General features: G+C 67.1%; 51 protein-coding genes (2 of these 51 running past the window's edge). 33 read left to right on the top strand and 18 right to left on the bottom strand.

Translation table 11 applies throughout. The features are described 5' to 3' along the window. The 8 genes from QSJ34_RS06895 to kdd form a co-directional block, all read right to left on the bottom strand. Positions 1-440, bottom strand: the 5' portion of a protein-coding gene (locus QSJ34_RS06895) for a CoA transferase subunit A (RefSeq protein ID WP_285573056.1). Its footprint begins 247 nt before the window's first position; only the first 440 of its 687 coding nucleotides appear in the window; it begins with the start codon at positions 438-440; its stop codon lies beyond the left edge, outside the window. Between the two features lie 106 nt (positions 441-546). Further along, positions 547-1,284 (bottom strand): lysine 5,6-aminomutase subunit beta, encoded by a 738-nt coding sequence (kamE, locus tag QSJ34_RS06890; protein WP_285573053.1) that lies wholly within the window; start codon positions 1,282-1,284, stop codon positions 547-549. Between the two features lie 34 nt (positions 1,285-1,318). After that, positions 1,319-2,878 (bottom strand): lysine 5,6-aminomutase subunit alpha, encoded by a 1,560-nt coding sequence (gene kamD, locus QSJ34_RS06885; RefSeq protein ID WP_285573052.1) that lies wholly within the window; start codon positions 2,876-2,878, stop codon positions 1,319-1,321. 2 nt (positions 2,879-2,880) lie between these two features. Continuing rightward, positions 2,881-4,491, bottom strand: coding sequence for a lysine 5,6-aminomutase reactivase ATPase KamC (gene kamC, locus QSJ34_RS06880; protein WP_285573050.1), 1,611 nt, complete (start codon positions 4,489-4,491; stop codon positions 2,881-2,883). Further along, positions 4,488-5,315, bottom strand: coding sequence for a hypothetical protein (locus QSJ34_RS06875; protein ID WP_285573048.1), 828 nt, complete (start codon positions 5,313-5,315; stop codon positions 4,488-4,490). Before QSJ34_RS06875 ends, kamC begins: the two co-directional genes overlap by 4 nt. Positions 5,316-5,346: 31 nt before the next feature. After that, a complete protein-coding gene (gene kamA, locus QSJ34_RS06870; RefSeq protein ID WP_285573045.1) occupies positions 5,347-6,615 on the bottom strand; it encodes a lysine 2,3-aminomutase in 1,269 nt (422 codons plus the stop codon). A 29-nt stretch (positions 6,616-6,644) separates the two neighbouring features. Next, entirely contained in the window at positions 6,645-7,469 is an 825-nt protein-coding gene (gene kce / locus QSJ34_RS06865; RefSeq protein WP_285573043.1) for a 3-keto-5-aminohexanoate cleavage enzyme, read from the bottom strand. A 14-nt stretch (positions 7,470-7,483) separates the two neighbouring features. Then, positions 7,484-8,521 carry an L-erythro-3,5-diaminohexanoate dehydrogenase gene (gene kdd, locus QSJ34_RS06860; protein WP_285573040.1) on the bottom strand — a complete coding sequence of 346 codons (1,038 nt, stop codon included), beginning with the start codon at positions 8,519-8,521 and terminating at the stop codon, positions 7,484-7,486. 568 nt (positions 8,522-9,089) lie between these two features. Between kdd and kal the strand changes: the two genes are divergently transcribed. The 6 genes from kal to glpK all read left to right on the top strand — a co-directional run bounded on the left by kal (position 9,090) and on the right by glpK (position 17,266). Next, positions 9,090-9,503: a 3-aminobutyryl-CoA ammonia lyase gene (kal, locus tag QSJ34_RS06855; protein ID WP_285573038.1), complete on the top strand. Its 414-nt coding sequence runs from the start codon at positions 9,090-9,092 to the stop codon at positions 9,501-9,503. A 4-nt stretch (positions 9,504-9,507) separates the two neighbouring features. After that, positions 9,508-10,419, top strand: coding sequence for an EamA family transporter RarD (gene rarD, locus QSJ34_RS06850; RefSeq protein ID WP_285573035.1), 912 nt, complete (start codon positions 9,508-9,510; stop codon positions 10,417-10,419). A 64-nt stretch (positions 10,420-10,483) separates the two neighbouring features. Further along, the gene (locus tag QSJ34_RS06845) at positions 10,484-11,824 is read left to right on the top strand and encodes an amidohydrolase family protein (RefSeq protein ID WP_285573030.1); all 1,341 of its coding nucleotides are present in this window, start codon (positions 10,484-10,486) and stop codon (positions 11,822-11,824) included. Continuing rightward, complete coding sequence (locus QSJ34_RS06840; RefSeq protein ID WP_285573027.1) at positions 11,821-13,044, top strand: amidohydrolase family protein; 1,224 nt, start codon at positions 11,821-11,823, stop codon at positions 13,042-13,044. The genes QSJ34_RS06845 and QSJ34_RS06840 overlap by 4 nt, the downstream gene beginning before the upstream one ends. Positions 13,045-13,132: 88 nt before the next feature. Beyond that, positions 13,133-15,697 (top strand): serine/threonine-protein kinase, encoded by a 2,565-nt coding sequence (locus QSJ34_RS06835; RefSeq protein WP_285573023.1) that lies wholly within the window; start codon positions 13,133-13,135, stop codon positions 15,695-15,697. A 93-nt stretch (positions 15,698-15,790) separates the two neighbouring features. After that, positions 15,791-17,266: a glycerol kinase GlpK gene (glpK, locus tag QSJ34_RS06830; protein WP_285573016.1), complete on the top strand. Its 1,476-nt coding sequence runs from the start codon at positions 15,791-15,793 to the stop codon at positions 17,264-17,266. Between the two features lie 57 nt (positions 17,267-17,323). Here the strand turns inward: glpK and QSJ34_RS06825 are convergent, their stop codons facing one another. Together QSJ34_RS06825 and QSJ34_RS06820 are read right to left on the bottom strand one after the other, a co-directional pair. Next, positions 17,324-19,771 (bottom strand): bifunctional metallophosphatase/5'-nucleotidase, encoded by a 2,448-nt coding sequence (locus tag QSJ34_RS06825; RefSeq protein ID WP_285573013.1) that lies wholly within the window; start codon positions 19,769-19,771, stop codon positions 17,324-17,326. 12 nt (positions 19,772-19,783) lie between these two features. Beyond that, on the bottom strand, positions 19,784-21,238 hold the full coding sequence (locus QSJ34_RS06820; protein ID WP_285573008.1) for an OmpP1/FadL family transporter: 1,455 nt from the start codon (positions 21,236-21,238) through the stop codon (positions 19,784-19,786). A gap of 297 nt (positions 21,239-21,535) precedes the next feature. On the opposite strand from QSJ34_RS06820, the gene QSJ34_RS06815 reads away from it, so the two are divergent. Continuing rightward, a complete protein-coding gene (locus QSJ34_RS06815) occupies positions 21,536-22,315 on the top strand; it encodes an alpha/beta hydrolase (RefSeq protein WP_285573004.1) in 780 nt (259 codons plus the stop codon). Beyond that, entirely contained in the window at positions 22,312-22,923 is a 612-nt protein-coding gene (locus QSJ34_RS06810) for a YtfJ family protein (protein WP_285572980.1), read from the top strand. Before QSJ34_RS06815 ends, QSJ34_RS06810 begins: the two co-directional genes overlap by 4 nt. Here the strand turns inward: QSJ34_RS06810 and QSJ34_RS06805 are convergent. Then, complete coding sequence (locus QSJ34_RS06805) at positions 22,909-23,973, bottom strand: DUF2804 domain-containing protein (protein ID WP_285572942.1); 1,065 nt, start codon at positions 23,971-23,973, stop codon at positions 22,909-22,911. The genes QSJ34_RS06810 and QSJ34_RS06805 overlap by 15 nt on opposite strands. A gap of 83 nt (positions 23,974-24,056) precedes the next feature. Between QSJ34_RS06805 and QSJ34_RS06800 the strand changes: the two genes are divergently transcribed. The 8 genes from QSJ34_RS06800 to QSJ34_RS06765 all read left to right on the top strand — a co-directional run bounded on the left by QSJ34_RS06800 (position 24,057) and on the right by QSJ34_RS06765 (position 34,787). Further along, positions 24,057-24,785, top strand: a complete 729-nt coding sequence (locus QSJ34_RS06800; protein WP_285572909.1) for a GntR family transcriptional regulator — start codon at positions 24,057-24,059, stop codon at positions 24,783-24,785. Then, on the top strand, positions 24,785-26,488 hold the full coding sequence (locus tag QSJ34_RS06795; protein ID WP_285572849.1) for a glycerol-3-phosphate dehydrogenase/oxidase: 1,704 nt from the start codon (positions 24,785-24,787) through the stop codon (positions 26,486-26,488). Before QSJ34_RS06800 ends, QSJ34_RS06795 begins: the two co-directional genes overlap by 1 nt. 11 nt (positions 26,489-26,499) lie before the next feature. After that, positions 26,500-28,062, top strand: coding sequence for an FGGY-family carbohydrate kinase (locus tag QSJ34_RS06790; RefSeq protein WP_285572817.1), 1,563 nt, complete (start codon positions 26,500-26,502; stop codon positions 28,060-28,062). 7 nt (positions 28,063-28,069) lie between these two features. Beyond that, on the top strand, positions 28,070-29,800 hold the full coding sequence (locus QSJ34_RS06785) for an FAD-binding oxidoreductase (protein WP_285572754.1): 1,731 nt from the start codon (positions 28,070-28,072) through the stop codon (positions 29,798-29,800). Positions 29,801-29,848: 48 nt separating this feature from the next. Next, entirely contained in the window at positions 29,849-31,387 is a 1,539-nt protein-coding gene (locus QSJ34_RS06780; protein WP_285572720.1) for a sigma-54 interaction domain-containing protein, read from the top strand. Positions 31,388-31,688: 301 nt separating this feature from the next. Further along, on the top strand, positions 31,689-33,296 hold the full coding sequence (locus QSJ34_RS06775) for an ammonium transporter (RefSeq protein ID WP_285572663.1): 1,608 nt from the start codon (positions 31,689-31,691) through the stop codon (positions 33,294-33,296). 70 nt (positions 33,297-33,366) lie between these two features. After that, complete coding sequence (locus tag QSJ34_RS06770) at positions 33,367-33,729, top strand: P-II family nitrogen regulator (protein ID WP_285572627.1); 363 nt, start codon at positions 33,367-33,369, stop codon at positions 33,727-33,729. Between the two features lie 158 nt (positions 33,730-33,887). After that, positions 33,888-34,787: a TorF family putative porin gene (locus tag QSJ34_RS06765; RefSeq protein WP_285572591.1), complete on the top strand. Its 900-nt coding sequence runs from the start codon at positions 33,888-33,890 to the stop codon at positions 34,785-34,787. Between the two features lie 137 nt (positions 34,788-34,924). Here QSJ34_RS06765 and QSJ34_RS06760 read toward each other — a convergent pair whose 3' ends face one another. After that, positions 34,925-37,027 carry a hypothetical protein gene (locus QSJ34_RS06760; RefSeq protein ID WP_285572531.1) on the bottom strand — a complete coding sequence of 701 codons (2,103 nt, stop codon included), beginning with the start codon at positions 37,025-37,027 and terminating at the stop codon, positions 34,925-34,927. Positions 37,028-37,141: 114 nt separating this feature from the next. Between QSJ34_RS06760 and QSJ34_RS06755 the strand changes: the two genes are divergently transcribed. From QSJ34_RS06755 to QSJ34_RS06740, 4 genes are all read left to right on the top strand, one after another. Next, the gene (locus tag QSJ34_RS06755) at positions 37,142-39,472 is read left to right on the top strand and encodes a GH92 family glycosyl hydrolase (protein WP_285572485.1); all 2,331 of its coding nucleotides are present in this window, start codon (positions 37,142-37,144) and stop codon (positions 39,470-39,472) included. A 316-nt stretch (positions 39,473-39,788) separates the two neighbouring features. Further along, entirely contained in the window at positions 39,789-39,956 is a 168-nt protein-coding gene (locus QSJ34_RS06750) for a Trm112 family protein (protein ID WP_285572452.1), read from the top strand. Continuing rightward, the gene (rfaE1, locus tag QSJ34_RS06745) at positions 39,953-40,957 is read left to right on the top strand and encodes a D-glycero-beta-D-manno-heptose-7-phosphate kinase (protein WP_285572397.1); all 1,005 of its coding nucleotides are present in this window, start codon (positions 39,953-39,955) and stop codon (positions 40,955-40,957) included. Before QSJ34_RS06750 ends, rfaE1 begins: the two co-directional genes overlap by 4 nt. Before the next feature lie 44 nt (positions 40,958-41,001). Next, positions 41,002-41,991, top strand: coding sequence for a hypothetical protein (locus QSJ34_RS06740; RefSeq protein WP_285572361.1), 990 nt, complete (start codon positions 41,002-41,004; stop codon positions 41,989-41,991). Positions 41,992-42,000: 9 nt separating this feature from the next. Here the strand turns inward: QSJ34_RS06740 and QSJ34_RS06735 are convergent, their stop codons facing one another. Both QSJ34_RS06735 and QSJ34_RS06730 read right to left on the bottom strand, forming a co-directional pair. Further along, entirely contained in the window at positions 42,001-42,591 is a 591-nt protein-coding gene (locus tag QSJ34_RS06735) for a hypothetical protein (RefSeq protein WP_285572336.1), read from the bottom strand. Position 42,592: 1 nt separating this feature from the next. Beyond that, complete coding sequence (locus QSJ34_RS06730; RefSeq protein ID WP_285572308.1) at positions 42,593-43,729, bottom strand: zinc-ribbon domain-containing protein; 1,137 nt, start codon at positions 43,727-43,729, stop codon at positions 42,593-42,595. A 98-nt stretch (positions 43,730-43,827) separates the two neighbouring features. On the opposite strand from QSJ34_RS06730, the gene tmk reads away from it, so the two are divergent. The 6 genes from tmk (at position 43,828) to QSJ34_RS06700 (ending at position 48,586) form a co-directional block, all read left to right on the top strand. Beyond that, positions 43,828-44,493, top strand: coding sequence for a dTMP kinase (gene tmk / locus QSJ34_RS06725; RefSeq protein WP_285572288.1), 666 nt, complete (start codon positions 43,828-43,830; stop codon positions 44,491-44,493). Beyond that, positions 44,493-45,503, top strand: coding sequence for a hypothetical protein (locus QSJ34_RS06720; protein WP_285572279.1), 1,011 nt, complete (start codon positions 44,493-44,495; stop codon positions 45,501-45,503). The genes tmk and QSJ34_RS06720 overlap by 1 nt, the downstream gene beginning before the upstream one ends. 88 nt (positions 45,504-45,591) lie before the next feature. Further along, complete coding sequence (locus QSJ34_RS06715; RefSeq protein ID WP_285572250.1) at positions 45,592-45,834, top strand: DUF2492 family protein; 243 nt, start codon at positions 45,592-45,594, stop codon at positions 45,832-45,834. Positions 45,835-45,914: 80 nt separating this feature from the next. Further along, the gene (gene mce / locus QSJ34_RS06710) at positions 45,915-46,319 is read left to right on the top strand and encodes a methylmalonyl-CoA epimerase (RefSeq protein WP_285572224.1); all 405 of its coding nucleotides are present in this window, start codon (positions 45,915-45,917) and stop codon (positions 46,317-46,319) included. Positions 46,320-46,387: 68 nt separating this feature from the next. After that, positions 46,388-47,269, top strand: coding sequence for a sulfurtransferase (locus QSJ34_RS06705; RefSeq protein WP_285572190.1), 882 nt, complete (start codon positions 46,388-46,390; stop codon positions 47,267-47,269). A gap of 135 nt (positions 47,270-47,404) precedes the next feature. Next, the gene (locus QSJ34_RS06700; protein WP_285572164.1) at positions 47,405-48,586 is read left to right on the top strand and encodes a cellulase family glycosylhydrolase; all 1,182 of its coding nucleotides are present in this window, start codon (positions 47,405-47,407) and stop codon (positions 48,584-48,586) included. A gap of 8 nt (positions 48,587-48,594) precedes the next feature. On the opposite strand, the gene QSJ34_RS06695 is transcribed toward QSJ34_RS06700, so the two are convergent. After that, positions 48,595-49,572 carry a helix-turn-helix transcriptional regulator gene (locus QSJ34_RS06695; protein WP_285572145.1) on the bottom strand — a complete coding sequence of 326 codons (978 nt, stop codon included), beginning with the start codon at positions 49,570-49,572 and terminating at the stop codon, positions 48,595-48,597. A gap of 76 nt (positions 49,573-49,648) precedes the next feature. Between QSJ34_RS06695 and QSJ34_RS06690 the strand changes: the two genes are divergently transcribed. The 4 genes from QSJ34_RS06690 (at position 49,649) to QSJ34_RS06675 (ending at position 52,947) form a co-directional block, all read left to right on the top strand. Next, complete coding sequence (locus QSJ34_RS06690) at positions 49,649-50,233, top strand: hypothetical protein (RefSeq protein ID WP_285572127.1); 585 nt, start codon at positions 49,649-49,651, stop codon at positions 50,231-50,233. 38 nt (positions 50,234-50,271) lie between these two features. Then, positions 50,272-51,120, top strand: a complete 849-nt coding sequence (locus QSJ34_RS06685; RefSeq protein ID WP_285572108.1) for an NIPSNAP family protein — start codon at positions 50,272-50,274, stop codon at positions 51,118-51,120. Further along, positions 51,117-51,752: a LysE family translocator gene (locus QSJ34_RS06680; protein WP_285572089.1), complete on the top strand. Its 636-nt coding sequence runs from the start codon at positions 51,117-51,119 to the stop codon at positions 51,750-51,752. The genes QSJ34_RS06685 and QSJ34_RS06680 overlap by 4 nt, the downstream gene beginning before the upstream one ends. Positions 51,753-51,948: 196 nt before the next feature. Beyond that, the gene (locus tag QSJ34_RS06675; RefSeq protein WP_285572079.1) at positions 51,949-52,947 is read left to right on the top strand and encodes a sugar-transfer associated ATP-grasp domain-containing protein; all 999 of its coding nucleotides are present in this window, start codon (positions 51,949-51,951) and stop codon (positions 52,945-52,947) included. A gap of 13 nt (positions 52,948-52,960) precedes the next feature. Here the strand turns inward: QSJ34_RS06675 and QSJ34_RS06670 are convergent, their stop codons facing one another. Further along, positions 52,961-53,875, bottom strand: a complete 915-nt coding sequence (locus QSJ34_RS06670; protein ID WP_285572074.1) for a prepilin peptidase — start codon at positions 53,873-53,875, stop codon at positions 52,961-52,963. A 65-nt stretch (positions 53,876-53,940) separates the two neighbouring features. Between QSJ34_RS06670 and QSJ34_RS06665 the strand changes: the two genes are divergently transcribed. Together QSJ34_RS06665 and QSJ34_RS06660 are read left to right on the top strand one after the other, a co-directional pair. Beyond that, the gene (locus tag QSJ34_RS06665; protein WP_285572072.1) at positions 53,941-54,597 is read left to right on the top strand and encodes a peptidylprolyl isomerase; all 657 of its coding nucleotides are present in this window, start codon (positions 53,941-53,943) and stop codon (positions 54,595-54,597) included. 25 nt (positions 54,598-54,622) lie between these two features. Then, positions 54,623-55,348: a lysophospholipid acyltransferase family protein gene (locus tag QSJ34_RS06660; RefSeq protein ID WP_285572071.1), complete on the top strand. Its 726-nt coding sequence runs from the start codon at positions 54,623-54,625 to the stop codon at positions 55,346-55,348. A gap of 12 nt (positions 55,349-55,360) precedes the next feature. Here QSJ34_RS06660 and QSJ34_RS06655 read toward each other — a convergent pair whose 3' ends face one another. Together QSJ34_RS06655 and QSJ34_RS06650 are read right to left on the bottom strand one after the other, a co-directional pair. Continuing rightward, positions 55,361-55,774 (bottom strand): phage holin family protein, encoded by a 414-nt coding sequence (locus QSJ34_RS06655; protein WP_285572069.1) that lies wholly within the window; start codon positions 55,772-55,774, stop codon positions 55,361-55,363. A gap of 16 nt (positions 55,775-55,790) precedes the next feature. Next, positions 55,791-56,684, bottom strand: coding sequence for a serine O-acetyltransferase (locus QSJ34_RS06650; RefSeq protein WP_285572067.1), 894 nt, complete (start codon positions 56,682-56,684; stop codon positions 55,791-55,793). A gap of 96 nt (positions 56,685-56,780) precedes the next feature. On the opposite strand from QSJ34_RS06650, the gene QSJ34_RS06645 reads away from it, so the two are divergent. Continuing rightward, positions 56,781-57,006, top strand: the 5' portion of a protein-coding gene (locus tag QSJ34_RS06645) for a nuclear transport factor 2 family protein (RefSeq protein WP_285572064.1). Its footprint extends 140 nt past the window's final position; only the first 226 of its 366 coding nucleotides appear in the window; the start codon lies at positions 56,781-56,783; its stop codon lies off the right edge, out of view.

Below are 57,006 nucleotides of genomic sequence, written 5' to 3'. Positions count from 1 at the left end.
AGCCGGTCGCCCACGGTGATGACCTGCTTGCCTTCTTCCACCTCGGTGCCGAGCCCGGTGGGCGTGAGGATGCCGCCCAGGCCCACGCCGCCCGCGCGAACCCGCTCCGCCAGCGTGCCCTGAGGCACGAGGGTGACATCCGTTTCGCCCGCGTTGATCTGCCGCTGGGTCTCCTGGTTCAGCCCGATGTGGCTGGCGATGATCTTCCTGAACTGCCGCTTCTGCACGAGGTGGCCCACGCCGGTGACCCTGCCCGACTTGAGGTCGTGGACGCCCGTGTCGTTGCAGATGAGCGTCAGGTTCCGAGTGCCTTTTTCCGTCAGGGCCTGAATGATCGTGTGAGGCGAGCCGCAGGCCATGAAGCCGCCCACCATGAGGGCATCCCCCTCGCGCACCTTGGCCGCCGCCTCCGACGCGGAGATCACGGGTTTCTGAAGCATTGAAGTCCTCCTGCGCTGGAATCAAGTTGAATCAAAAAAGCGATAAATAGGTCATCAATTTGGAACACCAGGGTGAAGCCGTGGCTCCGCCCCGAAACTCGTACGGTCAGGCCAGGTTCTTCCGCTCGATGAGGCGGTCGATGATGAAGGTGGCCACGTGGTCGGCGTAGCTGCCCTTGCCGAAGCCTCCGTCATAGCCAAGCTCCACCGCCAGCTTGTTGCCAATGCGGGTGCCCCCGGCCACGACGATGAAGCGTTCCCGCAGGCCGCGGGCCTGCAGTAGCTCGATGAACTCCGTCATGTTCTGGATGTGGACATCCTTCTGCGTGACGATCTGGCTCACGAGGATGGCGTCGGCATTCACTTTCAGGGCGTAGTCGATCAGCTTGTCATTGGGCACCTGGGCGCCCAGGTTGTGGGCTTCGATCTCCGGGTAGCGCTCCAGACCGTAGTGGTGGTTGTAGCCCTTCATGTTCATGATGGCGTCGATGCCCACCGTGTGCGCGTCGAAGCCCGTGCAGGCGCCCACGATGGTGATCTTGCGGCCCAGCTTCTCGCGGATCACCTCGCAGGATTCGGCCATGGTGTAGATCTTGTCGCCCGTCGCTTCCTCGATGTGGATGGCGTCGACATCCACAGAGATCTCGGTGCGTCCGTAGGCCACGTAGAAGGAGAAGCCTTCGGCCATGGCGTGGGAGTGGACCACTTCCGCGTGCTTGAAGCCCAGCTTCTCCACGAAGAGCCGCGCGGCCTCCCTGCCTTTCGGGCCGTCGGGCACCGGCAGCGTGAAGGAAAGCTGCACCGCACCGTCATCCAAGGTGTCGCCGTAGGGTCGAACGATCATGTCATCACCTCACATCCAGAAATCAAAGTCATGGCTACCGGTTCAGCCCCAGCTCGGCCTTCAGGTAGGCCTCGAAGGGGTTGAAGTACTCAGGCCCCTTCTTCACCAGGCCATCCAGCCCCTTGCCCATGTCGCGGGGGCGCTTGATGTCGGCGAACTCGCCCTGCTCCATGGCATCCATGAGCCCGATCTGCTCGATCTTCTCCAGGAAGGCCACGGCTTCGTCCAGCACCTGGCGGGCGCGGGTCTTGATGAGGCCGCCCTCCTTGAATTCGATCTCGCCGCCCAGGTCCGCCATGGTGTTCATGACGTACTTGGCGTTCTCCAGGGCCAGGGAGCGGTCCTGCATGTAGGGCGTGTGGATGGCTTCCGTGAGCATGCCCAGCAGGTGGATGCCCTGGCCCGTGGCCTGGCTCACGAAGTTGAAGAGCGCGTTCTGCACCACGCCCTTGAAGATGTCGCCGGTCATGAACTTCGTGGGAGGCATGTATTTCAGGGGCGCCTCGGGGAAGATCTCCCGGGCCATCTGGGCCTGGGCCAGCTCCAGCAGGAAGCCGTTCTGGAGGGCGGGATCGATCTCGAAGGCGTGGCCGAGGCCCATCTGCCAGGGCTTCAGGCCCGCCGCGTAGGCGAAGCGCTCGTTGAGAAACTGGCTGGCCAACACCGTGTAGGCCTTCTCCACGGCATCCGAGGTGGTGAGGTAGTTGTCTTCGCCGGTGTTGATGATGACGCCCGCGAAGGCGTTGATCATGCGGCTGAATTTCTGGTCCACGAAGGTGCGGTACATGTTGATGTCGCGGAAGAGGATTCCGTACATCGAATCGTTGAGCATCATGTCCAGGCGCTCCAGGGCGCCCATGGCCGCGATCTCGGGCATGCAGAGCCCCGAGGCGTAGTTGGTGAGGTAGATGTAGCGACCCTGCTTCTCCACGGCCTCGTCGAGGGCCGCGCGCATGATGCGGAAGTTCTCCTGGGTGGCGTAGGTGCCGCCGAAGCCCTCGGTGGTGGCACCGTAGGGCACGTAATCCAGCAGCGACTGAGCCGTGGTGCGGATCACGGCCACGACGTCCGCGCCCTGCTCGGCGGCGGCCTGGGCCTGTTTCACATCCTCGAAGATGTTCCCGGTGGCCACGATGAGGTAGAGCATGGGGGAGTGATTGCGCCCTTCGTACCTCTTCAGCTGGGCTTCCCGGTGGCTGCGGTTCCCCTTCACACGACGGGCGAAGGCCTCCACGAGCTCCTGGGCCTTGGCCTCCAGGGTGGTCCGGTCCCCCAGGGGGAGATCCGCGATGTTGAAGCCCGCGGCGATCTTTTCGTTGAGCTCGGGCACCGTGTCGCCGGTCTTCACGAGGGCGTTCACATAGGCGAGCAGGGCACCGTTCTCCAGGCGGCCCTTGAGCTGATCCACCACCAGGTTCGGCACGGGCACGCCATCGGCGTCGGCGCCGTCGACCCCCGCCAGGCGCAGGGTGGCGCGCTCCACCGTGACCGTGGTGTGCGCATCCACAAAATTCCCCACGGGCGCCACGATGCGGGCCGCCAGTTCCCGCGCCTTGGCGATCTTCTCTGCGGACAGCGCCAGCTTGGTTTCCATGTCTACTCCTGAATGGCTCGAGGGTCGATGTGCAGAAAGTCCGTGGCCCGTTGGGCGATGCTGGCATCCAAGCCCAGCAGGCCCGCCACGGTGATGGCATCCGAGGCGCCGGGGCCGCCTTCATCGGGAACCAGGTGGAATTCCATGCGCTGGTCGATGAGGCGGATGCGGGCCTCCAGCGCCTGCCCCGACGCCAGGTCCAGGTCGAGGCCTTCTCGGTTCAGGCCCTTCATGCGCAGGTAGCTCACGCCGGAGAGGCGGCGGACCCCGCGGAAGTGCGTGCTGAAGAGGGCCACCACGCCGGGCCTGGAGGCGATGTGCTCCAGCACGGCCGACAGGATGGCCTCGGCCTCCAGCGAGTTGGTGGTGCGGGCGAATTCATCGAAGAGCACCAGGGTGGGGCGGTCGAAATCCGCCATGGCTTCCACGAAGGAGCGGATCTCGAAGCCGAAGCCCGAGAGCCCCCGGGCGGGCCGGTCGGCCTGACCTTCGCCGAGGTAGTGCAGGTGCTGGAAGAGGCGGGTGCAGAAGGCCTCGGCGGGTACGAAGAGTCCCATCTGCGTGCAGAACTGAAGGAAGGCGAGGGTCTTCAAGGCCACGGTCTTGCCGCCCATGTTGGAGCCGAAGATCACCGTGGCGGAGTCCTCGAACCGGGCGTCCAGGGGCACGTAGTCGGTGCCCAGGGTCCGGCAGGCTTCCTCGCAGGGAAGGAAGCGCCCCGCCTTGAGGACGAGGGCTCCGGCGCCCAGCGTGGGCCGCACGAGGCGATGTTCCCGGGCCAGCCGCGCGCGGGCGAAGGCGAGATCGAAGCGGGTGAGGGCTTCTTTGTAATGTTCGAACCGGTCCAGCTCGCTGCGGAGGGATTCGGAAATCCGCTCCAGCACGGCGTCTTCGGCCAGGCGTTCCCGGGACTGGAGGGCGGCGCGCCGCTCCAGCAGGAGGAAGGCTTCCGCCGAGGTCTCCATCCGGACGGCGTACTTCGTATCGTCGAAGGGTTCGATGCGGAGCAGGTCCCGGGCCCCGGACAGGGGTTCGAGGGCTTCCCTCGGCACCAGCAGGAAGGCCTTGGTTCCGAATTCGAAACCCCAGCGTTCGCGGATCTCGGCGGCACGGCCGGCTTGCAGGCGCTGCAGGACCTCGTCGACTTCGCGGATCTCGACGCGGATCCGGGCCAGATCCGCCGAGTAGGCGTCGGCGACGTAGAAGGATTCGGCGCTCTGGCGGCCGCGATCCAGCAGCTGCTCCAAGGACTCCGAGGCGTAGGTCATGCCGAAGGTGGCGCGGGCTTCCTCCCCCAGGCCTTCCACCAGGCCCTTGTAGTTGTGGAGGAACTTCTTGAACTGGAAGATCTCCACCTCGTCGTAGCGGGGCCGGGGTTCTTCGCAGATCCGCGGCAGGCGCTTGAGGTGGTGCTGGAGCTGGCTGAGGCGCACGGCATCCAGATCCTCGAGCAGGGCGAGGGCGGCCTCGGTCTCATCCCAGATGCGGAATAGGGTCGCGGCATCGGTCTGGAGGGCCATGGCCTCCTTGGCCGCCCGGCCATAGGGCGTCTCGGGCAGGAAGCGCTCCCAGATCTGATCGAACTGGGCGTAGGCCAGGGCAGCTCGCGTCACGAGGCCACCTCGTAGGGGTTGAAGAGGAGGGCTCCGCTGGCGGCCTCTCCCACGGCCTGGAGGCATTCCGGGCGAGAGACATCCCTCAGCGTGACGGCCACGCAGAGGAGGCGGAAGGCGCGCCGGACGCGGATGTCCAGCCTCTGGAGGGCGCGGGAGAGATCCGCGGGTTCCAGGAAAACCTTGGTGAAATCCTCGATGGAAACGATCCGGGTGTCCTGCGGGAGGGCCGAGAGCTGGGCCGGGCCCAGGGGACCCTCGATGCGCAGCGCGCCTTCCTGGGGCTGAGGCTCCACGGGCAGGGAGGCCAGGAGGTTCAAGTGCCGGATGCGGGCCGCGGCCCTGGCGAGGTTGGCGCGGTCGAGGCGGGCCGTGAAGACGAAGGCCAGATCGCCCAGGGCGGCCACCTGGGTCACCCGGTTGACGGCCCCGTCGACCAGCACGGAATGAGCCCAGCCTTCCCGGCGCACCTGCGCGATGAGGTCGGCCAGCACGCTCAGGTGCTCGCTGCCCACGAGGGTCACGCTCCCCCCGCGCAGGGCCCGCCCCAGGAACAGGCGGCCCAGGGCGCTTCGGCCGGGCAGGGCTTCCAGCACTTCGAAGCTCGCGCTGGAGCCGCGGGCGAAGGCCTCTGTGGTCAGGACCAGATCCCCCCGCTCCACGCGGATTTCTGGGGAAGGCGCGCCCGCGTCCCGGGCCTTGAGCGCGCCATCCACGCCGATGCTGAAGACGGCCACGGGGCCGGCCTTGCGCACCAGGGGCAGGGCATGGGTCAGGAAGGTCGTCTTGCCCGACCCCTTCTCGAAGCCGGTGATGGCTGTCACCGCTCCTTCTGCGCCTGCCAGTCTTTCCATCCTAGTGATTGCCGTTCCGCACTTTGCGGGAAAGGCCCCCCGGCTCGATGCAGAGCTTCTCGCCGGAAAGCAAGGTGGCCACGCCGTCCCTCGCCTTGTAGACCTCGGTGCTGGGCTCGGTCTTGGCCAGGGGTGCGGGGGTGGTGTGGATGGGCTCGGTGTACGTGGTGATGACCCCTTCGTAGTTGCGGAGGACCACCTTGTTCTCGCCCCGGGTGATGAGGTAGTTGGGCATGACGGGAATCTTGCCGCCGCCGCCCGGGGCGTCCACCACGAAGGTGGGGACGGCGAGGCCCGTGGTGTGGCCGCGCAGGCCCTCCATGATCTCGATGCCCTTGCTCACGGTGGTGCGGAAGTGGGAGATGCCCAGGGACAGGTCGCACTGGTAGATGTAGTAGGGCCGCACCCGGATGGTGAGTAGCTTGTGAAGGAGCTGCTTCATGACTTCCGTCTGATCGTTGATGCCCCGCAGCAGCACGCTCTGGTTGCCCAGCTGGATGCCTGCATTCGCCAGCTTGGCGCAGGCTTCGCGGGCTTCCGAGGTGATCTCCTTGGCGTGATTGAAGTGGGTGTTCACGAAGATCGGGTGGTACTTCTTGAGCATGTTCACCAGGTCATCGGTGATGCGCTGGGGCAGCACCACGGGCACGCGGGTGCCGATGCGGATGATCTCCACATGCTCGATGGCGCGGATGCGGCTGATGATGGATTCGAGACGCTCGTCGCTCAGCACCATGGGATCCCCGCCGGAGATCAGCACGTCGCGGATGGACTTGGTCTTGCGGATGTACTCGATGGCCTGGGCGACATAGTCCTCGGGCATGTCGATGTCGTTGTCCCCGACCAGGCGACGGCGGGTGCAGTGGCGGCAGTTCATGGAGCAGATGTTGGTGACCAGCAGCAGCACGCGGTCCGGGTAGCGGTGGGTGAGGCCGGGAACCGGGCTGTCCACATCCTCGTGCAGGGGGTCCGAGAGATCCGAAGGATCGTCGTGCAGCTCGGCCATGCGGGGCACGGACTGCATGCGCACGGGGCAGTCGGGATCCTGCCGATCCATGAGGGCCGCGTAGTACGGCGTGATCTCCATCGTGAACTTCTCAAGGCACTTCTTGAGCTGTTCACGCTCGGTTTCGGTGAGGTTGATGACCTTCTCCAGCGTGGGGATGTCGTGGATGCCGTTGCGCATCTGCCAGCGCCAGTCGTTCCAATCTGCCTCGGACACGTCCTTGAAGAGGTCGATGCCGCGCCAGTCGATGGGGTTGTATTTCATGGGATTCACCAGAGGAAAGAAGTTCGGTTTCAAGCCCTTCGGAGCTTCAGCATCCGCCGCACATCCTCGGGCCGGGCCAGCTCGCGGCCGCAGTCGCGGGCGATGCGGGCGGCGCGTTCCACCAGCTCGGCGTTGGAGGCCGCCAGGCGGCCCTTGCTGTAGTAGATGTTGTCTTCGAAGCCCACGCGCACGTGGCCGCCCAGGGCGATGGTGGCGTAGATGCTATCCACGTTCGCCTTTCCGCCGATGCCGAAGGCCGTGAAGAAGGCCCCCTTGGGCAGCTTGCGCACGAGGAATTCCATGACATCGGGTTCGTACTTGGCCGCGCCGGGCACGTTCAGCACCAGACCGTAGTGGTAGGGCTCTTCCAGCAGGCCTTCCTTGATGAGGATGTGGCTGGCGTAGACGTGCCCCAGGTCGAAGCATTCCAGGGTGGGCCGCACGCCGTGGTCCAGCATGGCCTGGGCGAACTGGCGCATGATGGGCAGCGTGTTCACGATGTACTCGTCGCCGAAATTCACGGTGCCGCAGTCGAGGCTGGCCATCTCGGGCTTGAGGGTGACGGGCTGGAGCCGCTCTTCAGGCGTCATCCACGCGGCGCCGCCGGTGGTGGTCTCGATGACGATGTCGCACTTGGCGCGGATGAGATCCATGGCCTTGCGGAAAACGGCCACGTCCTGGGTGGGGGTGCCGTCATCCTGGCGCACGTGCAGGTGCAGCACGGAAGCACCAGCCTCATAGGCCTCGAAGGCGCCCTGGGCGATCTCCTCGGGCGTGATCGGCAGGGCCGGGTTCATCGCCTTCGTTGTTTCCGCGCCGGTGATGGCGCAGGTGATGATCAGCTTGTTATCCATGATTCCTCCGCGCCTTAGACGTAGCGTTCTTCGAAGAGCCGTCGCAGCTTCGGGTTCTCGCGCAGCTCCCAGAGCGTGATTTCGGCGTGATCCTTGGTGTAGCCGTTACCGACGATCATGGTCACGTCCTTGCCCACGCCCTCGGCGCCGAGGGCGGCCTTGCCGAAGTGGGTGGCCATGCTGAAGAAGTAGACCGTGCCCTCCTGGCGGCAGGGCAGGATGCTCGACATCTCCGTGTTCTGCACGTTCACGCAGTTCACGACGATGTCGTACTCGCGGCCCCCGTTCGCCTGGAGCACGGCGCTCAGGAAGTCCACGGGCCGGGTGGCATCGGCCACCACGACCTCGTGGCAGAGGCCCAGCTCATCGAGGGTCTGCTTGTCTTCGGCCAAATAGACGTTGCCCACCACGTGGCCCGTGGGGCCCACGCGCTTCATGGCTTCATAGGCCACCAGCATGCCGGACTTGCCGCCGGCACCGAGGATCAGCACGCTTTGTCCCGGCTTCACCAGTTTGGCGGCCTGGGCGGGGGCGCCCGCCACATCGAGCGCGGCCAGGGCGAGGCTTTCGGTCATGTCCTCGGGCAGCTTGGCGTAGAGCCCCGATTCAAACAGGATGGCCTGGCCCTTGATTTCCACGCGATCGATGTCGGCGTGGATCTTGAGGATCTTCTCGATCTTGAGGGGCGTGAGGCTGAGCGAGACCAGCGAGGCGATCTTGTCGCCCGCCTTCAAGCCGCGGTCGGCCAGCGCGCTGCCCACCTTGGCCACCTGGCCGATGAACATGCCGCCCGAACCCGTGACGGGGTTCTGCATCTTGCCCTTCTCGCCCACGATGGCCAGGATCTTGGCTTCGATCCTGGCGAGGTCGTGGCCCGCTTCTTCCTCGATCTGGGTGAAGCTGGCGCTGTCGATGTTGAGGGCGGTCACGTCCACGAGAATCTCGTTGTCGTAGATCGTCGACATGTCGTTGCTGATTTTCGCGGCGGGTTGGGGCAGGACGCCCCGGGGTTCCAGCACGCGGTGGGATCCGTATTTGCAGCCCATCGCCATGGTTTCTCCTTCGATGCGAAGTCGCGGTATAGACACCCACGACATCGTTTTGAACCTAGCCGTACCCATTTCCGAACGTCGTCACAACGGGGGGCTAGAAGAGGGGGTGAAACCCCTACCATTCGGGGCTCGTGGGGCAGGGGAGGGCGCCCTCGGAAGCGGTGCTCGGAAGGGGGGTGAAACCGTCGTATCTCATGGGAATAAGGGGCTTTAGGGGCATCTTTGAAAAATTCGGGGTAGAGGGCGTCGCACTGGAAGGAGGATGTCCCGGGTCAAGGCCCGGCAATGAATTTTGTTGGAATTAGGTTTACACATTGTCATTTCTTGAACCCTGCCTGGAGGCCCCTCCAAGCGCGAGGGAAGGTCCCACGGAGGGGGCCGAGAGGGTGACACGCCGCACGGCTGAAACGGCGTCAGGGCCCACCTTCAAGGGGAAGAGAGCGGTCTTTCGTCTGGCCGTCGGACGTGGAAGCGGGCCCTCCCGGCCGGCCTCCTAGCTGTGACCCGGGGTGTCAAAAGCCTGTGGCATGATTTGCCATCCTTGATCGGACCCCTGAAAGGTGACCCCATGGGCGACATCAACCTCGACCGCTTTACCAGCCTCATCCGCCTCCGCATCGCCGCTCACGATGCGCACTACGCCGGCAACCTGGTGGATGGTGCCAAGATGCTGCAGCTCTTCGGGGACGTGGCCACGGAGCTGCTCATCCGCTGCGATGGCGACGAGGGACTCTTCGTGGCCTACGACAATGTCCAGTTCCTGGCCCCGGTGAACGCGGGCGACTACATCGAGGCCACGGGCCGCATCGTGTCCCTGGGGCGCACCTCGCGCAAGATGGAGTTCGAAGCCCGGAAGGTGATCGTGCCCGCGGGCATCGAAGGCCAGGTTTCCGCCGCCGACGTGCTGCCTGAGCCCATCGTGGTCTGCAAGGCCTCCGGCACCTGCGTGGTTCCCGCGAACTGCCAGCGGTTCAAGCGCTGACCGGGTGACCAGCCAAGCCCGAGGGCTCGCCACACCGGCCCAGGCCCGGAAGCTCCACCGGGGCACCCTTGCGGCCTTCGTGGCCTATGGCATGTGGGGTCTGCTGCCCCTGTTCTGGAAACAGCTCTCGGCCGTGAGCGCCCTGGAGGTGCTCTGCCACCGGGTGATCTGGTCGGGGCTGTTCCTGGCCCTGGTGCTGTTGTCGCAGCGGCGGCTGGGCGAGGTTCTCCGCATCTGGCGGGAGCGGTCCAGCGCCCTGGCGGTGGTGGCCTGTGCGGGGCTCATCACCCTGAACTGGGGCATCTACATCTGGGCGGTGCAGGTGGACCGGGTGACCGAAGCCAGCCTGGGCTACTACATCACACCTCTGCTGTCCGTGGCCCTGGGCGCCTTCCTCTTCCACGAGAAGCTGGATCGCTGGGCCGGCATCTCCACGGGGCTGGCCCTTTTGGGCGTGGCCGTGGCCACCTGGCGGCTGGGCAGCCTGCCCTGGGTCGCGACGGTGCTGTCCGTCAGTTTCGCGTTGTACGGCGCCTTGAAGAAGAAGGCTGGTCTGGATGCGTTGTCGGGCTTGGCCGCCGAAAGCCTCCTGTGCATGCCCTTCGCTTTGATCTACCTCGCCTGGAAGCACGGTGGGGCTTTCTTCACGGGCGGTCCCGGGACGGCCACCCTGCTGATCCTCGCGGGCCCCGTGACGGCCGTGCCCCTGCTGACCTTTGCCTATGCCGCCGTGCGCATCCCGCTTCAGCGTCTGGGCTTCATCCAGTACTTCAGTCCCACCCTGCAATTGGCCCTCGGCCTCTTCGTCCTGGGTGAGCATCTCAGTGGGCCCATGTGCTTTGCCTTCGGCACCGTGGTGGCCGCCGTGCTGCTCTACATCCTTTCGCGGCCCGGCCAGAATCGCGCCTCCGCCTGAATTTGAGGCGCTTTCGCGATTGACCCTCGCATGGCGAGGGCTACAATCGGGGCCGGAGATTCCCATGAACCGACGGTTACCCGCGCTGGCCCAGGCGCTGAGCCTGAGCATCAGCATGAGCATGGCGTTCCTGCCCCTCCAGGCCCAGGACAAGCCCCAGGCTTTCATCGGGGCTCACATCATCCCCATCGAGGGCCCTGACATCGAGCGCGGCGTGCTCGTCGTCCAGGGCGGGAAGATCCTCGCCGTGGGCGGCCCCGGCACCGCCATTCCCGAAGGTGCCGTGCGCCACGACGCCGCGGGAAAGGTGATCATGCCTGGCCTGATCGATACCCACAGCCACATCGGCAGCCCCGAAGGGGCCGACAGCACGGCGCCCATCCAGCCCGAGGTGCGGGTCTCCGACAGCCTGAACCTGCGTAGCGCCTCGGTGATGAAGGCCCGCGCGGGCGGCATCACCTCCGTCAACGTGATGCCCGGCTCGGGCCACCTGCTCAGCGGCCAGACGATGTACCTCAAACTGCGCGAGGGCCAGACCGTGGATGCCCTGGCCATGGAGAAGCGGCCCGACGGCAGCTACCTCGGCGGCATGAAGATGGCGAACGGCACGAACTCCCGCCATGCCACGGGCCCCTTCCCGGGCACCCGCGCGAAGAGTGCGGCCCTGGTGCGTGAGCAGTTCCTGAAGGCCCAGGACTACCAGCGCAAGCTGAAGGAGGCGGGCGATGATCCGAAGAAGCGCCCGGCCCGCGACCTGGGGATGGAGGCCCTGGTGGAAGTGCTCGAAGGCAAGCGCGTCGTCCATCACCACACGCACCGCCACGACGACATCCTCACGGTGCTGCGCCTGCAGAAGGAGTTCGGCTTCAAGGTGGTGCTGCACCACGTGAGCGATGCCTGGATGGTGGCCGATGAGATCGCGAAGAGCGGCATGGGCGCCTCGATCATCACCATCGACAGCCCTGGCGGCAAACTCGAAACGAAGGATGCGCGCATGACCAACGGCGCGGCCCTCGAAAAGGCGGGCGTGCTGGTGGGCTTCCACACGGACGATCCCATCACCGATTCGCGCTGGTTCATCCGCAGCGGAGCCCTCGCCGTGCGCGCGGGCATGAGCCGCAAGGGCGCGCTGGAGGGACTGACCCTCAGCGGCGCCAAGCTGCTGGATCTGCAGAATCGCATCGGATCCCTGAAGCCCGGCAAGGATGCGGATTTCCTCGTGCTGAGCGCCGACCCCCTCAGTATCTACGCGCATGTGGAAGAAACCTGGGTGGAGGGCGCCAAGGTCTTCGACCGTGCCGACCCCAAGCAGCGCCTCTATGCCGTCGGCGGGCCCGGCGCCAGCCACGACACCGATGACCTGAGCCACCTCTTGGCCCTGGAAGCCGAGGAGACCTACCAGTGAACCGCCTCACCTTCCTCCTTTGTGTGTCCGCCGCGCTGCAGGGCCAATCCCTGGCCATCCGCGCCGAATCGCTTTATACCGCCGCGGGGCCGGTCATCCAGGATGGCGTCGTGCTCATCCAGGACGGCAAGGTCAGCGCCGTGGGCCGCGCCGCCGACGTGAAGGTGCCCTCGGGCCTGACCGTGAAACGCGCCAAGGTGGCCGTTCCCGGCCTGGTGGATGGCCGCAGCACCGTGGGTCTGTCCGGCCTGCTGAACCAATCCCACGACCAGGATCAACTGGAAGGTTCGGCGCCCCTGCAGCCCGAACTGCGCGCCATGGACGCCTACAACGGGCGCGATCCCCTCGTGAGCTACGTGCGCAGCCTGGGTGTCACGACGCTGCACACGGGCCACGGCCCCGGCGCCCTTATCAGCGGCCAGACTTTCGTCATCAAGACGGACACCACCGAAGTCACGCACGGGGTGCTGAAACCCCAGGCCATGGTGGCCGCGACCCTCGGTGACGGCGCCCGGGCCCGTGAAGCCGGCAAGGCGCCGGGCACCCGCGCCAAGCAGATCGCCATGCTGCGCGCCGAACTGGTGGCGGCCCAGGAATACGCGCGCAAGCAGAAGGAGGCCGAGAAGGGCAAGGAGCCGCCGCGGGATCTGCGCAAGGAGGCCCTGGTCCAGGTGCTGCGCAAAGAGCTGCCCCTGCTGGCGACGGCCCACCGCGCCCAGGACATCCTCTCCCTGCTGCGCCTCGCCAAGGAATTCGACCTCGACATCGTGCTCGACGGCGCGTCCGAGGCCTACCTGGTGCTGGACGCGCTGAAGGCCGCCAAGGTGTCCGTGATCCTGCATCCGACCATGGCCCGCGCCTTTGGCGAGATGGAGAACCTGAGCTTGGAAACCGCCGCACGGCTGCAGGCCGCGGGCATCCCCTTCGCGTTCCAGAGCGGTTTCGAAGGTTACGTGCCCAAGACCCGCGTGGTGCTGTGGGAGGGCGCCCTGGCCACCGCCAACGGGCTTTCCTTTGAAGACACCCTGCGGGCCCTGACGCTCGGCCCCGCCCGACTGCTTGGCATCGCCGACCGCGTGGGCAGCCTGGAGAAGGGCAAGGATGGCGACGTGGCCCTCTTCGACGGCGATCCCTTCGAATACACGACGCACTGCGTGGGCACCGTCATCAACGGCGTGCTGGTGAGCGAGGGCGAGGAGACCCGGGGGGCCACGCACTGAACACTGGCGTCGGGATTTGGAGATCCCGGACGGTTGATCGCGCCTATTATGTGGGGCAGTTCCCCCCATGTCCGCGGCAGAGGTCCTCGTGTCCCTCCCGTCCGGCACCCATCTCGGCACCTATCGCATCCTCGCCCCCCTCGGCGCCGGGGGCATGGGCGAGGTCTACCGGGCCCATGACGAGCGGCTCGGCCGCGACGTGGCCATCAAGGTGCTGTCCGGGGCCTTCGGCTCGGATGGGGACCGCCTGCGCCGCTTCCAGCAGGAGGCCCGGGTGCTGGCCTCCCTGTCGCACCCCAACGTCGTGCAGATTTTCGAGGCGGGCGAGCACGAAGGGTCGCCCTATCTGGTGATGGAACTGCTCGAGGGCGAAACCCTGCGGGAGCGGATGCGCGGCAAGGCGCTACCTCCGAAGCGCGCGGCGGAGCTGGCGAGGGAGGCGGCGCAGGGCCTGGCGGCGGCCCATGAACGGGGCATCCTCCATCGCGACCTCAAGCCGGAGAACCTCTTCCTCACCCGGGAGGGCCGCGTGAAGGTGCTCGACTTCGGCCTGGCGAAGGCGCGAAGCGCCCCGGCCGGCAGCCGGGTCGAGACCGAAGCCTTCACTGCCGCGCTGAGCGAGCCGGGGCAGGTGGTGGGCACCTCCGGCTACATGAGTCCCGAGCAGGTGCGGGGCGAAACGACCGATGCGCGCAGCGACCTCTTCAGCCTGGGAGTCGTGCTGTGGGAGATGGTGACGGGGGCGAAGCCCTTCAGGGGCGATTCGTCCATCGAGGTGATGCACGCGATCCTGAAGGAGGAACCACCGGACCTGCCCGAGACCCTGAAGGTGACTCCCCCCTTGGAGCGGATCCTGCGCAGCTGTCTCGCCAAGGCGCCGGAGGGCCGCTTCCACAGTGCCCACGACCTGGCCTTCGCCCTGGACAACCTCCAGGAATCCTCCAGCAGCGCCACACGGAACCGGCCGCTCCCGGCGCCTTTCAGGGCCTGGCGCGTCCCGGCCGCGGGGCTCGCGGGGGCCCTGCTCGTGCTGGGCTGGGTGGGGCTGGCCCGGGCCCGCGGCTGGGCGCCCTTCCAGGCGGCCCCCCAGCCCGTGTTCCGCCGTCTCACCTACCGGGAGGGGGAGATCCTCGCGGCGCGCTTCCTGCCCGATGGCAAGGAGGTGGTGGTCGGCGGTGCCTGGAACGGCGGGGCCAAGCGCGTGTCGCGGATCACGGTGTCGAACCGCGAGGAGAAGGAGACGGATCTGGAAGGGCACCTGGTGTCGGTGAGCGCCTCGGGCCTGTGGGCCATCGCCACGCAGATCCGACGGAGCTATTCCTTCGGGTTCAGCGGAACCCTGGCGCTGGGGCCCATCGGCGACAGCCGGCCCCGGGAGATGTTCACGGACATCCTGTGCGCGGATCTCTCGCTAGCGGGGACGCTGGCCCTGGTGCGGAACCAGGGGGGCCTGAGAAATCTGGAATGCCCCCCGGGCAAGGTGATCGACACCGATGTCCGGGGCCTGACCTCTCTGAGGTTTTCCACGGATGGAACGCGGCTGGCCTTCTGCCGAGGCGTCGGGGGCAACAAACGGCGCGTCGAGGTGCATGATCTCCGCACGGGCCGCACCACCCGGTGGTCCGGTGATCATAAGAACCTCCAGGGCCTGGCCTGGCGCGGCGATGAGGTCTGGTTCAGCGCCGGAGACCGCATCCCGGACGAGCTGTTCGCCGTGAAGGCGGGCGGCGCGGAACGCGTGGTGTACCGCGCCAACGGCCACATCCAGCTCCATGACATCGGGGCGGGCGGCGAGGTCCTGATGAGCCAGGGCGACTGGAGGGCCGAGGTGCTGGCCTGGTCCGACGATCAGCCCGTGCCAAGGGTCTTCGAACGGAAGGACAACTTCTTCCTTTCGGACGCCTCGGGGGACGGGCGCTGGCTGGTGGGGAACCACATTGATCCCAGTGGCCGCACGAACGTGGCCCTGTTCCGCACGGACGGAAGCCCGCCGGTGCTGCTGGATGAGGGGGGGACCTGCACGCTTTCCCCCGACGGACGCTGGGTCGTGGCCACGGTCATGGCCCGGGGCCCCAAGTTCCAGCTGCTTCCCACGGGGCTCGGCCTCTCCCGGAACATCACGGTGCCGGGCCTGGAGGAGGCCAATTACGCGCGGCTGCTGGAAGACGGGAAGCATCTCCTGGTCTGGGGAAGCGAAGCCGGCCGCCCCTGGCGCATGTTCCGCGCGGACCTGGAGGGCGCGGCGCCCGTGGCGCTTACGCCCGAGGGGGCGGCCCTCGGGGCGGATCTGCCGCGCCTGTCGCCGGATGGCCGGCGCCTGATCGTGGAGTACAAGAACGCCTACAGGGTTGCGCGGCTGGACGAGCCCCTGAGCGAGCCCGAACCCATCCAGGGCCTGGCGCCCGGGGAGCAGGTCGCGGGCTGGACCGCGGATGCCCGCACACTCTACGTCTACCTTCCCGGATATCCCCCGCTGCGCATTTCCAAACTGGATCCGGCCACGGGGCGGCGGCAGGCCTGGAAGGGCTTCGCCTGCGAGGCGAAGGCGGAGGCCCAGCTGGATTCGGTGATGGTCACGCCCGATGGGCGGCATGTGGCCGCCCAGAGTTTCAGGAACCGCGGAATCCTGTTCCTGGTGGAGGGGCTCCGGTAGACGGCGGACGGCTGTGGAACGTCGGCGCGCATGGGCCACGACGGCGGCGAGTGGGTATCGTGATCCTGAAACCGCCAGCCCTCGGGAGTCCCCATGCCCCAAGCCCTCCTCGCCATCGACCAGGGCACCACCAGCACCCGCGCCATGCTGTTCGGCCTCGACGGGGCCGTGCTCGCCCGGGCCCAGGTGGAGCTGCCCCAGGCCTATCCCGAAGAAGGCTGGGTGGAGCACGATGCGATGCGGATCTGGGCGGACACGCTGGACGTCTGCCGCGCCGCCCTCGAGCAGGGCGGGGGCTCTGATGATGTCGCGGCCCTGGGCCTCACCAACCAGCGCGAGACGACCGTGATCTGGGAGCGCGCGACGGGCCGGCCCATCCATCCGGCCCTGGTCTGGCAGGACCGGCGCACCGCCGACTGGTGCCAGGCGCGCCTCGCGCACGAGGCCTGGATCGGCGAGAAGACGGGCCTGCTGCTGGATCCCTACTTCTCTGCCAGCAAGATCGCCTGGCTGCTGGATCACGTGCCCGGCGCGCGGGCGCGCGCCGAGGCGGGCGAACTGGCCTTCGGCACCATCGACACCTGGCTCATCTGGAACCTGAGCGGCGGCAAGGTGCACGCCACGGATGCCACCAATGCCTCGCGCACCCTCCTCTACAACCTCGCGCGTGGGGATTGGGACGAAGAGCTGCTGGCCTTCTTCGGCGTGCCGCGGGCCCTGCTGCCCGAGGTGAAGGACTGCGCGGCGGATTTCGGCGTGACGGACCCCGCGCTGTTCGGCCGGGCGATTCCCATTCGTGGCGTGGCCGGGGATCAGCAGGCCGCCGTCATCGGCCAGGCCTGCCTCGCGCCCGGCATGGTGAAGGCCACCTACGGCACGGGCTGCTTCATGGTGATGAACACGGGCTCGGAGATCCTGCGCTCGCGGCACCGCCTGCTGAGCACCCTGGCTTACCGGCTGGAGGGACGCTCGACCTACGCGCTGGAAGGCAGCATCTTCATGGCGGGCGCGGCGGTGCAGTGGCTGCGCGACGCGGTGAAGCTCATTGGCAGCGCCGCCGAAAGCGAAATCTGGGCCCGCGGCCTCGACGGCACGCGGGGTGTCTACCTGGTGCCCGCCTTCACGGGCCTCGGCGCGCCCTACTGGGATCCCCAGGCGCGGGGCGCCATCCTGGGCCTGACTCGCGATTCGGGCATCGGTGAGATCGTGCGCGCGACGCTGGAATCCGTCTGCTACCAGACCCGCGACCTGCTGGAGGCCATGCGCGGCGATGGCGCCCGCCTGCCCGCGGCCCTGCGCGTGGACGGCGGCATGGTGGCCAACGACTGGCTGATGCAGTTCCTCGCCGACCTGCTGGATACCCCCGTCGAGCGGCCCGTGGTGGCCGAGACCACGGCGCGGGGCGCGGCCATCCTCGCGGGTCTAGGGGCAGGCTGCTACGGCAGCCTGGAAGAGGTTTCGGCCCACTGGGCGCGGGAGCGCCGCTTCGAACCGGCCATGCCCGCCGAGCGCCGCGAGCGCCTCTATGCCGGATGGCTCGACGCCGTGGGGCGCGTGCGCAGCCACTGAGGGTACAAAAAACCGCCGAGGCGCTAAGCGCCCCGGCGGTGCATCAGAGAAGGCGCCTCAGGGCGCGGTCGTGAGCCCCTGCAGCGTGCCCATGAGCTGGCCGATGCTGGCCAGCGGGTACGAGGCGTTGCGGGTGGTGATGGCGGGGCCGAAGGCGGTGCCGAAGTCCGTGAAGACGGGCGTCGAGGCGTAGGCGGCGCTGATGTGGCCGCCGAGGCCGGTGCCCACGTAATTCAGCAGGGCCATCCACTCCTTCAGCTCGACCACGGTCTGGCTGGTGGGATCGGCGTTGATGCGGTTGGCCATCAGGCCCGTCATGTCCGCGGCGCTGAGCGTCGCGGTGCCCGTGGGCTGGCGGTAGGCGACGATGGCCTGGCCGAACTGGGCCTGGGCGGCGCCCATCATGAGCACGGCGTAGAGGTCCGCCGCGAGGCGGTGGCGCGAGGTGGTGGCGAGGGGGGCCGCGGCGCCCACGCAGGCCGGGTCCGAAGGCGCGAAACCGCTGAGGGTGTCGATGGCCGCCAGGGCCTTGGTCACGATGAGGCCGTTGAGGTTCGAGGCGCCCGTGGCCGCGTCCGTCGCGGCGGTGAGGGCCACTTCGCCCAGCACGCCGAGGTTGGCCGCGATCTGGGCGCTGCCGGGCGCCGCGTCATTGAGCTTCACCATGGCGGCGGCGTAGGGGTTGCCCGCGGCGTAGGCGGCCAGCAGGGCCGCGCCGCTGTCGCTGCCGAGACTGCCGAGGGCCTGGATGGCCTGGCCGGCCGGGGCCGAACCCTGGGCCGCCTTCTGGCTCGTGACCTTGAGGATCGCGGCGGCCGAGGCGTATTTGAAGTAGGTGTAGGATTCGGCGGCCTTCAGGTCGTACTTGATGCCCGACAGGTTCAGGTAGTAGTCGGAAGGCACGAGGTTGGTTTGCGCCACGAGCTGGAGGGCGCAGAGCTTCTTGAGGTCCGCCATCTCCAGGTAGGCGGAGACGAGGGGATAACCCACGGGCAGAGCCTGGGTGCTGTCGGGCGTGATGCCGAGGGGCAGCACGTTGTAGATGTCCGTGAAGCTGAGGGGCACCCCGGCGCGGAGGGAACCGCGGATGACGCCGGAGGCCACGAGACCACCCTGGTAGAAGGTGGGATCGACGCCCAGGTTCTGGACGAGGGCCATGATGCCCGGGAGGTTGGGATCCGTGGCGCTGCCGTTCCAGCCGAAGGCCATGAGCACCTTCGTGAGGATGCCGTTAGGCGTGGCGCGCACGGCGTCGGCATTGAGGTTGCCGAGGCCGTTGGGGCAGAGCACGGGGTTGCGCTCGTTGGAGACCATGTCCTGCGAGGCGAGGCCCACCGTGTGGAAGATGCCCTTGGCGAGGTTGGCGGCATCGTAGTCGGGGAAGGATTCCATGAAGACCGGCGCCAGGGCCCCGTTGAGCTCCTGATCGTTGGCGCGCACGAGGAAGTCGAAGGAGGCGTCGGGCAGCAGGCCCGCGTGCTCCGCCGTCAGAGCCGCGTCGGTCATGGCCACGTTGCTGGAGGCGGCGAGGCTGCTTGTGTGGGCGCCGACGTGGACCGTCAGGTCGATGCGGGCCACGTTGGTGCCGAAGGCGCCCGCGCAGATGATCTGGGTGTTCCAGCCGCCGTTGGCCACGGTGTGGGCGGCGCTCAGGGGGTTGTGCATGTGGCCCGAGGCGATGACGTCGATGCCCGTGACGTGGCGGGCCAGGTCCACATCCTCGCCCGCATTGCCCGTGGCGTCGGTGCCCGAGTGGGAGAGGGCGATGACGACGTCGCATTTCTGGGCGGTGCGCAGGTCGTTCACGAGGGTCTGGATGGGCGCGTAGTTGAGGGTGAAATCCGTGAAGGAGACGGGTGCCGCGGCTGGGGCCGTGGCGCTGGCCGCCTTGCCCATAAGGCCGATGTAGCCCACGCGCAGGCCGTTGGCCAGCACCTCGACGTGGGTGGGCTGCACGAGCTTGCCCGTGCCCACGTAGGGGGCGAGGTCCGCATTGCCGTTGAGGTTGGTGTTGGAGGCGACGATGGGGGTCTGGAAGGTGAAGGAGGCCTGGGCCGCCTGGAACATGGTCGCCAGGCCCTTGGGCGTGTAGTCGAACTCGTGGTTGCCCAGCGTCACGCAGTCATAGCGCATGTTCTCGAGGAAGCGCAGGGCCAGGGGCTGCTGCCCTAGGGTGAGATCGTAGAGGGTGCCCATGGTCCAGTCGCCGGAATCCACGAGCACGACGGAATGCCCGGCGCTGGCGCGCACCTGGTTCACGTAGGCCGAGATGCGGGCGTACGAGCCTTCGGCGCCGCGGTAGGCGTCCATGGTGCTGAGGTGGCTGTCGGCGCCGACGTGATCCGAGCCGTTGGCGTGATGATGCAGGTCCGTGGTCTGCAGGATGGTGAGCTGCACGTCCCCGGAGGCCTGGGGTTGGGCCGGGTAGTTCGATGAACTGAGGGAACAGCCCACCAGTCCTGCGACGAGAAGGCCCCCGAATAGAAGTTGGGATTGGGTCCGCATGGGTGGGGCTCCTTATTTCGCGAAGCGGTAATTGACGCCGAAGGCCACGATCAAATACTGCTTGTCGTAGGCCTTTCTCGGATTGATGGCGACGCCCTGCGTCTGGAAGGCGGCCTGCAGGGCCTGGTCGCCCTGGACGTCGGCGTTCTCGTACGTGCTGGTGAAGCGCGTGTGACCCACGCCGAGGTTGAACTTCCACTGGTCGTTGGCGGTGTACTGGAAGCCCGCGCCGATGGAGACGTAGTTGGCGTGCGCGCCGGGGATGCTCGTATCGATGGTGGACGCCTTCTTCTGCCCGATCTGGTTGAAGTTCACGCCGAAGCTGAGCAGCCAGGGCGCGCTCAGGCGGTATTCGAGGGCGGCGGATTCCTCCGTCGTGTCCTTGTAGTCCTTCGTGTAGTCGTTGTGGTTGGCGGGATTGTTCAGCATGCTGAAATCCACCGAGCCCTCGAAGTAGCGGTTAGCGCCCACGGAGGCCCGCAGATCGGGCGTGACCTGCACGCCCAGGCCGAAGCGCAGCACTTTCGGCAAATCGAGATGGCCCTGCTGCCCATCCACGAAGAGGCCGTTGCCGTCCTTACCGTCGCGCACGCGGGTGGTGAAGTTCAGCTTGGTCGAATCCTCGTAGGTGAGGTTCATCACCACGCGCTCGCTGGGAAAGAGATCGATGCCGATCTCGCCGGAGTAGCCGTTGGCCTTGGCCGTGGTGTCGACGATGGCGAGGCTCTGGGAGCGCAGGTCATGGCCGTTCTGGTTGTAGGTGCAGGCCGCATCCACGCGGCCGACGATATCCTGGCGGGCCGTGACGAGGCGGCCGGCCAGGGCCAGCGAGACGTAGTCGTTGAGGCGGTAGGCCGCGCCATGGCGCCAGGCCATGTAGTAGGAGGACCCCTTCAGGGTCGACTGGGCCGTGAAGTAGTCGGCGCTCAGGCCTGCGGCCACGCCGGCGGCCTGGGCCTGGGCCAGGGTGTGGCCCGAAGCCAGGCTGGCCGCGGCGGCATCCATGCCGATGAGGTTCGACTTGAGGCCACCGTAGCCCGCCATCTGCTTGCCGTAGAGATCCAGGGTGGGCAGGCCGTTCTTCCAGTCGCGCACGGCGGTGGCGCCGATGGTTTCGATGCCCGAGAAGAAAGCCCAGTCCCCCGTCCGGTAGGCGGCATAGAGGTTGGGCACAAGCAGCACCGGGTTGTTGGATGTGTAGGTGCGGTCGCCCACCACGGGGTTGCCCTTGGTCTCCACCGTGGCCTTCTGGAAGATCGACTGGTTGCTGAGGTTGAAGGTCCAGCCCTGGCCCAGCTTCACGGTGCCCGCCATGTTGTAGTACACGATGTCGGCGTTATCGATGGCGCTGTTCCGGTCGAAGGTGCGGAAGTACTCGGCGCTCTGGTTGCTGTTGTAGAAGATGCCGCCGGCGCCCAGGGGCAGGGCGCCCAGCACCAGCGAGTACAGCAGGAGGTTTCGTTTCATGCGGTGTCCTTTCATGAAAGGGGGAGGGGAAATGAAATCAGGGGTATCGAACCAAGCGCGCACTGAATCAGGAGTTCTTATCACCGTCCATCACTGTTCATCACCGGTTCCTGTTTTTCTTTGGCGAGGTTTCTGGGAAAGGAACAAATGAGGAAACCAGTGATGCACGGTGATGGACAGTGATGTAAAGACAGTCGGTGGATTCGTGGGATCACTGTTCCTGGGGCGAAACGGGATGATGGCTTGACGGTGTGGTCTCGCGGGCGACAGAATCCACGACATTCCAAGGTGGTGATCGTGGGTGATGGGAGCGAAGGCGGCACGGGCCGCATGCAGGGGGCCGAGCCCTTTTCGCATCGGGGAGCGTCGGGCGTGGGGATCCTCGTGTCCCACGGCTTCACGGGCACGCCGGGCAGCGTGATGCCGCTGGCCCGGCGCCTGGCCGAAGCGGGCTACGACGTGGAATGCCCCTGCCTGCGGGGCCACGGCACCCGGTGGGAGGATCTCGTCGACGTGCGCATGGAGGACTGGCTCGAGGATCTGCGCCAGGCCCTTCAGCGGCTTCGGGAACACTGCCCCACCGTGTTCGTGATGGGGCTGTCCATGGGCGGCGCGCTGGTGCTGCGCCTCGCCGAGGAGGATCCCTCGATCCGCGGCGTGGTGGTCATCAACCACGCCCTCGTCTTCGGCAATCCGCTGGTGCGCGTCGCGTGGTTGCTGAAGGGTCTCCTGAAATCCACACCGGGCATCGCCTCGGACATCATGGATCCGGCGATGCGGGAACCGGCCTACGACCGGACGCCCACGGCGGGCGTGGCCCAGCTGTGGCAGCTGGCGAAGCTGGTCCGGCGCGATCTGCCGAGGCTCCAGCAGCCCCTGCTGGTGATGAAGTCGCGGCAGGATCACGTGCTGCCCCTGGCCAACGCCGAACTCACCTTGCGGGAGGCGGGATCCGAAGACAAGCGCCTGCGCTGGCTCGACCACTCGTACCACGTGGCGACCCTGGACTACGACAAGGAACTCATTGCCGAAGCGTGCCTCGCCTTTGTGCGGCGCCTCACGAAGGAGGACGCATGAAAGCCCTGATGCTGTGGCTCTCGGCACTTGCCGCCACGGGTGCGCCCATCCAGGTGGGCCAGAAACTGCCCCCGGTGCAGGTCCAGGCGGGCGGCGTACTCGTGCCGCACTGCAGGGTGGTGGACGGGCGCATGGTGCTCGAGTCGAAGGAACTCGGCGCCCGGGCCTGGTCCTCCCTGGAGATGGAAGGCCGGGTGCGCACCATCTACCATCTGGCGGCGCGTATGGGCATCGATGACCTCAACAAGCCGTTCATCGATGCCCTGATCGCCGCGAAGCTGCCCGAGTATGCGCCGGATGGCGAGTACAAGACCATCACCATCCTCAACCTCGCGGACGCCCTGTGGGGCACTTCGGGGCTGGGGCGGAGCCGTCTGGCGGACAGCCAGCGCGACTTTCCCTACGCGGTCCACGTGCTGGACGAGCAGGGGGTGGCGCGCGCCGCCTGGGCCCTTCAGCCCAAGCAGAGCGCCGTGATCATCCTGGATCGGGACGGCACGGTGCTCTTCTTCAAGGAAGGCAAGCTCAGCCCGGAGGAGATCGGGCGAGCGGTTGGAATTATCAAAGAGCGGTTAGAGCATTCGGCGAAGGCCTCACCACACCGATAGGTGCAGCTCGGCCAGGCCGGGGAGGGTTTCCAGGGCGACCGTGCGCCCCTGCGCGTCGCGCAGGGTGCCGGCGTACGTGCCCATGAACTGCCGGAAGTTCACTTTCACGAAAGGCAGGTGGCTGCGCTCGGAGCGCTCTGCCGCCGGATGGAAGCGCAGGTCCACCTGGTCGTCCTCGCTGAAGACGCGCCAGGGCCGCGCGTAGGGATCGTCCGCATCGGAATCGAAGATGATGCGGGGCACCCGGGTCCGCTCGCCATCGATCCAGAAGGCGTTCTCCGGGTAGAAGGATTCGTTCACCAGGGCCGCGAAGTTCAGACCCACCGTGGACCCATCGGCCGATCGCCCGGCGGCGGCGGCCCAGAGCCAGTTGGTGTGGCGGTTGAAGTAGCCTGCGGACCAGTCGTACATGGCGAAGGCCCTGCCCGGATCCGGCATGCGCTCTTTCCCGTCGAAGCGCACGGACAGCAGCTCGGGCCGGAGCGGCGAACACTTCTCCGTGAAGGTGAAGCGGAAGGGGTCGCCGCAGCTGGGGTTCACGACGCGCAGGGGCCGCTGGTCGAATCCATAGGGAATGCGCGCCTGGATGTGGAGGCGCCCGCCGACGTCGGCGTCCACGTCGAGGTGGCCCTCCGCGTGGCTCTTGTCGATCCGCAGCCGACAGCCCGCCCTGTCGAAGCGGATGGCGTGGGCATCGGGCTCCAGGGGGAACTGAAGGCTCCCCGGCAGGGCCCGCGCCGAATGTTCGAAGAGGCGCTTCGTGCGGACGTCGTACAGATAACCGAAGACCTGGGAGGCGTAACCGAGGCGCACGGCGGCCAGGCCGACGATGACGTCCTCGGTCGCGAGCCCCAGGAAGGTGAAACCTCCGAGGGCCATCCGCTTGCGCAGGCCCCGCACTTCGCGGCCGAAGAAGTCGCGGAGGCGGAAGGCCGGGGCGTCGAGTCGCAGGGGTCCGTCGAAGCAGCCGAAGCGCGCGTAACCTCGCTCATCCATGAGCTTCATCCCCGTCGCGTGGACGAGTCCGTCGGCCCCTGGGACTTGGGTCATGAGCTGGCTCCGGATCGACTGATTGGTTGCCCTCCAGCATACGGATGGATCTAGACTCGTCTAGACATCTTTTTGGAGGGTCCTTGTCCAAGCCGACGCTCGCAGCCGCCATCCGGGAGGGCATCCGCGCGCGGATCGAGGCGGGCGAATGGTCTGAGCGGCTTCCCTCCGAACCTGAACTTGGGGTCGTCTTTGGCGCCAGCCGCGAGACGGTGCGCAAGGCGCTGGCGGGCCTCGAAGCGCAGGGGCTGATCTACCGCATCCACGGGAAAGGTACCTTCGTGGAAGCCAAGGTGGCCTTCAATCCGCTGTCGGGCGCGCTGTCCATCACGGAGGAGCTTTCGCGATCGGGCCTTCCGGTCTCGAACAAGGTGGTGTCCAAGGGTTGGCTGCCCGTGGCGGAACTGCCGTCCCCCTTTCTGCGCGCCTGTTTCGAGGGCGATGAACAGGTCTACCAGGTGACGCGGCTGCGCATGGTGAAGAAGCACGCCCTCGCGCTGGAGGTTTCGTACTTTCGCGCCGGCGACTTCCCGGGCATCGCCAAGGCCGCCTTCAGCGGCTCCCTGCACGAGCTCATGACCGCGAAGTACGGCTTCCGCCCGGACCGCGTCCAGAATCGCATCCACGGTCTGGGCGCCGATCCCGCGGCCCTGAAGGAGGCCCAGCAGATGCTCGGCACCCGCGCGGTGCTGCGAGTGGAGCGGGCCATCAGCCAGAAACGCCACATCCATTACGCTGTGCGCTTCGTGCTGCGCACGGACCTCTACCCTCTCGAGTTCACGCAAATTCCGAAGCGCCACGGAGGTGGCTGATGTCCCGAGCACGCAACGCGGATTTCCATGTGGCGGGGAAGTCGCTGGCCTGGAGCGCCCGTGACCGCGCGGATCTGCTGACCCAGGCGCAGACCCGCGACTTCGATCTGGTCATCCTCGGTGGCGGCATCACGGGGGCGGGCATCGCGCGCGAAGCGGCCCTGCGCGGCATCAGCTTCCTGCTGGTGGACAAGGGCGATTTCGCCGTCGGCACCTCGAGCCGCTCCTCCAAGCTCGTCCACGGCGGCCTCCGCTACCTGCCCCAGGGCGACGTGGGCCTGGTTCGCGAATCCGTGATGGAGCGCAACTGGCTGCAGAGGGCGCTGCCCCACCTCGTCCGCCCGCTGGCCTTCCACTACTGCGCCTTCAAGGGCAGCAAGGACACGCCCCTCATGGTGCGCCTGGGACTCACGGCCTACGACCTGCTGTCGAATGCCTTCGACCGCTTCAAGTCCCCGGGCCGCCACCGCTTCCTGAAGCCGGATCAGATGGCCAAGCGCGAGCCGGCCTTCTGCCGCGAGGGCCTCCAGCTGGCGGGCGTCTACTTCGACACCTCGACGGACGACGCGCGGCTCACGCTTGAGACGATCAAGGAGGCCCGCGACCTCTCCGGCGGCCGCTCGGTGGCGCTGAACTACGTGGAGGCCGAGCGGATCCGCGTGGAAGCGGGCCGCGTCTCCACCGTGGATCTGGTGGATCGCGAAGGCGGCTCGCGCTTTTCGGTGCGGGCTTCCTGCGTGGCCAACGCCACCGGGGTCTGGAGCAGCGAAACGCTGGCGCGGGCCGGCCAGGAGGACCACCGCCTGCGGCCCTCCAAGGGCGTGCACGTGGTGGTGCCCCGCGCGCGCATCGGGCATCACGACGCCTTCGCGCTGCGCCGCCCGGACGACCGCTTCGTCTTCGTGCTGCCGCGGGGCGAGGTGAGCCTCATCGGCACGACGGACGAGGACTACCACGGCCCCCTCGACGATCCGCACTGCACGCAGGCCGAATGCGACTACCTGCTGGACACGGTGAACGCCTACTTCCCCGAGGCGCGCCTCGGCACCGCCGACATCCTGTCGACCTACGCGGGCCTGCGGCCATTGGTCTTCGAAGAGGGCAGTCCCTCGGACAATTCGCGCCAGCACCTGATCCAGGATCCGGGCACGGGCCTGGTATCGATCACCGGCGGCAAGCTCACGACCTTCCGCCCCATGGCCTGGGAGCTACTGAGCCTCTGTTCGAAACGCGGCTACCTGCGGCGCCTGGGCTGGCGCGAGCGGCGCCGCTCCTTCTCCATGCGCCGTTACAAGGTGGGCCTTTCCTGGGAGGCTTTCGAAGCCATCACCCGTGATCTGGGCATGGAGGGCGCCCTTCCCGAAGCCACCCGCCGCTACCTGCACCAGAAGTACGGGCAGGGCGCCGTGGGGATCCTGCGCGAGGCGAAGCGGGCCCCTGAACTAGGCCAGCCCTTGATGGAAGGTCATCCTTTCTGCGCGGCCGAGGTCCAGCACATCCTCGCCTTCGAGCAGGCGCCGCACCTGATCGACGTCATGGCGCGTCGCACGGAGATGGCCCTGGTGGTTTCCCACCGCCTGCAGGGCGATCTGGCGACGCGCGTCGCGCCCTTGCTCGCCGCCTACTACCGGTGGGACGCCTCGCGCACGGCGGAGGAAGTGCAGACCTACCTCGATCACATCCGCAGGACGATCTTCTTTTGAGCGGGACAGTCATGGAACCCACCCTTCTGGCCCTGGACTGCGGCACCCAAAGCCTGCGGGCCCTCCTGTTTTCCGCCGACGGTCGCCTGATCGAGAAGGCCAAGCTGGAGTACGAACCCTACGTGAGCCCCCATCCCGGCTGGGCCGAGCAGGACGCCGAGCTCTACTGGCGCTGCCTCTGCGAGGTGGTGCGCGAACTGAAGGCCAGGGCGCCGGAGGCCTTCGCGCGCCTTCGCGGCGTGGGCGTGACGACCCAGCGGGACAGCCTCGTCTTCGTCGACGGGGAGGGAAGGCCCCTGCGGCCCGCCATCCTCTGGCTGGACACGCGGAAGGCGCGCGCCGTCTACCGTCCGGCCCTGCCGCTGCGCTGGGCCTACCGCCTGGTGGGCATGCTGGAGGCCATCCAGAAGACGCAGAAGGATGGCAAGGCCGCCTGGGTGGAGCAGGAGGAACCGCAGGTCTGGTCGCGCACCGCGAAGGTGCTGCAGGTCTCGGGCTTCCTCAACCACCGCCTCACGGACCGCTTCCGGGATTCCATCGCCTCCCAGATCGGGCACCTGCCCTTCAACTACCGCGAGATGCGCTGGGCGCGGCCCGGCGAGCTGCCCGCCAAGCTCTTCCCCGTGCCGATGGACAAGCTGCCGGAACTGCTCCCCGCGGGCAGCCCGCTCGGCGTCATCACGGCCGCAGCCGCAGAAGCCACGGGCCTTCCGGAGGGCCTGCCGGTCATCGCCTGCGCCTCGGACAAGGGCTGCGAAAGTCTGGGCATCGGCTGCGTGCACGAGCGCATGGCCTCGGTCTCCTTCGGCACCACGGCCACCGTGCAGACCGCGAGCCGGCGCTACTTCGAGCCCCTCAGCTTCATGCCGCCCTATCCGGCGGCCATCCCCGGCCACTACAACCCCGAGGTGGAGATCTTCCGCGGCTACTGGATGATCAGCTGGTTCAAGCGCGAGTTCGCGCCCCTCGAAGTGCAGGAAGCCGAGGCCAAGGGCTTGCCGCCCGAGGCAATCCTGGACCGCCACCTGAAGGAGGTGCCCGCGGGCTCCATGGGCCTGGTGACGCTGCCCCACTGGAGCCCCAGCCTCAAGCTGCCTGCGGCCAAGGGCGCCATGGTGGGCTTTGGCGACGTGCACACCCGCGGCTACGTGTACCGCTCGGTGATCGAGGGCCTGGGGTTCGCGCTGCGGGAAGGCCTCGAGAAGATCGAAAAGGCGGGCCGCGTGAAGGTTGATTGGATCGGCATTTCCGGCGGCGCCACGCAATCCGAGGAGATCTGCCAGATCACGGCTGACCTCTTCGGGCGCACGCTGCGGGCGGGCGAAACCTTCGAAACCGCAAGCCTGGGTGCGGCCATCCTCGTGGCCGTGGGCACGGGCCTCCACCCCTCCACCCAGGCGGCGGTGGAAGCCATGGTGCGCTACGGACGCACCTACACGCCGCGTCCCGAGCCCGCGGCCCTCTACGAGCGCATGTACCAGAAGGTCTTCAAGCAGATCTATCCCAAGTTGAGCCCGCTCTTCGAGGAGATCCGCGACCTGCTCAACTATCCCGAACGCTCCACGGACGAGTGAGGACGCCATGACGGATGCCCTTCCCAAGTGGTTTGACGGCCCCGTGCCCGAGGCCTCCTGGCGCGCCCTGCTGAAATGGGGCTCGCTGAACGAATCCAAGCACCCCAATGCGGGTCTGGTGCGTCTCATGCAGCGGACCTTCGGCATGAGCGAAGCCGACTTCGCGCCGCGGAACCTGGGCCTGGAGCCCGCTGTGGTGGACGCTCCGTCGCGCCTTCCGGAGGAAACTCTCGCCGCCTTCCGCGAGCTGCTCGGCCCCGAGAACGTCGTGACGGACGGCCTCTCCCGCCTGCGCGTGGCCTACGGCAAGACCATGCTGGACCTGCTGCGGCTGCGCCAGGGCATCGTCGAGCATCTGCCCGACGCCGTGCTGCACCCGCGGGATCGGCACGACGTCGAAGGCATCGTCGCGATCTGCGGACGGCACGGTATCCCACTCACGCCCTTCGGCGGCGGCACCAGCGTCACCCGCGGGGTGGAGTGCGTGAAGGGCGGCGTCTCGCTGGACCTGCGCACGCACATGAACAAGGTGATCGGCTTCAACGAGGTGGATCAGACCATCACGGTGGAGGCGGGCATGTACGGGCCCGAGCTGGAGCAGGTGCTGAACCGGGCGCCGGAGCTGCTGGGGGCGCGCCGGGCCTACACCTGCGGCCACTTCCCCCAGTCCTTCGAATTCGCCACGGTGGGTGGCTGGGTGGTCACCCGCGGCGCGGGCCAGAACTCCACCTACTACGGCAAGATCGAGGACCTGGTGCTGGCCCAGGAGATGGTCACGCCGAGGGGCGTGATCCGCACCCAGGCGCACCCGGCGGCGGCCACGGGCCCCGACCCGGACCAGATCCTCATGGGCAGCGAGGGCGCCTTCGGTGTGCTGACCCAGGTGACCCTTCGCCTCCACCGCCACCTGCCCGAGGCCCTGCGGCGCTTCAGCTACCTCTTCCCGGACTTCGCCTTGGCCACCGCGGCCGCGCGGGAATGCCTGCAAAGCGAGGGGGGACGCCCCTCCGTGTTCCGCGTCTCGGACGCGGAAGAGACCGACGTCGTGATGAAGCTCTACGGCGTGGACCGGCCCTGGGCCAACGCGTTGTCGTCGCTGGTGGGCCTGAAGCCCGGCTCGCGCTGCCTGATGCTGGGCACGACGGGGGGCACGGAGGCGCTTTCGAAAGTGGCGCGGAAGAACCTGGGCCGCATCTGCCGGCGCTTCGGGGGTCGCGCCACCTCGGGCCTCGTCACCCGCGCCTGGGAGCACGGGCGCTTCCGCGATCCCTACCTGCGCGACGACCTGCAGGACGTGGGCATCCTCATCGATACCCTGGAGTGCACCGTCACCTGGGACACGCTGGAACGCGTGCACCGGGGCGTACGGGCCGCCGCCAAGGACCGGCCGCGCACGATCTGCATGACCCACCTCTCCCACGCCTATCCCCAGGGCGCGAACCTCTACTTCATCTTCATCGCCCGCATGGACGACATCGGCGACTACCTGGCCTACCAGGCGGAGATCCTCGACGCCATCCTGGCCCACGGCGCCACCATGAGCCACCACCACGGCATCGGCAAGATGACGGCCCCCTGGCTCGAGGCCCAGATCGGCACGGAGCAGCTGGAACTCTTCCGGGCCCTGAAGCGCCACTTCGATCCGGCCAACCTCATGAACCCCGGCGGGACACTGGCCCTGGACCTGCCGGACGCGGAACGTCGAGGCTGGATTGTAAGCGGTATACAAAATTGTTGAAGAATCCATAGTGTCATACAAAAATGTAGAATCTCATTCGGGATTCCCATGCCCCCCTCCGAGGATGCCCTTCGTCTCGCACCCCTCCTGGAGCTGAGCCAGGCCCTGGCGGCCTCGGATATCCGCGCCGCGCTGCCCCGAGTGCTGGAGATCCTGGCGGAGGCCTTCGGAGCCTTGAACGGGGCCATCTTCCTGGCTGATGAGGAAGGGAAGGGGCTGCGCATCGAGGCGGCCCGGGGCCTGACGCAGCAGGCGGTTGCGCGGGCCCACTACAAGGTCGGCGAGGGGATCAACGGGCGCGTGCTGGCCAGCGGCAAGGCCGTGGTGCTGCCCCAGGCCAGCCAGGAGCCGCTGTTCCTCGATCGCACGGGCGTGCTCAAGGAGCAGAAACGGAAGAAGGCCGAGCTCTCCTTCTTCTGCATCCCGGTCTTCCTGGATCGACGGACGGCGGGAACCCTGTGCCTCACCGTGCCCTTTGATCGGCACCGCGATTACGACCGGGATACCAAGCTGCTGCAGATCGCGGCCTCCATGGTGGGCCTGGCCATGAAGGTGGCCAAGCTCGTGGCCGCGGACCGCCAGCGGCTGGCGGAAGAGAACCAGCAGCTGCGTCAGGAGCTGCGGGACCGCTACGATCTGCGCCACCTCATCGGCCACAGCCACGCCATGCAGCGGGTCTACGAGGCCGTGGCCCAGGCCGCGCCCAGCAACACCACCGTGCTCATCCGGGGCGAATCGGGCACGGGCAAGGAACTGGTGGCCCACGCCCTCCACTACAATTCGCCCAGGGCCGACAAGCCCTTCATCAAGGTGAGCTGCGGGGCTCTGCCGGAAAACCTCATCGAATCTGAACTCTTCGGCTACGAGCCCGGCGCCTTCACGGACGCGCGGCACCAGAAGAAGGGCCGCTTCGAGCTGGCCCACGGCGGCACGCTCTTCCTCGATGAAGTGGGCGAACTCTCGGCGGCCACCCAGGTGAAGCTGCTGCGCGTGCTTCAGGAGCGGGAGTTCGAGCGGCTCGGCGGCACCAGCCCCGTGAAGGTGGACGTGCGCCTCCTCGCCGCCACCCACCGGGATCTGGAGGCTGCGGTGCGAGCCGGCACCTTCCGGGAGGATCTCTACTACCGCCTGCACGTCTTCGAGCTCTTCCTGCCGCCCCTGCGGGAGCGCCAGGCGGACATCCTGCTGCTGGCGGACCATTTCGTGGAGAAGATCTCGGCGGCTCAGGGCAAGGATGTGCGCCGCATCTCGACTTCGGCCATCGACATGCTGACGGCCTACCACTGGCCCGGCAACGTGCGCGAGCTGGAGAACGCCATCGAGCGCGCGATCCTCGTGGCCGAGGGCGGGGTCATCCACGCCCACCACCTGCCGCCCTCGCTGCAGACCGCCGAAGTGTCGGGAACCCTGCCGGGCAGCGGGCTGGGCGAGGCCGTGGCGGCCTTCGAAAAGGATCTGCTGCAGGATGCGCTGAAATCCGCCCGGGGCAATCGTTCCCGCGCGGCCCGCCTGCTGCAGACCACGGAGCGCATCCTCAACTACAAGATCCAGAAATACGGGCTGGAACCGGAGCGGTTCCGGGGCTGAGATTACAAAATCTTACAAAAATGTAGCTTCATTCAAATGAATTACATTTTTGTAAGTAGCCTGGAAGGCTTCTATGAGTACTTTTTGTGACGTAAGGGCTTGTATTGCTGTAGATCGATGAATCGCAAGCGCACTTCCGAAAAACGGCACGGGCCCTGCTGTTGTATCCGGGTAGGGACCGGTGGTCGGTTCCTGGATTTGGGGAGGCGGGATCGGAGGAACTCACAGCGTGGCCTGCCGACTACCGGATTCCCATCGGTGCAGGCCACGCCGATCCCACACCCGAAAAGGAGGAGGTTCCATGAACCGGCGTACGCTCTTGAGGGCTTTCGCGGTGGCGGCCGCCGTCGCGGCTTTCACGCCCCTGCTGTTCGCGGGCGATCCGAACGGCGGGGCCACGGGCGGCATCCAGAACGTGCCCGCGCAGACCGCGGGCGCCCCCACGCTGCAGGAGCTGGGCGCGGCCGTGGGGCAGACGCGCGTGGCGCTCAACTTCGTCTGGACGCTGCTGGCGGCCTTCCTCGTGATGTTCATGCAGGCGGGCTTCGCCCTGGCGGAAACAGGCTTCACCCGCGCCAAGAACGCGGCCCACACGATGATGATGAACGTGATGGTGTACGGCGTCGGCATCCTCGGCTTCTGGGCCGTGGGCTACGCCTTCCAGATGGGCGGCTCGGGCTCGGCCATGGGCGCGGCGCTCTCCGCCCCCGAAGGAATGTCGCGGCTCTTCGGCCCCGTGATCCACGGTAATCAATGGGGCCTTCTCGGTGGCCGGGGCTTCTTCCTCACCGGAGCCTCGTACGACGTGTCGGCTTTCGCCATGTTCCTCTTCCAGATGGTGTTCATGGATACGGCCCTGACCATTCCCACGGGCGCCATGGCCGAGCGCTGGAAGCTGTCGGCCTTCATGCTCTACGGCCTGGTGGCCTCGGCCCTCATCTACCCGGTGTTCGCCTGCTGGGCCTGGGGCGGAGGCTGGCTCGCCACGCTCGGCAAATATACGGGCCTGGGCCACGGCTACGTGGACTTCGCGGGATCGGGCGTCGTCCACCTCACGGGCGGCGTGATGGCCCTCACGGGCGTGCTCGTCCTGGGGCCGCGCATCGGGAAGTTCGTCAAGGGCCGGGCGGTGGCCATCCCCGGCCACAACCTGCCCATGGCCACCCTCGGCGCCATCATCCTGGCCTTCGGATGGTTCGGCTTCAACGCGGGCTCCACCCTGGCGGGCACGGATCTGCGCATCGCCGTCGTGGCCACCAACACCATGCTGGCCTCGGCCTCGGGGGCGGTGGTGGCCTACCTCTACACGGCGCGGAAGTTCGGCGCGCCGGACCTGTCCATGGCCGTCAACGGCCTGCTCGCGGGGCTGGTGGCCATCACGGCCTCCTGTGCCTTCGTCACGGCGCCCGCGGCCGTCTTCATCGGCGCCGTCGCGGGTTTCCTGGTGGTCGTCGCCGCGCTCTACATTGAGAACACGCTGAAGATCGATGATCCCGTCGGCGCCATCGCGGTGCACGGCGTGAACGGCGCCTGGGGGCTCATCGCCCTGGGGCTCTTCGCCGATGGCACCTATGGTCAGGGCCTCAACGGTGGCCCCGCCGCGGGCGTGGCGGGCCTCTTCTACGGCGACGGCCGCCAGCTCGTCGCTCAGCTCATCGGCATCGGCACCAACATCATCTGGGTGGGCGCCACGAGCTTCGTGCTCTTCAAGCTGCTCGACAAGACCATCGGCATGCGCGTCGCGCCCGAAGTTGAAATGGCGGGCCTCGATTTCCACGAGGTGTCGGCCCCCGCCTATCCGGGCGACGGGTCCACCGTGAGCACGCCGGTCATCCTCACGCCGAGGCCCCCGAAAGTCGCGGAAGCCCCGGCCCTGACCTCGCGTATTCCCCTCGGGAGCGAGCTATGAGTGCGAAGCTGGAGCGGAACGCCGGGTTGTCAAAGACGGATGTCGCCACGTGCGGCAAGGGAGGTGGATTTTGAAGCTCATCACAGCCGTCATCCGACCTGAAAAACTCGAGGAGGTGAAGTCGGCCCTCTTCGCCGCCGAAGTTACCGGCATGACCATCCTCCGCGTGGCGGGCCACGGCGGCGAGAAGATCGCCCTGGAGACCTACCGCGGTGCGCCGATGGTCTATGAATTCCACGAGAAGATCCAGCTGGACATCGCGGTCTCCGAACCCTTCGTCGCCATCACCATCGACGCGATCCTCGCCTCGGCGCGCACGGGCGAGGTGGGGGACGGCAAGATCTTCGTCCGCCCGCTGGAACAGGTCATCCGCATCCGCACGGGAGAAGTCGACAACGAAGCGCTGACTCCGGAGCCCCAGCGGCACCACTGAGGCCTGGTTTATCGAGGCGTCAAAGCCCCGGACCGCCCACCCTTAATGTGACCTCGGTTGGCACCCGATACTCACACAATGGTCGCGGTCCGGGGCCGTGTGGGCGCCCGGGATCTGGTTGATGCTTTCCCCGATGAATCCAAGCCCGGGAGTCCGTCATGCGCCGATATTCCGCCCTTCCCCTGCTGGCAACCCTGGCCGCGGGGCTCGCCGCCCAGAGCCCCGCGCCCGCCGCAACCCCGGCGCCGCCCACGCTCCTGGGCTTCGCCCTGAGCGGTTCGGCCACCTTTGGCTCCCAGTACATCTTCCGCGGCCTCACCCAGACGGACGGGAAACCCACCGTGCAGGGCGAGCTGGACCTGGTCCACCCTTCAGGGTTCTACCTCAGCACCAGCCTCAGCAACATCTCCTGGTTCACGGATCAGAACGCGAACCTCGCGAGCGCGCCGGTCTCCCTCGGCTCCCCGGGCGGGGGCAAGGTGAATTCCGCCGCCGTCGAACTGGATCTGTTCGGGGGCTACAAATGGGGCTTCGCCAAGGACTGGACCCTGGATGTGGGCCTGTACCGCTATCTCTATCCGGGCACCTACCAATCCCTGGGCGCCTTCCGCAATCCCGCCACCACCGAGGCCTACCTGGGCCTGAACTACTCCTGGGCCAGCCTGAAGTACTCGCGAGTGCTCAGCGCCAACAACTTCGGAACCTATAACGCCGAAGGGGCCACCTATGTGGACCTCAGCCTGGCCGTGCCCATCGGCGAGAGCGGATGGACGGTGCTGGTGCACGGCGGGCACTGCGCCTATCCCTCCAACGCCAACCCCGCCTTCTTCACGAATGCCAACACCGGCCGGCTCACTGGGGACAATTCCCTGTTCAGCTATTCCGACTACAAGCTCGGCGTCGCCAAGGAGATCAAGGGCTACACCCTCACCCTCGCCGCCACGGATGCCGACACGAAGAGCCGTGCGGCCGACAACGATGTCCTCGTCTACGAAAACGCCGCCGGCCGCAACATCGGCAAGAGCCGCCTGACCTTCACCATTTCCAAGGCATTCTGAACCGCGAATGTGCGCGAATGAACGCGAATAAAGAACACGTCGAACCCTCAGAATCAATCTGAGCGGCCGTTCATATTTCATTCGCGCGAATTAGCGTCATTCGCGGTTCCAGATTTCTTGCTCCTGGGTGAGATCGTTCAGCGAACGGCCTTCAGGGCCTTCTCCGTGGCCTCAAGCAGGGCTTCGGGGCCCACGGGGCGGCCGGTGGCCTTCTGCATCCAGAGGTCCGGCGTGAGGCGGCCTTGCGTGGCCATGCGTTCGAAGGTCTCGCCGAGCTTGCCGGTCTTCTCGATCTCGTGCTCGATCTGGAAGGCGATCATGTGGCCGATGGGGTAGTCCGGCAGGTAGAGGAAGCTGTGGATCATGTGGCTGTAGATGCCCAGCAGCACGCAATCCTTCTGGCCCAGCACGGGCGCGTAGTAGCGGTTCCAGACATCCTTGGAGATGGCGAGGACGGCCTCCTTCAACTGACTGGGCGTGGCGCTGGGGTGCTCGTACATCCAGTGCCAGACGGCGGTGTCCACCAGGCCCACGCCCGCGATCTCGTAGGTCATCCAGAAATCATTGAGCGTCTTTTCGGCCAGGGCCTTGGCGTCCGGCGCGGGCTGGCCCAGGAGCTTGAGATCCTGGGCCTGGAACACGAAGGCCAGGGCCTCGGTGAAGGCGGTGTTGGGCACGCCGTTCAGCAGCCAGTGGTCGATGTTGACGAGGGAGAAAGTCTGCTCGACGTTGTGGCCCATCTCGTGGACGGCGATGTTGAAGCCCTTGTAGTCCATGCCGTCCTGGCCCACTCGGGTGCGCAGGTGGGCGTTGTCGCTGCGCATCTGGGCGCCCATGGCGTGGCCCGAGCCGCGGGCCGGATCCACCTCGATGCGGCAGGCGAGCCAGGCCGCGCGCTCGGGGCTGAAACCCAGGCCCCGCAGGAGGTTCGGCATGTCGGCCTTGTAGGCCGCAGGGGTGGGGTATTTGGCCTTGAGGATTGCATCCAGCTTGGCCTCGTCCAGATCGGCGCCGGGGCGGAAGCCGTTGTACCAGATGTCGAAGGGCTCCAGCTTGCGGCCCAATCGTGTCTCGATGACCTGGGCCACCTGCTTGACGAGGGGACTGGCGCAGACTTCCTCCAGCATCTTCTTCACGCGGGCTTCGGGAATCTGACGGCCCTCGTCGTAGCTGCGGGCGATATGGGTGGGCGCCGTGGGGCTGTAGGGATCGGCCTTCTTCATGGCCAGGAAGCAGTCCAGCAGTACCTTGTAGCGGGTGTCGGGCTCAGGGGCGGCGCTGGGCTTGAAGCCGGCGGGCACGGCCTTGTCGCTGTCCTGCACCGCGGCGGCCCGTACCTCGTTCGTGACCGGATTCCAATCCACCAGCGGATTGTCGATCACGGCGGCGGGGATGGTTTGCGTGACGATGCGCTCCATGACCTTCTGGATCGTGCGCTGGTGGGCGAGCCCGGCGGGCCCCTGCGCGTAGCGGCTCTTCAGCTCGTCCCGCAGGTTCCAGTGGGAGAGCAGGCGCTTCTTGGGTTCGAAGAGGCGATTTCCCTTCGCGTCCACCAGGTGGTGCATCCAGATGTTGTACGAGGCGATGTAGCGCTCGGCCTGTCCGCTGGCCTCGGCGGCGGCCTGGTTCACCTCGGCGGGAATGCGCTTGGCGAAGAGGTCCACTAGGCGCGCTTCGGCCCACTGGCGGCGGGTCCAGGTATCGCCGTCCTTCAGGCGCTCGTTCAGGTCGGACATGGGGAAGTTGAGCAGCACGACGAAGGCCAGCTTGTTGCTGAAGGCATCATCGATGAAGTGCGCGCCCGCGTCGTAGCCCGAGAGGATCTCGTCCACGGGCAGCACGGGGCCGAGGTCGAGATCCGTGTGCCACTTGAAGTCGCGGCCGATCTCGTGAGCGTGGCCGAAATAGCTTTCCATCGCGAACTCCAGGCGGCCGAAGAGCGCGTCCAGGGCCTTCGGATCCCCCGCGAAGTAAGTGTTCACGAAGGTCTCGAAGGCCTTGGCGTCGCCGTCTTCGGCGCGCCAGAAGGTCCGCACCTGCTTCAGGCCCCGCTCGATGCGTGGGCGTTGCCCCTCACCGTACTGGGCCACGAGGGCATTCAGCAGCCGCTGGGAAACCGGCGCCAGCTCCGTAAGGGAAGTGGGTCTCCAGCCCGAGACAACCTGGCCTGGAATGCCTTGGGCGAGGGCCTGGGGGCCGGCCAGGGCGGCGATAAGGAGGGCGGTGCCAAAGAGCTTCATGGGCTTCCTCGCTGAACGGAACCTCCAGTCTAGGAGGGCGGGCCGGCTTTCCGATCGCGAAAACTTACCGGACCGTCCTGTACAGTGGGGGCAGCTTTCCCGAGGGGATCTGCCATGAAGCCCTTGATGCTCGCCCTGATCCTGCCGCTCGCCCTTGGGCTTCAAGCCCAGGCGCCGCGCCGGGTGGAAAGCGTGGATCCCTTCATCGGCACCAAAGGCATGGGCCACGCCTATCCCGGCGCCACCGTGCCCTTCGGCTTCGTGCAGCTGAGCCCCGATACGGACACGGCCACCTACTCGCTGGACGGGAAGACCTACCACAAGGACGTCTACCGCTACTGCGCGGGTTACCAGCACGACGATCCGACCATCGTCGGGTTCAGCCACACGCACCTGCACGGCACGGGGCATTCGGACCTGGGCGACCTGCTGGTGATGCCCACCGTGGGCCCGCTGAAACTGGATCCTGGCACCGCGGATCAGCCCGGAAGCGGGTATCGCTCCCGTTACAAGGACGAGGTGGCGCAGCCGGGCTACTACGCGGTGACGCTCACGGATCCCGGCGTGAAGGCGGAGCTGACGACCACCCCGCGCGTGGGCATGCACCGCTACACCTTCCCAAAAAGTTCGGACAGCCGCATCGTCCTCGACCTGGTGCATTCCATCTACAACTACGAGGGCAAGGTGCTGTGGTCGCGGGCCCAGGTGAAGGGGCCCGACCTCGTGACGGGCTATCGCCACGTGCGCGGCTGGGCGCGGGATCGCCACCTCTACTTCGCCATGGCCTTCAGCAAACCCTTCAAGGCCTACGGCCAGCAGAACCAGGAGCCGCGCCCCGTCTACCAGGGCTTCTGGCGCAAGTGGGATCAAACCTCAGGCTTTCCCGAGATGGCGGGCAAGGCCCTGAAGCTGCACTTCGACTTCGATACGGAGGCGCGCGAAAGCATCCAGGTGAAGGTGGCCCTGTCCGCCGTGAGCGAAGAAGGGGCCCTCGCCAACCTTCGGGCCGAGGTGCCGCACTGGGACTTCGACTGCGTGCGGGCCGAGGCTTCGAACGCATGGGAAAAGGAACTCGCCCGCATCGATTTCGCGGGCACAGAAGCTCAGCGGCGCGCCTTCTACACGGCCTTCTATCACAGCCTGCTCGGGCCCGTGGAATTCCAGGACGTGGATGGCCGCTACCGCGGCGTGGACGGCCAGATCCACGAGGCGAAGGGCTTCACGAACTACACGGTGTTCAGCCTCTGGGACACGCACCGGGCCCTGCATCCGCTTTACACGCTCATTGAGCCGCGCCGCGAGGTGGACATGGTGCAGTCCATGCTCGCCCACTTCGACCAGTCGCCCTGGAGGATGCTGCCGATCTGGAGCCATCACGGCCAGGAGAACTGGTGCATGATCGGCTACCACGCCGTAAGCGTTATCGCCGACGCCTGGATGAAGGGGCTGCGCGGGTTTGATGGCGCACGGGCCTTCGCGGCCATGAAGGCCACAGCCACGACGGCGGGCTACGACGGCCTGGGCGATTACATGAAGCTGGGCTGGGTGCCCGATGAGGGGAACAGCTCCAGCGCCTCGAAGACCCTGGAATACGCCTACGACGACTGTGCCATCGCGCAGATGGCGCGCGCCCTCGGGCGCAAGGAGGACGAGGCGGCCTTCCTGCACCGGGCCCACGCGAGCCGCCACCTCTGGGATCCCAAGACCGGCTTCATGCGCGCGCGAAGGCGCGATGGCAGTTGGCGTGAGCCCTTCGATGCGATGCAGACCCACGACCAGGGCTACATCGAGGGAAACGCCTGGAACTACAGCCTGTACATGCCCCACGACGCGGCCTGGCTGGTGAAGCAGAGCGGCGGCGGGGAAGCCTTCGGCCGCCACCTGGACGAGCTCTTCACCATGCACCTCGATGATCGTTTTTTCGCGGAGACCGAGGATCTCGGCCGCGAGTCCATGATGGGCAACTACGCCCACGGCAACGAGCCCAGCCACCACGTGCCCTATCTCTACGTGTGGGCCGGCCAGCCATGGAAGACACAGGAAAAGGTCCGCGCCATCCTCGGGCAGATGTACCAGAACCGCCCGGACGGCCTTTGCGGCAACGACGACGTGGGCCAGATGTCGGCCTGGTACCTCTTCGGCGCCCTGGGTTTCTACCCCGTGGCGCCGGGCAGCAACGAATACGTCATCGGCGCACCCGCCAGCCGGGAGATGGCCATCAACTTCGAGAGTGGCCGCCGCCTCGTGCTGAAGGCACCCAGGCTCGATGCGAAAAACATCTACATCCAGGGCGTCACCCTGAACGGCCGGCCCTGGACCAAGGCCTACTTCCGCCACGAGGACCTGGCGCAGGGCGGCGAGATCGTCTACCTCATGGGCCCCAAGCCCAACTGGGCCTGGGGCACGGGGCCGGAGGCTCAGCCCTACTCCCTGCCGGTGGATTAGGGCTTTGCCCCGTTCCATCTAGATCCAGCACAGATCCCATGTTCCTAGGGGTGGGCACCCCTGGGCCGAAAGCCTGGAACCGCGAATATCGCGAATGCAGCCGGAAGAATGCTTGATCATCGTTCGCGCGCCCGAAGGGTGATTGATGAATTCGCGGTTGATTTTCATGGCAGGGGCACGAAGCAGGGACGCGTGGGAAGTGCATGGCCAGAAGCGATCTCTGGCCCGCCCATGGCGATGTAAGGATGCCTCCGTGCCACCTCCGCGGGTTCCGTGTCTCCGTGGTGAATCCTTCCAATTCCGCTAAGCTAGCCCCATGCCGCTCGATCCCCGCCTCCTCGAGATCCTCTGCTGTCCGGCCTGCCACGGCGACGTGGTGGAGTGGGCCGAGGGGCTGCACTGCCAGAGTTGCGGCCTGCTCTATCCCATCGAAGACGGCATTCCCGTGATGCTCATTGACGCCGCGAAGAAGGTAGAGAAATGAGACTCGACCGAAGCCAGGCCGAATCCCTGCTCCAGCGCATGGAAGGCCGCAGGGTGGCCGTGCTGGGCGACGTCATGCTGGACGAGTACCTCTTCGGCGAGGTGAGCCGCATCTCGCCCGAGGCGCCCGTGCCCATCGTGCGCGTGCTCAAGGAGCGGGCCGTGCTGGGCGGCGCGGCCAACGTGGCCGCCAATCTGAAGGCGCTGGGCACCGAGCCGCTGCTCATCGGCACCCTGCAGAAGGATGTCGCGGGCGACCGCCTGCTGGGCCTGCTGACGGGCCTCGGCATTTCCATTTCGGGGCTAGTGCTGGACACCTCGCGCCCCACCATCATCAAGACCCGCGTCATCGGGCAGCAGCAGCAGATGCTGCGCATCGACCGCGAGGATCCGGGTCAGCCCGAGGCCGCCGTGCTGCTGGGCCTGAAGGACCGCCTGGAGCGCGCGCTGGGCTCGGCTTCGGCGCTCATCGTTTCCGACTACGACAAGGGCACAGTGAACGGGCCGGTGATGGAGGCCGTGCGGACGATGTGTGCCGAACGGAACATCCCCTGGATCGTGGATCCCAAGCCCGGTCACAAGGCGCTCTACCGCGGTGCGACGCTGATGACGCCCAACACCAAGGAGGCCGCCGAGCTGACGGCGCGGCCCGCGCGCTCGGACATGGAAGTCACGGTGGCGGGACGGGCCCTCATGGATGAGCTGGGCCTCAAGGGCCTGCTGGTGACGCGCAGCGAGCGGGGCATGGCCCTCTTCTCGCCCCAGGCCGAACATTCGGCGCCCTGGATGATCCCCACGGAGGCCCGCGAGGTCTTCGACGTGAGCGGCGCGGGCGATACGGTCATCGCGGCTTTCAGCTCGGCCATCGCCGCGGGCGCGGATTGGCGCGAGGCCGCTATGCTGGCTAACGCCGCCGCCGGCGTGGTGGTGGGCAAGGTCGGAACCGCCACCGTCACTCCCGACGAGATCCTCGCGCATTACCACGAGCAGGAAGCGAATTAGGGCGAGGGCCTCTCGCGATCCGTTCACTTTTTTGAGGAAGCCGGGTGAAAAAAGTCGTTTTGAGTGTGCTCTTCGCAGGTGCCCTGGCTCACGTGCCATTGCTTGCTGAAACGGTGCGCATGGCACCAGGATCCTTTGAAGTTCCAAGCCATGTGCAGGTGCTGGACCGGAAAGAAGATGTCCATCCAGCCCTGGGCCAAGTGGAGGGGATGATTGTTTTTGGCCCCAAGGACGATCTGCCACGCGCCGTCTTCATTGTGAGCTATACCACTGAAAAGAACGCCGCACAGCCCAAGGACCTCCTCGACGCGGCCGTGAAGGTTGGCAATCCATTCACTCCGACACTGAGCTCGAAGGACGCCCAGCTCATTTCATTCGGCGGGGTTCAGGCCGGCACCTACTTTGGCACACTGCCGAACGGGCTGGTCGCCCGAAGCTATGTCGTTTCGCATAACGGCTACCGCGTGGTGGCCCTGCTGAAAGGGCCGAGCAGCTTGCCATACAAGAAACTCATGGACGCCTTTTCGGCTGGGCTGGAGCATTTCCAGTGGGCCGCGCCGCCTGCCCCTGGTGCAGGCTCCATTCAACTCCCAAGCTCGGACAAGCCAAGCACCCCACGTCAAGACGCCCCCGGCTCCTCATCGCCCAATCCTCCCGATCAAGAGGTCCTGCTCGGATTGCTGGCCGGGGATCTCCCCATCACGCCCGACCACTTGCAGACCTACCTCCGCATCGCCTTGGCACAGCCCAACCCCCCTGGACTGGTTCAGCCTGGGCAGGAACTCAATGGCCGGATGGGATCCCTCAGCCTGCTCGTGTTCTCCGGAAAGGAGAAACACAAATCGCTGGAATTCTGGACCTCCATTCGCGGTGGGGATTACCTGAAGGGAGTCCTCAAAAAGCATGGAATCGTTATCGATAAATTTATGAGCAGCACGATTCTCAGTGGAGAGCCGAAAAAAGAACTCGTGCCTGCCATCACGGCGGAAGTCGCGTCGTGGTACAGCACCAAACTGCGCGACCGAGCGCCCTAGGCCCGAAGATCAATTTCTCAGTTCGATGGCGAAATAGAACTTGTCGCCGGAGGCGAGGCGCTCCTTGACCTGGGTGAAGTTCAGGTCGAAGGTCTCGGTCTCGCCGGGCTTGACGGTGCCGACCTTGGTGCCGCCGGAGGCCACGCCGAGCAGGCGTCCGTCCTTGTCGATCACGGCCACGGCGAAGCCGGGCACCTTGGGGTGCTTGCCCGTGTTGGTGACTTCGACCTGCGCGCGGGTGCCGAATTCGGCGCCCTTGAGGGCTCCGAGGAAGCCCGATTCGACCACGCGCTTGTTGAAGAAGATGCTGTTCACCTTGAGCCCGTCGACGTTGATGGACAGGGGGATGGTGCGATCCCAGGAGAAGGTGAAGCTTTCTGAGTAGAAGGACAGCGGCGAGGGCCCCGAGGAAGCTGCGGTCTGGCGCGGCGCGGGCGTCTGGGGTCGGGCCGCGCTGGGCGCGGTGGCGGGTGCCGCGGTCTTGGTAGCACTGGGCGCAGGAGCCGGTTCCGCGGCCGGGGCTTCGGGCGTGGGCGGCGGGATCTGAAGGGGCGGTTCCTGGGCCAGGCCGAGGGCGGCGAGGAGAAAGAGGATCTGCATGTCAGCCCTTCCCGAACAGGCCGCCGAAGAGGCCCTTCTTGGGGGCGCCGTCCCCGATGCCGGTGTTCAGGCTGGGCGCGCCGCCGCTCCGCTCGCGGCGCAGGCGTTCGAAGACCGGGCGCAGGCCGGGCACCTTGTGGGCCTCCAGCCAGTTTTCGCTCTGCTGGCGCGCCACCAGGTGGTTCTCGAGGATGCGGCCCTCCTCCACCCAGGCGATGAGCTGGGGCATCGTGAGGCCCGCGTAGATGTCCTCGCCGATCTTCAGGCGCAGCAGCTCGACGCCGGTGTCGGGTGATTCGGGAAGCGAGGGGAAGGTGCGGGGCGCGGCCTGGGCGACGGCGGTGGCCGCCATCAGATCCGAGGCCCGCAGCGCCACCGTGGGTTCGGCGGCGGGAGCCGGGGCCGAAACCGGGGTGGAGGCGAGGATGGCTTCGAGGTCATCCTGGGAGAGGCGCATGGTGGACGTGGAGGGGCCGGACAGATCCTCTTCGGTGAGGCCCGAGGCCGTGGGGCTGTCTCCCAGGGTGCCCGTGGCCGACGCTTCGGGGGTGCTGAGGGTGTTCTCCAGGGCGTTGAGGGTGGCTTCCATGTCCATGGAGCCCGACTCCTGGCCTGGCCGCTGCCCCTTGGCGGGGGCGGCGGCGCTGCCGAAGAGTTTTTCGATGGCGTCCCGCGCCGAGGTGTAGCCGGAGAGCGTCGTGTCGGTGATCTCGGGGGGGAAGGCGGGCTGGGGTTCGGCGCTTGTCGCGGGCTGGGAAGCGGCCGCTTCGATCCCGGTTTCAGCTTCGGGCAGGGCCGCCGGGGCCTCGGCCTTCACTTCCGGCAAGGAGGCTGGAGCTTCGATGAGGGTCTTGTCGAGGATCTCCTCGTCGGCGAGATCCAGATCGCCCAGCGTGAGCGAGGGTGTCGGTGCCTCGGAGGCCTCCCGTTCCGCGCGGAGCTGCTCGGCTTCGAGGGCCTCGATGGGCGGCTCCGCCTCGGCGGGTGCCGGCGGGGCGAGCAGGCGCTGGACGATGTCGGCCACGGGGAAGATGTCGCCGCAGGCGTAGCACTTGGCCCGGCGGATGACCGGCTTCACCCGCTCAGGGCGGAGTCGGTAACGGGCGGTGCAGCTCGGGCATTGGATCGCTTCGGCCACCTGGAACTCCTGGTGTTTCGAGCAGGATAGCACTGTGTCGAGAACCTGTCGCCCGCCCGGGCCGGGGGGGCCGGGTATCCTCGAATCACGGAGGTTCTGTGCAGGGCGTGTTCATCACCATCGAAGGCGTGGAGGGATCGGGCAAGTCCACCCAGCTGCTGCGCCTGTCCGAGCGCCTGCGGCATGTCGGCCTGCCCCTGGTGGTGTCCAAGGAACCCGGCGGCACGGCCCTGGGCCGCGAGCTCCGCCGCCTGCTGCTGGAGCGCCACACCAGCGGCGAGCGCTGGTGCGCCGAGGCGGAACTGCTGCTCTTCTATGCGGACCGGGCCCAGCATCTGGAGACCGTCATCCGGCCCTCGCTGGCCGAAGGCAAGGTCGTCCTCGTGGATCGCTTCGAGGATTCCACCCGCGCCTACCAGGGCGCCAGCGGCGTGCCCGAATCCTCCATGGACCGCCTCAACGAACTGGTGCTCCGCGGCCTCAAGCCCCATCTCACCGTGATGCTGGACATGGATCCCGAAGCTTCGCTGCAGCGGGTCGAGGTGCGCAATCTGGCCCTGGGCGCGGATTTCGCGGAAACGCGCTTCGACGAGGCCGAGCTGGAATTCCACCGCCGCGTGCGCAACCGCTTCCTCGCCATCGCGCAGAACCACGCCAACCGCGTCGCCCTCATCCCGGCCCGCGATACGCCGGATCAGGTGGAGGCGGCCATCTGGCAGCGCGTCGCGCCCCTGCTGCGCAACGCCGGCTTCGGGGTCGACTGATGTTCAGCCCCGACATCGCCGGGCACCAGGCCATCCGCGAACGGCTGCTGGCGCGCCTGCAGGAGGGTCGCATCCGCGGCTCCCTGCTCTTCACGGGGCCCGAAGGCATCGGCAAGCGGCGCGTGGCGCTGGAGATGGCCCAGCGCGAGATCTGCCTCCGGCGCAGCGCCTGCGGCCAGTGCGAAGGCTGCCGGATGTTTTCCGGCGAGGACCTGCCCTTCGAACTGCCGAACCTGCTGCGTGTCACGCCCGAAGGCAAGGCCGGGGTGATCCGCATCGACCAGATCCGCGAGGGCCTGGATTCCAACAACCAGGCGCGTTTCAGCCGGGGCGTCATCGAGTGGGCGGCCCTCGCGCCGGCCCTGGGCTGCCACCGGTGGATCCTCGTGGAGGAGGCCCACCGCCTCAATGAATCCAGCGGCAACATCCTGCTGAAGACGCTGGAGGAGCCGCCGCCGGACACCCACTTCATCCTCGTCACCCATCGCCCGGAGGCCCTGCTGCAGACCATCCGCAGCCGCTGCGAACGCATCCCCTTCGCGCCTCTGGCGCCGAAGGAGGCCTGGGCCGTGGCGCAGCGGAACGGATGGCAGGACGGGGACCACGACCGCTGGTCCGCCCTGGGCGAAGGCAGCCTGCGCTTCCTGGACGAGGCCGCGTTCCGTCGCGCCGAAGCCCAGGTGGATGCCTGGATTGCCCTGATAGGTGGGCGCGCCTTCGCGGACGAGGCGGGCCCCCTGCTGCCGGAAAAGGATTCGACCCTGGCCCAGGGGGAACAGCTGCGCCAGCCCCTCGAGCTGCTGCTGCGCCTGCTGGCGGACCTGGCGCGGATCCGCGCAGGGGAGACTCCGGCCCTCGCGCCCTGGCGGGAGGATCTGACGCCCCTGGCCACCTCCGAACGGGATCTGAAGACCCCCCAGGAAGCGGCGCTCCAGGCCCTGCGTCACCTGCCCCGGAACCTCAGCCCCGAACCCCTGCTCCGCGAAGTGGCCCTGTCGCTGGGAGCCTGAGCCGGGGTCGTGACCGCCATCACCCCATCGGTCGCCCGCGGGGGCCTAGAATGAGTTCAGGAGTTTCGACTCCTGAATAGGAGCCCCCATGTCCGAACCCCTCTACGGCCATGATCTGCTGAGCCTGCTGATGGAGAAGGGCGGGACCTGCCGCCTGGAGGACCTGCGCGCGGCTTCCATCAGCTTGCACGGGCCCTCCGCCACGTATCACAACTGCCACGGCGACAGCTTCGACTTCGATGGCGTCATCGCCTTCCTCGGCAGCAAGGGCAAGGTCCGCGTGGCCGACGGCAGCGTGAGCCTCGGCCAGGCGCCCGCCTGCCAGCATTGATGCCCGCCTGCCAGCACTGAGGCCGGCAGCGGCACACCGGCCCTGCGGGATTCGTCCACAATGGGTGGAGGAGGTGCCGTGTGAAACTGCTGCGCATCAATCATCTGGGCATTGCCGCCCCGGGCCTGGACGAGGCCATGGCGCGCATGGCGCGGCTCTTCGACATGACGCCCGAACACACGGAAGAAGTGGCCGAGCAGAAGGTGAAGACGGCCTTCTTCCCCGTGGGCGAAAGCACGCTGGAATTCCTGGAGAGCACCGATCCCGAAGGCCCCATCGGCAAGTTCCTCGCGAAGCGCGGCCCGGGCATTCACCACGTTTGCTTCGAGGTGGATGACATCGACGCCGCCGTGACCGGCCTGCTGGCCAAGGGCGTGCGCATGATCGACCAGGCCCCGCGGAAGGGCGCCCACGGCTGCCGCGTGGCCTTCATCCATCCCGCGGAAACGGGCGGCGTGCTGATGGAGCTGAGTCAGGGAAGCTGAGTCGACGGAGACGTCACCTGTCCACGGGGAAGGGGTGTAAGGTGGCCCTGGCCATTTCGGGAGCCCCCATGATCCGTTCGTTCCTGCTTGCCGCATGCCTCATCACACCCTGCCTGGCGGCGCCCCCGGCCGCGCCGAAAGTGCGCCCCCAGATGCTGGTGAGCACGGCCTGGCTCGCCGAGCACCTGAAGGATCCCGACCTGGTGCTGCTCCACGTCGCGGATGGTTTCGCCGACTACAAGCGCGGCCACATCCCCGGGGCCCGCTACCTTGCCACGGCGAAGTTCATCGACAACACCGGGGCCCTCGGTTCCGAGCTGCCTTCCGTGGAGACCCTCACGCGGACCTTCACGGAGCTGGGGCTCACGGAGAAGAGCCGTGTGGTGATCTACGCCACGGCCTGGATGCCCAATGCGGCACGGGCCTACCTGACCCTCGACTACCTGGGTTGGGGCGAACGGGCGGCCCTCCTGGATGGCGGCGTGGAGCAGTGGCTGGCGGAGGATCGCCCCGTGACGAACCAGGTGGCGGCGACACGGCCCGGCGCGTTCACGCCCCACATGCAGCCCGCGGTGATTGCGGCTCTGGACGACGTGAAACAGGTGGTGGTGTCGGAGCCCGCATCGGCCACCTGCCAGGTGGTGGATGCGCGTCCCTCTCGGCGCTACCAGGCGGGGCACCTGGGGGGCGCGACCAACCTGTACTGGATGGAGACCCTCGCCAGCGAGGAGCATCCGACCTTCCTGCCACCGGACAAACTGCAGGAGCTGTTGGCCTCGCGGGGGCTGCTGCCCGGGAAGAAAGTCATCACCTATTGCGAAGTGGGGCTCCAGGCCTCCCACGCCTACTTCCTGTTCAAGTATTTGGGCTTTGATGTGGCCATGTTCGACGGGTCGTACCAGGCTTGGACCGCCGCCAAGCTTCCGGTGGCCAGCGGGACGGCCAAGTAATCTCCAACTTGCCACGCACGCGACAGGGGCCTGAGGGGGCCATCAACCCTTTTCAAAGAACCGGGGTCCATGGGGGGTGACTGCTTCCATGACCCCAGGTGGGGTCCAGATTCTGATCCCCACGAGGACCGGCCCATGACCCAGCCCCTCCAAACCTTGGCTCCGAGCGCGTCCCTCAGCCGCCGCAGCGTCCTGATCGCCATGGCCAGCACCCTGGCCGCGGTGGCCTGCGGCGGAGGCGGGTCTGCGTCCTCTTCTCCCGCGCCGACGCCCCCGCCTCCGACCTCCGGCCCGGCCCGACTCACGTTGAAGGGCTCCCAGATGCTGACCCCCGATGGCACGCCGATCATCCTGCGTGGCATGAACGAAGGCACCTGGGGCGAGATGCGGAGTACTGACGCGGCGATGCTCGCGGGCCAGGGCGCCAAGGTGGTGCGGGTGCTCATCCGTTGGTGGGGCCTCTATGGCGGTACGGACGTGGAAAGCCGCGTGGACGCTTCGCCGGGGCACTTCGACCCGGCCCACGTGACGCGCCTGCTCCAGGAGATCCAGTGGTGCCTCGACGCCGGGCTCTGGGTGGTGGTGGCCATCGATTCGAACTGTGGCCAGAACGGGCTTCAGAACACGGACATGGCGGCCTACTGCGACCCGAGCGGCCTCTACCCGGGCGGACGCAATTTCTGGACGGACCTGACGCAGCGCCAGCTGTTCAAGGAGGCCTGGATCTACCTGGCGGGCCTGCTCAAGACCAAGCCCAACATCGCCTTCTACGAGCTGCTGCCCGAGCCGCTGCAGGGCTGGGATTCCACGTACGGCGACGATGTGTCGGCCTTCTACCAGGAGCTGATGACCGCCATCGAGGATGTGGCGGGGGACACGCGCACACCCTTCCTCGTGGGCGCGCGGGACGCCTACAACATCAACCTTTGCGACGAGGCCTACATCGCGACGCCGCGCTGGGCGAACCGGGTGGTCTACACGGGCAACCTCTTCATCCATCCCAACGGCACCCAGGCCCAGAACCTGGCGACCATCGATTCCCGCCTGGGCGCGCTGGCGACCATGAAGACCAACCGCAACGTGCCGGTCTTCATCCAGCAGTTCGGCGTGCGCAGCGGTGACGATCCCGGCCAGTTCTACCTCGACGCCGGACTGAGCCGCATGAACGCCGCGGGCATCGGCTATACGGGCTGGCAGTGGCGGCAGAACACGACGAGTCCCGACGAGTACGCCGTCGTCATCGAGGATCCGAACACGGGCGCCGACATCGTGAAGACGGGCGTGCTCCAGGTGTATTCGAAGTACTGGAAGGCCTGAGGTCCTCCTCAGCCCGCCTGATCGGCCAGCTTCTGCAGCCGCGCCACGCAGCGCGAAAAGGCCGTGCGCAGGGCCTTCGGCGTGCGGATCTCGAAGTCGAAGGGCAGGGCCGCGAGCTGGCGCGCGAACCAGGCCAGGTCGTCGGCGCTGCTGCGCAGGAGGACGCCGCCTTGCATCGGTTCGAGCAGGCCGAAGGCCAGGGAGAAGGCGTTGCGGGCGGCGGGCAGGTCGGTGCGCAGCAGCACCTCGATCGCATGGCTGCGGGGCGCCGTGGCGAGGCTGTGCAGCAGGTGCTCCAGCGCATCGAACCCCTGGGGGCGGCGGAAGGGCTGCTCGAGCGCCGTTACGGCGCGGACGCGGTCCAGGCGGAAGGTGCGCAGATCCTTGCGAAGGTGGCACCAGCCGACCACGAACCAGCTGCCCATGCGGTGGACCAGGCCATAGGGGTCGAAGGGTCGCTCGGTGTGGCTGCCCTGGGCGGAGTCGTAGCCGAGGATCACGCGCTGCTGCGTCTGCGCGGCCGTCGTCAGGGCGAGGAGGAACGCGGTGTCCGCGGCGGCGTGGGCGGTGGGCCGGAGGTCGAGCTTCACGGCCTCGGCGATGGCGCCCACGCGCTTCTTCAGGGGCTCGGGCATCACGCGGGCGAACTTGGCCTGGGCGCTGGTTACGGCCGGGGCGGCTTCGGCCAGGCCCAGCCCGCGGGCCGCCACCATGCCCACGGAAAGCGCCACGGCCTCCTCGTTGGTGAACATCATCGGCGGCAGCTTGAAGCCGGGCATCAGCATGTAGGCGCCATAGCGCCCACGCTCGGTCGTGATGGGGATACCCAGCTCCTCCAGCACAACGATGTAGCGCCGCAGGGTGCGCACGTCGACGCCCACGCGTTCCGCGAGTTCGGCCCCGCTCATCCGCCCGTGGCTCTGCAGCAGGTCGAGGACGGCGAGGACGCGGGTGGTGGGGCGGGTCATGACCAAGAATGTAGTCATTAATCAGGACCAAAATCGACCTATTTAATGCTTAGGGTGAATGAAACGCCCCTGCGCGCCCTTCTCCGGAGCCCCCATGTCGAACCCAGTCCCGCGTTTCGCCCTCCCTGGCCTCCTGATGGTGGGCCCTGCGATCCCCGTCTCGGCAGCCAATCCGGATGTTCAACCCGAGGCGAAAGCCGCGCCTGTCTTGCGGGATGGCTCCAGGGATTTCGACTTCCTGCACGGCCGCTGGACCGTGCACAACCGCCGCCTCCTGAAGCGTCTGGCGGGCTCCAAGGAGTGGGTGGAATTCGAATCCACCGACGAATGCCAGCCCCTGCCGGGGGGCATTGGCAACGAGGGGCACTACCGTACCGACCATTGGCCCGGCTACGTCGGCATCAGCCTTCGGTTCTACGATCCGCAGCACCAGTGCTGGAACATCCACTGGATCGACAACCGGAATGCCCCGGGTCAGCTCCAGCCCGCCGTCTCGGGCCGGTTCATTCATGGCGTGGGCCTCTTCGAGGGCGATGACGAATTCGGCGGGAAACCGATCCGTGTGCGCTTCACCTGGAAGGTGGTGGATGCGAGCCACGCCCAATGGGAGCAGGCCTTCTCACCTGACGGAGGGCGGACCTGGGAGACCAACTGGACCATGGAATTCATCCGTCGCTAGTCATCGCCCACCTTTCGATTCGAACTCAAGGAGCTTTCATGAGTCGCCCTACGTCAAGGCTGGCCTTCGCCTCTGCCGGCTTCCTGCTGGGAACAGTCATCTGGGCCCAGACGCCTCCTCACAGCGTTTCCATGGACACGGTGAAGCATCTTCAGGATTACCCGGTCATCGAATTCCGCCGCTACGTCACCAAGGAAGGCGAGCGGCCCCATTTTGTGAAGTACTTCGACACCTACTTTCCCGAGGCCTTCGAGCAGCTCGGCGCCATGGTCTTCGGTCAGTTCCTGGAGCGGGGGAATCCGAACCGCTTCACCTGGCTGCGCGGCTACAAGGAACTAAGCGCCCGCCCCGTCATCTGCAGTGCCTTCTACTACGGACCCCTCTGGAAGGAACATCGAGCCAAGGTGAATGCGATCTTGCCCGATAGCGACAACGTCATGCTCCTGCGCCCGCTGCGGCCGGGCCAGGGCATCCCCGTACTGCCTGCAGTGGATCCGGTGATCGAAGGGGAGGGGGCCCAAGGCCTCGTGGCGGCGCAGATCTTCAGTGTCCAGAAAGGCCAGGAGGAGGCCTTTGCGAAGGCGGCGGAGCTGGCCTTCGCCCGCTACGTGATGCCCAGCGTCCGCTCGGCGGGTCTACTGGTCTCCCTGGAGGCCACCAACAACTTCCCGCAGCTTCCGATCCGCGAGGACGGGCCCTTCCTCGTCTGGATGGGCTTGGTGCGCGACGACGCGACGCTGAACGGACGCCTCCTCCCGCTCATGGAGGAGGCCGAGCGGACGCTGATGGCGACGGGCCTGCTGCGCGGCGCGCCGGAGCGCGTGGTGATGGATTCCTCCCCGCGCTCGCGCTTGCGTTGGCTTGCAGGCACGGAGCCCCAGCCATGATCTCGCCCGCCAAGCTGGGCCTGTTTTTCGCCGTGGTCTTCGGCGTGATCCTCCTGCCCGGCCTCGACATGGCCTTCGTGCTGGGCAGCGCGCTGGCGGGTGGGCGACGACGCGGTCTGGCCGCCGTGAGCGGGATCATCGCCGGCGGCATCTGCCACGTGGGGATGACGGCGACGGGGATCGGCATGCTGCTGAAGGTGGTTCCCGGCGCCTTCAACGCGCTGCTGCTCGGTGGTGGGCTGTACATCGGCTGGATCGGCCTTTCGCTGATGCGGGGCGGCGCCGACTTCAGCCTGAATCCTCAAGTAGAGGCCCGCTCCAGGGCGGCGACCTTTCGCCAGGGGGTGCTGACGAGCCTGCTCAATCCGAAGGCCTACCTCTTCATGCTGGCGGTCTTCCCCCAGTTCCTGCGGCCAGAGCTGGGCGCGATCTGGGCCCAATCCCTCGTGCTCTGGCTCATCATCGCGCTCAACCAGCTGGGCGTGTACGGGGGTTTGGCGGTGGCGGCGGACCGGGCCCGTCGCTGGATGCAAGGTCGGCCCGGGGCCGGTGCGCTCGCGGCGCGCTGGGTTGGCGGACTGCTGATGGCCGCGGCCCTGTTGACGGTCCTCGAAGGCTGGCGGCGGATCTAGCCGCCGCCTGGAAGAGCCGCTCGGGCCCCTGCTCCCGGACGGACTTATTGACGAGGGCAGTCAGGATGGTCCTAGAATGGCCATAGATTCACGTTCGTGAATATAAAAACAAGGGAAAGTCATGCCAAGCGTATTTGGATTATACCAATCGCTTCAGCGAGGGCTGGATGCTGCCTGCGATGTCGGAATCAAGTACGTGTTCAATCGGGAGCTGGATCGGCTCCTTCGGAAAGACGATGCGCTGAGCCGGGAGCAGCGCCGGGAGGCCGAGGCCTACTGGCGGAAGTACACCCGGCAATACGCGTCGAAATGGTGCCGCTTCTACGCCTCCCGCCACGGCGCCTTCGACGTGCGGTTCGTCCCCGACGACCTTTACTACGGCGACATCGACCGGCACTTCAACAACAAGGCCATGGCCCAGGGCGTGGATGACAAGAACTACTACTCCCTGCTCTTTCCCGAGGCCAAGCAACCGCTCACGGTGTTCCGCAAGATCGCCGGCATCCTCTATGACGGTTCCTACGGGTTCATCGACCGCGCCCAGGCCCTGGAGCTGTGTCGCCAGCATGGGCGGATCATCTTCAAACCCGCCATCGATTCCTACGGGGGCAGCGGCATGCGGTTCTGGGATTCAGAGGAGGGGATGCCCGCCCTGGAGGCCCTGGTCGACCGGCTCTCCGGCAATGTCATCGCCCAGCAGGTGATCCGGCAGCACCCCGCCCTCAGCGAGATCCACGCGGCCTCCCTCAATACCATCCGCATGGTGTCCCTGATCCTGGAAGGCGAGGTGCACATCCTCTCCTGCATCCTGCGCATGGGGATGGGGGGAAACCGAGTGGACAACGCCAGTTCCGGGGGCATCACCTGCGGCATCCACCCGGACGGCCGCCTCAAGGAGGTGGCCTTCTCCCTCGACGGCAGGCGGTGGGATCGGCATCCCCAGGGCTTCGAATTCTCCAAGGGGCTGATCCCCTCCTTCGAGCAGGCGAAGGCCATGATCCGGAAGCTCCACGCGCGCCTCGGCCACTTCAGGTTGGTGTTCTGGGACGTGGCCATCGACGAGGCCGGCGAGCCCGTGCTCATCGAAGCGAACCTCCGGGCCGGCGGCCTGGGCGCCATTCAATACAACAACGGGCCCCTGTTCGGAGACCTGACGGACAAGGTGCTTGCGGAGGTCTACCTCGCCAAGGGCTGAGTGTCCGGTCCGCCTATCCCATCCACCCCAGGTAGCCCAGCCACAGGGCCCGGCCGAAGAAGACGACGACGGGCGTGGCGAGGGCGAGGAAGCAGCCGAAGGGCAGCATGGTCTGGCTGCTGGAGCGGCGCAGGAGCATGAGGGGCAGGCCCACGGCGGTGCCGAGGCCGGCGCCGAGGAAGAGGATGCCGAGCATGGGGCCCCAGCCCCAGAAAGCACCGAGCCAGGCGAGCATCTTGAAATCGCCCATGCCCAAGCCGTCGGTCTTGCGGATCCACTTGTAGATCTGGTTCATCAGGGCCGGCACGCCGTAGCCCACGGCCAGGCCGATGAGGCTCTGCGACCAGGTGACCGCGGGTTCGAAGCCGTGGTAGGCGGGGCTCGGCTGCAGGCCGTTGTGGAAGGCCAGGGCCTGGAGCAGCCGGTCGGGGCCGGTCCAGATCGTGAGGAGCGTTTCGGGCCGGAAGATCTGGGGCAGGGTGAACAGGATGCCGAGGCCCATGAGGGGGAACTGGAGGACGTCGGGCAGCATCATCTCGGTGAAGTCCGTGAAGAACAGCACGATCAGCGCGAAGCCGCAGATGAGGCCCTTGAACCAGATGAGCGATCCGACGGGGAAGATCCACGGCGAGACGGCGAAGAGCAGGCCGCCGAGCAATTCCACCAGGGGATAGCGCAGGGGGATGCGCCACCCGCAGGCGGCGCACCTGCCGCGCAGCCAGAGCCAGCCGAAGAGGGGCACGTTGTGCCAGGGCTTGATCTTCGCTTTGCAGCCGGGGCAGTGGCTGGCCTTGGTGATCACGTTGCGGTCCGCCGGTTCCTCCTGGGGCAGCCGGTGGATCAGCACGTTGCCGAAGGAACCCACCACCAGGCCGAAGGGGGCCAGCAGGGCGGAGATCATCCAGGGGGGGAGGTCCAGGAAGGGCATGGTTCACGATAGCGGGGACCTCTGGCCTTTTCGCGGCAGAATGAAGTATCCCACTCGGAGTTCCCGTGACCCGCTTCCTGTCTTGCACCTTCGCCCTGGCCCTGCCCGCCCTGGCCTTGCCGGCGGCGTGGGCCCAGGTGCCGGCCTCCCAGCCGGCCCAGGCCCCGGCGCCCGAATCGGCTCCTGCGGCGACGCCCACACCTTCCGTCAAGCCCCGGGTCCAGTTGCTCACGAGCTACGGCCCCATCGTCGTGGAACTGGAGCCGGAGCTGGCGCCCAAGACCGTGGAGAACTTCCTGCGCTACGTGAAGGAGGGCCACTACAAGGGGACCATCTTCCACCGCGTGATCGACGGCTTCATGATCCAGGGCGGCGGCATGCTCGAGAACCTGGAGGAGAAGCCCACCCACGAGCCCATCCTCAACGAGGTGCCCCAGACCTTCAAGGCGGGCTTGAAGAACTCGCGGGGCACCATCGCCATGGCCCGCCAGGACAATCCCCAGAGCGCCACGGCGCAGTTCTACATCAACGTGGCGGACAACCCGAGCCTGGATCCCCAGGGCATGCAGAGCTACGGCTACTGCGCCTTCGGACACGTCATCTCGGGCATGGAGGCCGTGGACAAGATCTCCAAGGTGAAGACCGAATGGCGCCGCGGCCAGGGGGACATCCCCCAGTTCCCGGTGCGCATCAAGGACGCCATCCTGCTGCCCCCCCAGTAGGACGCCGGTGCCCAGTAGAACGCGAGTGCATCGTCCCTTCCTGCAGCCGATGCTGGTCTGGGTTTTCGGCGGTCTGGCCCTGGCCCTGGCCGTCTGCCTCTGCTTCCTCCTCACGCCCTTCGTGGGCGGGCGCCGGGCCTTCTGGCTGGTGGCGCCCTATTACATCCGCGGCACGGCCTGGGCCTTCGGGATCCGGCGCGAGCTGGCGGGCTGGGAGGAGCTGCCCGCGGAGGTCCGGAAGGGGGCGCGCTCGGTCATCTTCGTGGGCAACCACACCTCGCTCTTCGATCCGCCCCTGATGATCTCGACCCTGCCCAGCCACCCGGTCTTCATCGCCAAGCGTGAACTGGCGCGGGTGCCCTTCCTGGGCTGGGTGATCTGGCTGGCGGAGTTCATCTTCATCGACCGCGACCGCCACGGCGCCGCCCGCCAGAGCCTGCAGGAGGCCGCGGATCGCATCCGAGCCGGGCAGAGCATCGTTACCTTTCCCGAGGGCACGCGCAGCCGCGACGGTGGCCTGCTGCCCTTCAAGAAGGGGGCCTTCCACCTGGCCTTCGAAGCCGGCGTGCCTGTCGTGCCTCTCGCCATCCACGGCGGCCTGGAGGTCCTGCCTCGCGGCACCTGGCGCGTGAAGGGAAGCCCATACCGCATCCAGGTGGGGAAGCCCCTGGAGCCCCGCGACTTCGCCGATCCCGAAGCCCTGCGCCAGGCCGCGGAATCGGCGGTGCGGGAACTGCTGGGGAACGGGTAGGGCTTCAGCCTCTCAGTTCACCACCTTGATCCGCGGTGCCGAACCCTGGCCTGGCCCCTGGGGCCGCTGGCGGTCCCTGGGGATGAAGATGGCGCCGAGGACGGAGGCGACGAGGCTGGAGACGAGAGCCCCGAAGAAGCCCGCCCAGAAGCCGCTGACGGTGAAGTTCAGGCCCAGCCGGGCGGAGAGCGCGCCCGCCAGCCAGAAGACGAGGCCGTTGATGACGAGGCTGAAGCAACCGAAGGAGCAGGCCATGGGCACGAGGGCGATGAGCTTCAGGAAGCTGCCCACCGTGGTGTTCAGGGCCGCCAAGAGGATGGCCACCACCAGCAGGTCGAGGAAGGTGCCGTGGCCGAGGCCGGGCACGAAGCTGCAGGCCACCAGCAGGCCCAGGGCCGAGAAGATGAAGCGGAGAACGACGTTCATAAGGGCATCCTGGTCGTCATGAAGGCATTCCGTCCTTTTCGTTGGCCTGGGTGATGATGCTGCCCGGGGGCACGCTGCGGGTGAGCCACACGTTGCCGCCGATGGCGGATCCCTTACCGAGGGTGATGCGGCCGAGCACCGTGGCATTGGAGTAGATGATGACGTCGTCTTCCACCACGGGGTGGCGGGGTACGCCCTTGACGGGGTGACCGTCGGCATCCAGCGGGAAACTCTTGGCGCCCAGGGTGACGCCCTGGTAGATCCGCACGTTCCGGCCGATGATGCAGGTTTCGCCGATGACGACGCCCGTGCCGTGGTCGATGAAGAAGCGCTCGCCGATTTCGGCGCCGGGGTGGATGTCGATGCCCGTGAGGCTGTGGGCCTGCTCCGTGATCATGCGCGGCAGCAGGGGCACGCCCAGCTTCAGCAGCTCGTGGGCCAGGCGCTGATGGGTGATGGCCAGCAGGCCCGGGTAGGAGAAGAGCACCTCTTCGGGCGTGGTGGCCGCCGGGTCGCCCTCGAAGCCCGCCTGGATGTCCGTGCCCAGCAGGCGCCGCACCTCGGGCAGGCGGGCGAGGAAGGCCCCGGCCACGGTCCGGGCGCGTTCTTCGCAGTCCTTGCAGCAGGGATCCGAAGCCATCAGGCCCCGCTGGATCTGGTCGGAAAGCTCACTCACCACCCGGTCCAGGTGGGCGCCCAGGTGGTAGCGCAGGGTTTCGGCCTTCAGTTCGGAGGTGCCGAAGTAGCCCGGGAAAAGCAGGGCCCGCAGTTCGTCCATGAGGGCCGCGAGGGCCGTGCGGGACGGGAACTCCCGCTGTCCCAGCGGCATGTCGGCGAAGGCCGTCGAGGCCTCGGCCAGCGCTTCGACCACGGTGTGCAGGTCGGGAGACGATGGGCTTGGGCGGGCCATGGGGACTCCGGACGGAACCCTTGAGGATAGCGTCACAAGGCAGGCGCCGCGGGGCCGGATCTCATGGGGCGTTCCCCTCCCGCCGAAGAACGGTCCATGGATATCAAGCTGGGCCAGGAGCGCCTCGAGGCGTATTTCCGGACCTTCAACGCCTCCGACGAGGCGGGGCACTTGGCCTGCTTCCATCCCGAGGCGGCCTTCTTCGGCTCGGGGAGCGGAAGCTGCAAGGGGGTCGTGGCCATTCGCGGGGTCTACCAGGCCGCGAAGCAGAGCCTGGATCTCCTGGAGATGCACCCGCTGGAGACCTATGGTGTCCACCCGG

This window comes from Geothrix limicola, assembly GCF_030268085.1.
GTDB classification, from domain to species: Bacteria; Acidobacteriota; Holophagae; order Holophagales; family Holophagaceae; genus Geothrix; species Geothrix limicola.
The sequence above is the reverse complement of the archived record's forward strand: the minus strand, read 5'-3'. Positions and strand labels throughout refer to the sequence as shown.

What these genes read in the sequence shown, in the direction of transcription:
- kamE (WP_285573053.1), bottom strand. Translation starts at nt 1,284, where the DNA reads ATGATCGTTCGACCCTACGGCGACACCTTGGATGACGGTGCGGTGCAG.
- kamD (WP_285573052.1), bottom strand. Translation starts at nt 2,878, where the DNA reads ATGGAAACCAAGCTGGCGCTGTCCGCAGAGAAGATCGCCAAGGCGCGG.
- kamA (WP_285573045.1), bottom strand. Translation starts at nt 6,615, where the DNA reads ATGAAATACAACCCCATCGACTGGCGCGGCATCGACCTCTTCAAGGAC.
- kce (WP_285573043.1), bottom strand. Translation starts at nt 7,469, where the DNA reads ATGGATAACAAGCTGATCATCACCTGCGCCATCACCGGCGCGGAAACA.
- kdd (WP_285573040.1), bottom strand. Translation starts at nt 8,521, where the DNA reads ATGGCGATGGGCTGCAAATACGGATCCCACCGCGTGCTGGAACCCCGG.
- kal (WP_285573038.1), top strand. Translation starts at nt 9,090, where the DNA reads ATGGGCGACATCAACCTCGACCGCTTTACCAGCCTCATCCGCCTCCGC.
- QSJ34_RS06845 (WP_285573030.1), top strand. Translation starts at nt 10,484, where the DNA reads ATGAACCGACGGTTACCCGCGCTGGCCCAGGCGCTGAGCCTGAGCATC.
- glpK (WP_285573016.1), top strand. Translation starts at nt 15,791, where the DNA reads ATGCCCCAAGCCCTCCTCGCCATCGACCAGGGCACCACCAGCACCCGC.
- QSJ34_RS06825 (WP_285573013.1), bottom strand. Translation starts at nt 19,771, where the DNA reads ATGCGGACCCAATCCCAACTTCTATTCGGGGGCCTTCTCGTCGCAGGA.
- QSJ34_RS06820 (WP_285573008.1), bottom strand. Translation starts at nt 21,238, where the DNA reads ATGAAACGAAACCTCCTGCTGTACTCGCTGGTGCTGGGCGCCCTGCCC.
- QSJ34_RS06810 (WP_285572980.1), top strand. Translation starts at nt 22,312, where the DNA reads ATGAAAGCCCTGATGCTGTGGCTCTCGGCACTTGCCGCCACGGGTGCG.
- QSJ34_RS06805 (WP_285572942.1), bottom strand. Translation starts at nt 23,973, where the DNA reads ATGACCCAAGTCCCAGGGGCCGACGGACTCGTCCACGCGACGGGGATG.
- QSJ34_RS06795 (WP_285572849.1), top strand. Translation starts at nt 24,785, where the DNA reads ATGTCCCGAGCACGCAACGCGGATTTCCATGTGGCGGGGAAGTCGCTG.
- QSJ34_RS06790 (WP_285572817.1), top strand. Translation starts at nt 26,500, where the DNA reads ATGGAACCCACCCTTCTGGCCCTGGACTGCGGCACCCAAAGCCTGCGG.
- QSJ34_RS06785 (WP_285572754.1), top strand. Translation starts at nt 28,070, where the DNA reads ATGACGGATGCCCTTCCCAAGTGGTTTGACGGCCCCGTGCCCGAGGCC.
- QSJ34_RS06780 (WP_285572720.1), top strand. Translation starts at nt 29,849, where the DNA reads ATGCCCCCCTCCGAGGATGCCCTTCGTCTCGCACCCCTCCTGGAGCTG.
- QSJ34_RS06775 (WP_285572663.1), top strand. Translation starts at nt 31,689, where the DNA reads ATGAACCGGCGTACGCTCTTGAGGGCTTTCGCGGTGGCGGCCGCCGTC.
- QSJ34_RS06765 (WP_285572591.1), top strand. Translation starts at nt 33,888, where the DNA reads ATGCGCCGATATTCCGCCCTTCCCCTGCTGGCAACCCTGGCCGCGGGG.
- QSJ34_RS06760 (WP_285572531.1), bottom strand. Translation starts at nt 37,027, where the DNA reads ATGAAGCTCTTTGGCACCGCCCTCCTTATCGCCGCCCTGGCCGGCCCC.
- QSJ34_RS06755 (WP_285572485.1), top strand. Translation starts at nt 37,142, where the DNA reads ATGAAGCCCTTGATGCTCGCCCTGATCCTGCCGCTCGCCCTTGGGCTT.
- QSJ34_RS06750 (WP_285572452.1), top strand. Translation starts at nt 39,789, where the DNA reads ATGCCGCTCGATCCCCGCCTCCTCGAGATCCTCTGCTGTCCGGCCTGC.
- rfaE1 (WP_285572397.1), top strand. Translation starts at nt 39,953, where the DNA reads ATGAGACTCGACCGAAGCCAGGCCGAATCCCTGCTCCAGCGCATGGAA.
- QSJ34_RS06735 (WP_285572336.1), bottom strand. Translation starts at nt 42,591, where the DNA reads ATGCAGATCCTCTTTCTCCTCGCCGCCCTCGGCCTGGCCCAGGAACCG.
- QSJ34_RS06720 (WP_285572279.1), top strand. Translation starts at nt 44,493, where the DNA reads ATGTTCAGCCCCGACATCGCCGGGCACCAGGCCATCCGCGAACGGCTG.
- QSJ34_RS06715 (WP_285572250.1), top strand. Translation starts at nt 45,592, where the DNA reads ATGTCCGAACCCCTCTACGGCCATGATCTGCTGAGCCTGCTGATGGAG.
- QSJ34_RS06705 (WP_285572190.1), top strand. Translation starts at nt 46,388, where the DNA reads ATGATCCGTTCGTTCCTGCTTGCCGCATGCCTCATCACACCCTGCCTG.
- QSJ34_RS06700 (WP_285572164.1), top strand. Translation starts at nt 47,405, where the DNA reads ATGACCCAGCCCCTCCAAACCTTGGCTCCGAGCGCGTCCCTCAGCCGC.
- QSJ34_RS06695 (WP_285572145.1), bottom strand. Translation starts at nt 49,572, where the DNA reads ATGACTACATTCTTGGTCATGACCCGCCCCACCACCCGCGTCCTCGCC.
- QSJ34_RS06690 (WP_285572127.1), top strand. Translation starts at nt 49,649, where the DNA reads ATGTCGAACCCAGTCCCGCGTTTCGCCCTCCCTGGCCTCCTGATGGTG.
- QSJ34_RS06685 (WP_285572108.1), top strand. Translation starts at nt 50,272, where the DNA reads ATGAGTCGCCCTACGTCAAGGCTGGCCTTCGCCTCTGCCGGCTTCCTG.
- QSJ34_RS06680 (WP_285572089.1), top strand. Translation starts at nt 51,117, where the DNA reads ATGATCTCGCCCGCCAAGCTGGGCCTGTTTTTCGCCGTGGTCTTCGGC.
- QSJ34_RS06670 (WP_285572074.1), bottom strand. Translation starts at nt 53,875, where the DNA reads ATGCCCTTCCTGGACCTCCCCCCCTGGATGATCTCCGCCCTGCTGGCC.
- QSJ34_RS06655 (WP_285572069.1), bottom strand. Translation starts at nt 55,774, where the DNA reads ATGAACGTCGTTCTCCGCTTCATCTTCTCGGCCCTGGGCCTGCTGGTG.
- QSJ34_RS06650 (WP_285572067.1), bottom strand. Translation starts at nt 56,684, where the DNA reads ATGGCCCGCCCAAGCCCATCGTCTCCCGACCTGCACACCGTGGTCGAA.